56 protein-coding genes, 4 pseudogenes and 1 riboswitch (2 of these 61 only partly in view) are annotated in these 57,671 nt (G+C 39.7%); of the genes and pseudogenes, 6 read left to right on the top strand and 54 right to left on the bottom strand.

The window, feature by feature from the left end:
* On the bottom strand, window positions 1-453 hold the beginning of the coding sequence (locus tag H8S51_RS07765; RefSeq protein WP_117918485.1) for an ABC transporter ATP-binding protein. The gene continues 1,332 nt to the left of window position 1, outside the view; 453 of the gene's 1,785 nt are visible here — the first part of the coding sequence; it begins with the start codon at window positions 451-453; the stop codon falls past the left edge of the window.
* A 1-nt stretch (window position 454) separates the two neighbouring features.
* The gene (locus H8S51_RS07760) at window positions 455-2,209 is read right to left on the bottom strand and encodes an ABC transporter ATP-binding protein (protein ID WP_186899458.1); all 1,755 of its coding nucleotides are present in this window, start codon (window positions 2,207-2,209) and stop codon (window positions 455-457) included.
* Window positions 2,210-2,407: 198 nt separating this feature from the next.
* Here H8S51_RS07760 and H8S51_RS07755 point away from each other — a divergent pair, with 198 nt between their 5' ends.
* Window positions 2,408-3,283 (top strand): AraC family transcriptional regulator, encoded by an 876-nt coding sequence (locus H8S51_RS07755; protein ID WP_186899459.1) that lies wholly within the window; start codon window positions 2,408-2,410, stop codon window positions 3,281-3,283.
* Window positions 3,284-3,401: 118 nt separating this feature from the next.
* Here H8S51_RS07755 and H8S51_RS07750 read toward each other — a convergent pair whose 3' ends face one another.
* Window positions 3,402-4,760 (bottom strand): ATP-binding protein, encoded by a 1,359-nt coding sequence (locus tag H8S51_RS07750; protein ID WP_186899460.1) that lies wholly within the window; start codon window positions 4,758-4,760, stop codon window positions 3,402-3,404.
* A 305-nt stretch (window positions 4,761-5,065) separates the two neighbouring features.
* Between H8S51_RS07750 and H8S51_RS07745 the strand changes: the two genes are divergently transcribed.
* A complete protein-coding gene (locus H8S51_RS07745) occupies window positions 5,066-5,692 on the top strand; it encodes a DUF3879 family protein (protein ID WP_117918782.1) in 627 nt (208 codons plus the stop codon).
* A gap of 279 nt (window positions 5,693-5,971) precedes the next feature.
* Here H8S51_RS07745 and H8S51_RS07740 read toward each other — a convergent pair.
* The 23 genes and pseudogenes from H8S51_RS07740 to H8S51_RS07635 all read right to left on the bottom strand — a co-directional run.
* Window positions 5,972-6,385: pseudogene (locus tag H8S51_RS07740) on the bottom strand (DUF6033 family protein); the annotation flags it as partial.
* Window positions 6,386-6,401: 16 nt separating this feature from the next.
* Complete coding sequence (locus H8S51_RS07735; RefSeq protein ID WP_199536166.1) at window positions 6,402-6,794, bottom strand: DUF6033 family protein; 393 nt, start codon at window positions 6,792-6,794, stop codon at window positions 6,402-6,404.
* 37 nt (window positions 6,795-6,831) lie between these two features.
* On the bottom strand, window positions 6,832-7,014 hold the full coding sequence (locus H8S51_RS07730) for a hypothetical protein (RefSeq protein ID WP_117918496.1): 183 nt from the start codon (window positions 7,012-7,014) through the stop codon (window positions 6,832-6,834).
* A 33-nt stretch (window positions 7,015-7,047) separates the two neighbouring features.
* On the bottom strand, window positions 7,048-7,806 hold the full coding sequence (locus tag H8S51_RS07725) for a hypothetical protein (RefSeq protein WP_117918498.1): 759 nt from the start codon (window positions 7,804-7,806) through the stop codon (window positions 7,048-7,050).
* A 27-nt stretch (window positions 7,807-7,833) separates the two neighbouring features.
* Entirely contained in the window at window positions 7,834-8,430 is a 597-nt protein-coding gene (locus H8S51_RS07720; protein WP_006859435.1) for a hypothetical protein, read from the bottom strand.
* 65 nt (window positions 8,431-8,495) lie between these two features.
* The gene (locus H8S51_RS07715) at window positions 8,496-9,251 is read right to left on the bottom strand and encodes a hypothetical protein (protein WP_241070958.1); all 756 of its coding nucleotides are present in this window, start codon (window positions 9,249-9,251) and stop codon (window positions 8,496-8,498) included.
* Between the two features lie 21 nt (window positions 9,252-9,272).
* Window positions 9,273-10,073 carry a FlxA-like family protein gene (locus H8S51_RS07710; protein ID WP_117918503.1) on the bottom strand — a complete coding sequence of 267 codons (801 nt, stop codon included), beginning with the start codon at window positions 10,071-10,073 and terminating at the stop codon, window positions 9,273-9,275.
* A gap of 281 nt (window positions 10,074-10,354) precedes the next feature.
* Complete coding sequence (locus H8S51_RS07705) at window positions 10,355-11,725, bottom strand: GHKL domain-containing protein (RefSeq protein WP_117918505.1); 1,371 nt, start codon at window positions 11,723-11,725, stop codon at window positions 10,355-10,357.
* Window positions 11,722-12,435 carry a LytR/AlgR family response regulator transcription factor gene (locus tag H8S51_RS07700; RefSeq protein WP_055193281.1) on the bottom strand — a complete coding sequence of 238 codons (714 nt, stop codon included), beginning with the start codon at window positions 12,433-12,435 and terminating at the stop codon, window positions 11,722-11,724. The genes H8S51_RS07705 and H8S51_RS07700 overlap by 4 nt, the downstream gene beginning before the upstream one ends.
* Before the next feature lie 346 nt (window positions 12,436-12,781).
* Window positions 12,782-13,423 (bottom strand): hypothetical protein, encoded by a 642-nt coding sequence (locus tag H8S51_RS07695; protein WP_241070957.1) that lies wholly within the window; start codon window positions 13,421-13,423, stop codon window positions 12,782-12,784.
* A gap of 4 nt (window positions 13,424-13,427) precedes the next feature.
* Window positions 13,428-14,042, bottom strand: coding sequence for a DUF6033 family protein (locus H8S51_RS18265; RefSeq protein ID WP_442969706.1), 615 nt, complete (start codon window positions 14,040-14,042; stop codon window positions 13,428-13,430).
* Between the two features lie 353 nt (window positions 14,043-14,395).
* Entirely contained in the window at window positions 14,396-15,061 is a 666-nt protein-coding gene (locus tag H8S51_RS07685; RefSeq protein WP_117918507.1) for a hypothetical protein, read from the bottom strand.
* On the bottom strand, window positions 15,061-16,113 hold the full coding sequence (locus H8S51_RS07680) for a hypothetical protein (RefSeq protein WP_117918509.1): 1,053 nt from the start codon (window positions 16,111-16,113) through the stop codon (window positions 15,061-15,063). The genes H8S51_RS07685 and H8S51_RS07680 overlap by 1 nt, the downstream gene beginning before the upstream one ends.
* Window positions 16,114-16,130: 17 nt before the next feature.
* A complete protein-coding gene (locus tag H8S51_RS18505) occupies window positions 16,131-16,220 on the bottom strand; it encodes a DUF3879 family protein (RefSeq protein ID WP_408639572.1) in 90 nt (29 codons plus the stop codon).
* 40 nt (window positions 16,221-16,260) lie between these two features.
* Entirely contained in the window at window positions 16,261-16,848 is a 588-nt protein-coding gene (locus H8S51_RS07675; RefSeq protein ID WP_117918510.1) for a hypothetical protein, read from the bottom strand.
* Window positions 16,849-16,857: 9 nt separating this feature from the next.
* Window positions 16,858-17,442 carry a hypothetical protein gene (locus H8S51_RS07670; RefSeq protein ID WP_117918512.1) on the bottom strand — a complete coding sequence of 195 codons (585 nt, stop codon included), beginning with the start codon at window positions 17,440-17,442 and terminating at the stop codon, window positions 16,858-16,860.
* A gap of 43 nt (window positions 17,443-17,485) precedes the next feature.
* The gene (locus H8S51_RS07665) at window positions 17,486-18,250 is read right to left on the bottom strand and encodes a hypothetical protein (protein WP_117918520.1); all 765 of its coding nucleotides are present in this window, start codon (window positions 18,248-18,250) and stop codon (window positions 17,486-17,488) included.
* Window positions 18,247-18,582 carry a hypothetical protein gene (locus H8S51_RS07660; protein ID WP_241070956.1) on the bottom strand — a complete coding sequence of 112 codons (336 nt, stop codon included), beginning with the start codon at window positions 18,580-18,582 and terminating at the stop codon, window positions 18,247-18,249. Before H8S51_RS07660 ends, H8S51_RS07665 begins: the two co-directional genes overlap by 4 nt.
* A gap of 155 nt (window positions 18,583-18,737) precedes the next feature.
* The gene (locus H8S51_RS07655) at window positions 18,738-20,030 is read right to left on the bottom strand and encodes a sensor histidine kinase (protein ID WP_117918541.1); all 1,293 of its coding nucleotides are present in this window, start codon (window positions 20,028-20,030) and stop codon (window positions 18,738-18,740) included.
* Window positions 20,031-20,033: 3 nt separating this feature from the next.
* Window positions 20,034-20,774 (bottom strand): LytR/AlgR family response regulator transcription factor, encoded by a 741-nt coding sequence (locus H8S51_RS07650; protein ID WP_117918543.1) that lies wholly within the window; start codon window positions 20,772-20,774, stop codon window positions 20,034-20,036.
* A 94-nt stretch (window positions 20,775-20,868) separates the two neighbouring features.
* A complete protein-coding gene (locus H8S51_RS07645; protein WP_117918545.1) occupies window positions 20,869-21,222 on the bottom strand; it encodes a hypothetical protein in 354 nt (117 codons plus the stop codon).
* A gap of 546 nt (window positions 21,223-21,768) precedes the next feature.
* Window positions 21,769-23,595, bottom strand: a complete 1,827-nt coding sequence (locus H8S51_RS07640) for a DUF4368 domain-containing protein (RefSeq protein WP_241070955.1) — start codon at window positions 23,593-23,595, stop codon at window positions 21,769-21,771.
* Window positions 23,592-23,834, bottom strand: a complete 243-nt coding sequence (locus tag H8S51_RS07635) for a transposon-encoded TnpW family protein (protein WP_117918546.1) — start codon at window positions 23,832-23,834, stop codon at window positions 23,592-23,594. The genes H8S51_RS07640 and H8S51_RS07635 overlap by 4 nt, the downstream gene beginning before the upstream one ends.
* Window positions 23,835-24,058: 224 nt before the next feature.
* Here H8S51_RS07635 and H8S51_RS07630 point away from each other — a divergent pair, with 224 nt between their 5' ends.
* The 3 genes from H8S51_RS07630 (at window position 24,059) to H8S51_RS07625 (ending at window position 25,840) form a co-directional block, all read left to right on the top strand.
* On the top strand, window positions 24,059-24,724 hold the full coding sequence (locus tag H8S51_RS07630) for a sigma-70 family RNA polymerase sigma factor (RefSeq protein ID WP_117918548.1): 666 nt from the start codon (window positions 24,059-24,061) through the stop codon (window positions 24,722-24,724).
* Window positions 24,725-24,937: 213 nt separating this feature from the next.
* Window positions 24,938-25,117: a hypothetical protein gene (locus tag H8S51_RS18560; RefSeq protein WP_330414579.1), complete on the top strand. Its 180-nt coding sequence runs from the start codon at window positions 24,938-24,940 to the stop codon at window positions 25,115-25,117.
* Between the two features lie 3 nt (window positions 25,118-25,120).
* Window positions 25,121-25,840, top strand: coding sequence for a hypothetical protein (locus tag H8S51_RS07625; protein ID WP_330414580.1), 720 nt, complete (start codon window positions 25,121-25,123; stop codon window positions 25,838-25,840).
* Between the two features lie 79 nt (window positions 25,841-25,919).
* On the opposite strand, the gene H8S51_RS07620 is transcribed toward H8S51_RS07625, so the two are convergent.
* From H8S51_RS07620 to H8S51_RS07585, 8 genes are all read right to left on the bottom strand, one after another.
* Window positions 25,920-26,480 carry a hypothetical protein gene (locus tag H8S51_RS07620; protein WP_408639571.1) on the bottom strand — a complete coding sequence of 187 codons (561 nt, stop codon included), beginning with the start codon at window positions 26,478-26,480 and terminating at the stop codon, window positions 25,920-25,922.
* Entirely contained in the window at window positions 26,416-26,565 is a 150-nt protein-coding gene (locus H8S51_RS18420; protein ID WP_330414581.1) for a TnpV protein, read from the bottom strand. Before H8S51_RS18420 ends, H8S51_RS07620 begins: the two co-directional genes overlap by 65 nt.
* Before the next feature lie 268 nt (window positions 26,566-26,833).
* Entirely contained in the window at window positions 26,834-26,998 is a 165-nt protein-coding gene (locus H8S51_RS07610) for a hypothetical protein (RefSeq protein WP_330414582.1), read from the bottom strand.
* An 81-nt stretch (window positions 26,999-27,079) separates the two neighbouring features.
* Window positions 27,080-27,964, bottom strand: a complete 885-nt coding sequence (locus tag H8S51_RS07605; RefSeq protein ID WP_241070953.1) for a GGDEF domain-containing protein — start codon at window positions 27,962-27,964, stop codon at window positions 27,080-27,082.
* Between the two features lie 12 nt (window positions 27,965-27,976).
* Complete coding sequence (locus H8S51_RS07600) at window positions 27,977-28,219, bottom strand: hypothetical protein (RefSeq protein ID WP_241070952.1); 243 nt, start codon at window positions 28,217-28,219, stop codon at window positions 27,977-27,979.
* Window positions 28,220-28,229: 10 nt separating this feature from the next.
* Window positions 28,230-29,084 carry a YitT family protein gene (locus H8S51_RS07595; RefSeq protein ID WP_117918550.1) on the bottom strand — a complete coding sequence of 285 codons (855 nt, stop codon included), beginning with the start codon at window positions 29,082-29,084 and terminating at the stop codon, window positions 28,230-28,232.
* 80 nt (window positions 29,085-29,164) lie between these two features.
* On the bottom strand, window positions 29,165-30,511 hold the full coding sequence (locus tag H8S51_RS07590; RefSeq protein ID WP_117918553.1) for an MATE family efflux transporter: 1,347 nt from the start codon (window positions 30,509-30,511) through the stop codon (window positions 29,165-29,167).
* A 138-nt stretch (window positions 30,512-30,649) separates the two neighbouring features.
* Window positions 30,650-32,536, bottom strand: a complete 1,887-nt coding sequence (locus tag H8S51_RS07585; RefSeq protein ID WP_117918555.1) for an ATP-dependent nuclease — start codon at window positions 32,534-32,536, stop codon at window positions 30,650-30,652.
* 188 nt (window positions 32,537-32,724) lie between these two features.
* A riboswitch (THF riboswitch) is annotated at window positions 32,725-32,834 on the top strand.
* 63 nt (window positions 32,835-32,897) lie between these two features.
* On the opposite strand from H8S51_RS07585, the gene H8S51_RS07580 reads away from it, so the two are divergent.
* Window positions 32,898-33,479 carry a folate family ECF transporter S component gene (locus H8S51_RS07580; RefSeq protein ID WP_117918557.1) on the top strand — a complete coding sequence of 194 codons (582 nt, stop codon included), beginning with the start codon at window positions 32,898-32,900 and terminating at the stop codon, window positions 33,477-33,479.
* Between the two features lie 78 nt (window positions 33,480-33,557).
* Here the strand turns inward: H8S51_RS07580 and H8S51_RS18250 are convergent.
* From H8S51_RS18250 to H8S51_RS07485, 20 genes and pseudogenes are all read right to left on the bottom strand, one after another.
* Window positions 33,558-33,845: pseudogene (locus H8S51_RS18250) on the bottom strand (MATE family efflux transporter); the annotation flags it as partial.
* Window positions 33,846-33,895: 50 nt separating this feature from the next.
* On the bottom strand, window positions 33,896-34,144 hold the full coding sequence (locus H8S51_RS18245; RefSeq protein WP_186899514.1) for an MATE family efflux transporter: 249 nt from the start codon (window positions 34,142-34,144) through the stop codon (window positions 33,896-33,898).
* Between the two features lie 118 nt (window positions 34,145-34,262).
* On the bottom strand, window positions 34,263-35,804 hold the full coding sequence (locus tag H8S51_RS07570; protein WP_117918563.1) for an RsmF rRNA methyltransferase first C-terminal domain-containing protein: 1,542 nt from the start codon (window positions 35,802-35,804) through the stop codon (window positions 34,263-34,265).
* Between the two features lie 62 nt (window positions 35,805-35,866).
* A complete protein-coding gene (locus H8S51_RS07565; RefSeq protein WP_117918565.1) occupies window positions 35,867-37,369 on the bottom strand; it encodes an ATP-binding protein in 1,503 nt (500 codons plus the stop codon).
* A gap of 329 nt (window positions 37,370-37,698) precedes the next feature.
* Window positions 37,699-38,529: pseudogene (locus H8S51_RS18415) on the bottom strand (BREX-1 system phosphatase PglZ type A); the annotation flags it as partial.
* 29 nt (window positions 38,530-38,558) lie between these two features.
* Window positions 38,559-40,067, bottom strand: coding sequence for an ATP-binding protein (locus tag H8S51_RS07555; RefSeq protein WP_334302679.1), 1,509 nt, complete (start codon window positions 40,065-40,067; stop codon window positions 38,559-38,561).
* 18 nt (window positions 40,068-40,085) lie between these two features.
* A pseudogene (locus H8S51_RS07550) lies at window positions 40,086-40,409 on the bottom strand (hypothetical protein); the annotation flags it as partial.
* Window positions 40,399-41,241, bottom strand: a complete 843-nt coding sequence (locus H8S51_RS07545) for a hypothetical protein (protein ID WP_186899463.1) — start codon at window positions 41,239-41,241, stop codon at window positions 40,399-40,401. The gene H8S51_RS07545 and the pseudogene H8S51_RS07550, both read right to left, overlap by 11 nt.
* The gene (locus H8S51_RS07540) at window positions 41,238-42,350 is read right to left on the bottom strand and encodes an AAA family ATPase (protein WP_186899464.1); all 1,113 of its coding nucleotides are present in this window, start codon (window positions 42,348-42,350) and stop codon (window positions 41,238-41,240) included. Before H8S51_RS07540 ends, H8S51_RS07545 begins: the two co-directional genes overlap by 4 nt.
* Entirely contained in the window at window positions 42,338-43,540 is a 1,203-nt protein-coding gene (locus tag H8S51_RS07535) for a DUF262 domain-containing protein (protein WP_186899465.1), read from the bottom strand. Before H8S51_RS07535 ends, H8S51_RS07540 begins: the two co-directional genes overlap by 13 nt.
* Before the next feature lie 78 nt (window positions 43,541-43,618).
* The gene (gene pglX, locus H8S51_RS07530) at window positions 43,619-45,817 is read right to left on the bottom strand and encodes a BREX-1 system adenine-specific DNA-methyltransferase PglX (RefSeq protein ID WP_330646788.1); all 2,199 of its coding nucleotides are present in this window, start codon (window positions 45,815-45,817) and stop codon (window positions 43,619-43,621) included.
* A 94-nt stretch (window positions 45,818-45,911) separates the two neighbouring features.
* On the bottom strand, window positions 45,912-46,511 hold the full coding sequence (locus tag H8S51_RS07525; RefSeq protein WP_186899466.1) for a DUF1819 family protein: 600 nt from the start codon (window positions 46,509-46,511) through the stop codon (window positions 45,912-45,914).
* 242 nt (window positions 46,512-46,753) lie between these two features.
* Entirely contained in the window at window positions 46,754-46,897 is a 144-nt protein-coding gene (locus H8S51_RS07520; protein WP_186899467.1) for a hypothetical protein, read from the bottom strand.
* 35 nt (window positions 46,898-46,932) lie between these two features.
* Window positions 46,933-47,388, bottom strand: a complete 456-nt coding sequence (locus H8S51_RS07515; protein ID WP_241070951.1) for a hypothetical protein — start codon at window positions 47,386-47,388, stop codon at window positions 46,933-46,935.
* A complete protein-coding gene (locus tag H8S51_RS07510) occupies window positions 47,336-47,584 on the bottom strand; it encodes a hypothetical protein (protein ID WP_117918567.1) in 249 nt (82 codons plus the stop codon). The genes H8S51_RS07515 and H8S51_RS07510 overlap by 53 nt, the downstream gene beginning before the upstream one ends.
* Before the next feature lie 64 nt (window positions 47,585-47,648).
* A complete protein-coding gene (locus tag H8S51_RS07505; protein ID WP_186899468.1) occupies window positions 47,649-50,360 on the bottom strand; it encodes a translation factor GTPase family protein in 2,712 nt (903 codons plus the stop codon).
* 56 nt (window positions 50,361-50,416) lie between these two features.
* On the bottom strand, window positions 50,417-51,448 hold the full coding sequence (locus tag H8S51_RS07500) for a hypothetical protein (RefSeq protein WP_186899469.1): 1,032 nt from the start codon (window positions 51,446-51,448) through the stop codon (window positions 50,417-50,419).
* 16 nt (window positions 51,449-51,464) lie between these two features.
* Entirely contained in the window at window positions 51,465-52,886 is a 1,422-nt protein-coding gene (mgtE, locus tag H8S51_RS07495) for a magnesium transporter (protein ID WP_186899470.1), read from the bottom strand.
* Window positions 52,887-53,148: 262 nt separating this feature from the next.
* The gene (locus H8S51_RS07490; protein ID WP_186899471.1) at window positions 53,149-55,644 is read right to left on the bottom strand and encodes an excinuclease ABC subunit UvrA; all 2,496 of its coding nucleotides are present in this window, start codon (window positions 55,642-55,644) and stop codon (window positions 53,149-53,151) included.
* Window positions 55,645-56,265: 621 nt separating this feature from the next.
* Window positions 56,266-57,671: the 3' portion of an ABC transporter ATP-binding protein gene (locus H8S51_RS07485; RefSeq protein ID WP_186899472.1), read on the bottom strand. Its footprint extends 346 nt past the window's final position; the window shows 1,406 of its 1,752 coding nt (coding positions 347-1,752); its start codon lies beyond the right edge, outside the window; it ends in the stop codon at window positions 56,266-56,268.

Here is a 57,671-nt window from a genome sequence, read left to right as displayed (position 1 = left end):
AATACCATTGCTTAAAAGATCACTTAAACTGTTCACGTAATTAACCACGCGCACCTGTATCTTTCCGTGTGGTCTGTCATCATAATAGGAAAACGGGAGTTCCTGCAGATGACAGAAAATATCGTAACGGATATCATGCACAATGTCCTGTCCGATCACACTCATGGTCTTAATCTTGATCCGCAGGGAAAGACCGGAATAAAGTGCGATCAGCAATGTTGCAGCGCTGTAAAAGATAATGGAGCTCATATCTTTCTGCGGAATACTGTTATCCATGACATTCTGAAAAAAGATCGGGATTGCCATGGTAAGCGCCGAGGAAGAAAGCATTAAAAGTATAACGCCTGCCATCTTCTTTTTGTATGGGGCAATATAGCCTGCCAGACGTTTGAGCTGGTTTACATCAAAGCTGTCCTCTAATATTTCATCCATATCATATCTGTTTCTTGCCATCTCATTTTTCCCCCTTTACGCTTAAAATCTCCTGTGGGATCTCACCATACTGGTTATGGAAAGCTGTCGCATAATAACCGCCTGCTGCCACCAATTCCTCATGGGTTCCCTGTTCAATGATACGTCCGTTATCCATGACAAGGATCAGATCTGCATCTTTGATGGAAGAAATACGGTATGCTATGACAAAGATCGTGCATTTGTTATCCAGTTTTTTCAACTGGCTCTGGATATAACTCTCCGTCTCCATATCCACCGCTGACGTCGTATCATCCAGGATCAGAATTGACGGATCTTTTAACAACGCCCTTGCAAGCGAAATACGCTGTTTCTGTCCGCCGGAAAGTCCGACACCACGCTCACCTACAATTGTTTCATAACCATCCGGAAGTGCCCCGATAAAATGATTGGCATCCGCCATGATTGCAGCCTGTTTTACCTCATCAAAGGAGCAGGATGGTCTTCCGTATGCAATATTCCCTTCGATCGTGTCCGAAAAAAGGAATACATCCTGCATTGCCATACCGATATTATCCCGCAGGTTATAAAGATCCATGTCGCGGACATTCACACCATCCACAAGTACCTCTCCCGAAGTCGTGTCATAAAACCGGCAGAGCAGATTCATGATCGTTGATTTTCCGGCTCCGGTAGAACCGATAATACCGACGGTCTGCCCCGGTTTTACCTTAAAATTGACATCCATGACAATGTCTTCATCATCTGCACGGTAAGATACATTTTTAAACTCGATCTCACCTTTCAAATGCTTCTTTACCACTCCGGATACCGGTGTTTTTACATGCGGTTCCTCACTGTAGGTCGCATAGATTTTCTCCACGGAAGTTGTGAAATTGCTGATATCATTGACCAGCCATCCTGCCTGACGCAGCGGGTTGTTTAACATCCATAAATATCCGTTTACGGTAACAAGCTGCCCTAACGTGATTTCTCCCTGAATCACCATATAGCCGCCATATAGGATCAGAATGATCGTCAGTGCATACGAAAGCACCTCAAATACCGGCACATATTTCATCCAGATCTTTGACGCATCAATCTGTGCCGCACGGAATTTATCATTTTCCTTATTAAATTTTTCAATCTCAAAATCCTCTTTTGCAAATGCTTTTACCACGCGGTTTCCACTGACATTTTCCTGCACAAACGCATTGAGTGAAGAAAAACAGTCACGGTTGCGCTTGAATGCCGGACGTACCTCTTTTGTCTGACGATAAGTTGCAAATGCAGTAAACGGCAGTACCACAAGCATGGCAAGTGCCAGTTTTGTATTGACGGTAAAGATCATAAGCAGCGCAAACACAAACATCAGCACACTCTGATAAACCATGTAGACCACATACGCCACAAAATGACGGATCGCATCCATATCTCCGGTCTGCCGGCTCATCAGATCCCCGGTACGCTTCTTGTTATAAAATGCAAAATCCTCTTCCAAAAGTTTTCGGTAAACCTTATCCCTCATATCGTACAAAACACCCTGCGACGCTGTCTCAAATGCTACCTGAAACAGAAAACGTAAGATCCCCATCACGACCGTAACGCCGATCAGACAGCCGATAAACGGCATCAGCTTATCATATCTGCCCCCGCTTATGACCTGATCCACGATCTGCCCGGATATGTACGGATTGACCACCGATAACACAGATACCGCTGTGGTCAGTAAAATACCAATTATCATCAGTCCCCGGTACTTTTTCAGAAATGAAAAGAACCATTTCATTGGTGTCATAATAACCCTCCTACTCCCTTTTTGTTTTTCTTTCGGATTTTCAGTATAGTACTTCTGGGGTAAAAAGGAATGTACTATCTTGCACCGTTCATGTTATTTTTTGCAACGGAGGGGATGGTTTCTGATGGGGAATGTGATATACTATGACATGATTGACAAAATAATTTTTCAGACTTATACAAAGAAATGGAGATTACTATGTGCTGTGACAACCGGGAAGAACTGCTTGACCAACTGAATCCTACTTTTTTATTTACCTGGAAAGGCACCCGTCTGAAAGACGAGGAACTCTATCACAGCCATGATTTCATCGAGATGGCTTTTATTTTGTCCGGTCACGGAAGATACCGGATCAATGGCTCCTTGTATGATATCTCCGAGGGCGATATCATTATTTTAAATCCGGGGCAGAAGCATCAGGCACTCTGCACAGACCCTTCCAATCCGGCTACGGAATTTTTTGTTGGATTATGTGACGTCCGTTTTGGGGATTTTCCGGAAAATTATCTGCCGCTGCATTTAAAAGATCTGACATCCAATCCAGCCACACAGTCTCCTATTTTACATACCTCCGGTGAACTGCGCCAGAAGCTGTTTAAGATCTGCACAGCCATGAGCGCAGAAAATGACGTCTGCCGCAGCGGACGTTATATCATGTTGAAAAGTTATCTGATGCAGATGCTGATCCTGCTGCTGCGGGAACAGAGTGAACCGGTAAAAATTAATACCGGCTGCTCTTTTGAATCTACCAGCAAAAAATATGTAGTTGACCAGATCGTAAATTATTTTGAGGATCATTACAGTGAAAAGATTTCTTTAGATCAGATTGCAGAAAATATGTACTTAAGTCCTTTTTATATCTCACGTATTTTTAAAAGTGAGACAGGCGATACACCGATCCGCCACCTGATCAATATCCGCCTTGAAAAAGCAAAAGAATTGTTAGAAAACGGCTTTGACGGCAGCATCCAGGAAGTTGCAGCCGAAGTCGGCTATGATGATGTCTATCATTTCAGCAAGCTGTTTAAAAAACGATTCGGAATGCCGCCGTCAAAGACCCGTAAATTATTATGATTCATTTAAAAATTTTTTCCAGAAATCTTTCGAGCCTGCGAATTCCAGTTCCTTGCCATTCTGGAATCTTTTACTGATAATGCCATCCTCTCCAAAACTTGGTGTGTATGTCAGATTTTTATATATTCATCGTCATATATGGGGGAATGCATATAATTCCATCTTTTACAATTAAATTTCTTGGATGAATAATATAACTTTCCCCTATGCGCTCCTTATATTTTTCTCTGAAATTATTTAATGAGGTCGTTTTATATTGCTTTCCAGACTTTACTTCAATCGGAAACATCTTATATTTTAATCTGCTGTTATTGGAAATGATAAAATCTATTTCCATATCATTTCGATGCTTATTTTCATTATAGTGTGTATAAAAATATAATTTATGTCCATTTGCCACCAGCATCTGAGCTATTGCATTTTCATAAAGCATTCCTTCATTAATCTGTAATTTGCCTGCCAATATCTGTTTATATACTTCATCTTCAAGTAATTCATTTTCATCAAATGCATGGCTTACCAAAAGTCCGGTATCACCCATATAACACTTTACATAGCTTCTTGTCTCATTTAATGATAAGCCAACATTCGGATCATTACACAAAAAGCATTCATTGGATATCATAGAATCCGACAGCCAGAAAAAAGTTTCTTCGTACTGGTCTGCGTAACTACCATCTTGTAGCTTTTTGAATACAACTCTTTTTTCATGCTGTGAAAGGAATCCCGGAATCTGGTCAAAGATTGCAAGAACTTTGCTTCTATATCTCATATCTATCTTCATAATATCTTCCCGATACAATTTAAGAATGTCCCTTTTTTCTCTATCCGCTTCTGTAAAATCTTTTTTGCTTTCAATAAATGCTACTACAGGCATAGGCATCCCACCAACAAGCATATACTGATGAAACAAAAGCATTGCCTGATTATGCATACTTCTTTCCAAAGGTTCTCTTTTTTCAAAGCATTTTTTTATATATTCAACCAGCAAATCTTCTTCTAATGCTATTGCAAATTCTTCAAAATCCAATGGATACATATTGATATGTCTTTCTTCTGACGGTATGACGATGTTCTTTACATTTTCTCTGATAGATATCAATGAACCAGTTTCGATATAATCATATCTTCCATCTGCCACTAAATATTTTATCGCTGCTCTTGCCTGTGGAAACATCTGCACCTCATCAAAAATAATAAGAGAGTTTCTCTCTGTCAGTTTTGTTCCAAAATGTGTCTGTAATAACATAAAAAATGTATCCAGATCATTCAGATATTTCTCAAAATACCCCTCAACTTCCTTATCTTTTTTAGCAAAGTCAATCAGAAGAAAACTTTTGTATTCGCTTTTTCCAAATTCTTCGCAGATGGTAGACTTTCCAATACGTCTGGCGCCTTCTATCAGTAAAGCTTTTTTCCCCTGACACTCCTTTTTCCATTCCAGTAGTTTTTTATATATTTTTCTTTTTAATATCATAGCTCCTCCAGATTATGCGCATATATATTCGTTCTATATTTTATGATTATACGCATATTGTAAATTGTTTTTTGATTATACGCAAGTATTATAACCATATTTTTTATGATTATACGCACATTCTATAAAGTCATATGTTCATGCTTTTCCTCATTTCCAATCATAAATCTTACCTAATTATATCGGGAAAAGCATTTTATATTATATACTGTGTTATTAATTTTCTGGAATTTGCGATGATATATTATATAGTACTGATTCTAAACGGATTTTGAATTTATTTGCAGGGAGGCTTTTATATGTCAATGAATATTAACGGTTTAGGTAATACCTATAATAGTATCAATACAAATAGTAAACAGTATAAGGCATTGAAAGAAAAAAGCTGGTTATCTGGAGTAATTGAAAATGAATCCATGATGTCTCCGGAAGAAAAGATGATATATGAAATATTCGGTGGAAGGGATACGATTATTAAAAATCTGATGAAGCAGTTTGATTCGGACGGAGATTTATTAAATTCAAATGGTGTTGCAGGTATGGATGTTACTGGAAAAGGTACATCATGGCAGAAACTTACAAATATATCCGAAGATCATCGTCAAAAAATGTTTGATAATGTGAAGCGGGAATTTATTCAGGAAAAAGGTCTTTCAAATGGTGACACAACAAAGCGTTCCGATATTTTCAAAGATTATCAGTTGAGCGTCAGCAAAGATAAGCGTTTAAGTGGTACATGGACTTTAGAACAATATGAAGGACAGTATAGAGCTGCTATGTATGCGGCAGTAAAATCAGCCAATCCAAATTGGAAGCCCAGACAAGCATTTGATGCAAGCATTCTTGATAATGTCACAAGAGAATCCGTAGAAGCTACACTTGTCCAAAATGGTAACAGACTCGTTCATAATTCTATTGATGTATCGGTATAAAGGAGAGAAATGTATATAGGCGGCAAATTATTAACTAATCTGCCGCCCAACTTTTAGCTTCCTTATTTCTGATATTTACACCATTGATTTCACAGCATTTGCTATTTCTGTACACTATTCTTCATTATTAAAGGTGTCATTTTTTCCATGAGTGCATCCGCGATACCTCTGTTGGCACACCACAGGTGCGAACCCCTTCACCGACGCCGCGCTCGGCGGAATATTGTCAAGTGTGTATGTAAGATTTTATGAAATTGCTTCTATTCTCATCTGAATAAACTAAACTGAAAAATCAAATCTTCCGCCGATTTTATTCTCCTCCGACTTGATGGAATCCCAGTCAACGTTTTTGATCTTATCCAAAAGTTCTTCTTTTGAATTTGCCTGAACCGTAGTTTTTCGTACTTCGATTTGCTTGGATTGTTCCTTTTTCTTTATCTCTTTCTTCTCAGCAGCTTTCTTTTCCTGAATTTTTTCAAGATATTCTTTCTGACTGGCTGATGATTTTTCTAACTCTGCATAGAATGTTGTAGTTCCGTCACTATTAAAAGAGATGCCAAATTTTGTAATTTTTGTATCAGTATCTGCATTGCCGTTAGTCTTACCGAATACTCTTTCAAATCCGAACTGGGCATTGATTTCATCTGACATACGCAAGGCTCCCTCAATGCTATGCATTTTTTCTGCATAATACTTCGAATCTGATTATTTACACCTTCAAATCAACCTTGTTCTTTTTTATAACTTCTTTATGCTTTTTCATCGAGAATACTTCTTTTTCTTCCTTTGTATCCTTTGCTTTTTCCAACTGCTTCTGTAGGATTTCTTCGGCTTTTTCACTCATATTCTGGAGAAAGGATTTTACTTTTGAATCTTTATGTCCTATTGCCCATGAACTAATATTTCCATCTTTATCTATTGCCCATCCCTGTTCAACTCTCCATCCAATATCTGCTTGTTGCTTTGCAAACTGCTCATCTAGTTTTTTCATGTTACCAATTTCTTTTATGTACTCATCTTCTAAGTCTGAATCATTTGCCATTTTTGTTAAAAACTGAGGAGAAATCACTACATTCATGGTAGTTGATTTACCATATTTCATCCCCGGACTATAATTTGCTGATGTAAAACTATAATTGTCATTTTTTAGAAAGATAGGAAAGTTCATCCGCTGCAGTTTTTCGGGTTGTCCCTGTCTTTACATCTTCTGTTTGCTCCACAACCTGCTTTTCTGTGGTTTCCTTAGCATTATTTTTCTGTATATTACCGGTATAAGCATTTGTGTAAATATTAGAGTAATTGTTTACACCTGTAACTGCCATACTAACATCTCCTTTCGTATTACAAAGCTTTCATTACCTTTTATTAGCATAATAATCCCAAATACCATTAAGCATTTTCCGATCACCATCTGATACATTCAGACTTAGCCTTAAATCTTTCCAGTCACCCGAATACTGCTGCGATAATTTCTGGTTATCCGACTGGATGGCGGATAAAAATGCCTGATATGCCGAATTTTGGATACCCCCCTTTTCTTTAGATTTAGCAGTATTCTCCTGGTTCTCACCTATGTTCTGTTCATTTGCTGTCTGTTCACTTCCTTTATGGTAAACTACCGATGGGGTAAAATCCTGTAATTCTGACCAGATTTCTGTTGAAGTTGCCATAAAATTACTGTGATTTTCATATGCCTGATTCAGCATATCCAGTTCTTTTTCTTTGGTTAATTCCTCAATTTTGCCCGATTCTGTCACATAATACTCCGGCTCATAATCTTGTTCCGCATATTTTTCTTCAATGCTGTTTTTCATTTTGTTATATGCTTCTGCCATTCTGTTTACATGATGTTCAAAGGAATCAGTTTTTACACTCTCTGTATCTTCTTTGACAAATATATCCGTCACTTCCTTCTCAAAACGGTTCTGATAATCCATAGAACTGACAGAAGATAAATGTCGAAAGCTCTCCTGCCCTGTTTTGGAAATGGAAAGTGTATCTGTATACTGTGTCATTTTCCTTTCTAAATCTGCCGGAACATTTTGCTTTGTATTTTTCCTGCTGTTATGTTCGATTGCAGAATATGTAATATTTGTATTATTGTAAATCTTCATAGCTGTTTCCTTCCCAGATAAATACCATCAGACTCTAATATCAATCGGCACATACCTTTTAATTGTGTCTGTTTGTACCATTTCTGCTGCCTCTAAACTATCTGTAGCAAGCTGCTCCTGCAAAACCTCGTCTGGAAGTTCTTCCATATTCTCCACAGTTTTTTCCGTCATCTGCTCTGTCATTTCTTCGGTTGTCTCCGAAAGTTCGTCCATGATTTCAGACATCATGCCCTTGTTTTCCTCTGTTCCAAGAGCTTCATCCACCATTTCTTCCTTTCGTTCTTCTTCTGTTTTAGGCTTATTCCTCTCAGCAGCTTCCGCAATCTTTTCGCCATGTTCTTCTGCCTCGTCCATGACATGAAACATCTGTGAATTATTATACTCCTGATTTGCTGCCGCAATTTCATCCTCATAATTATGAAACATTTCCAGCTTTTCAGAGATTTCTTCCAAACTGTCAGCCTTTCGGTTTTTCAAATTTTCTTTTTGTGCTTCAAAAAAAGCCACCTTATTATCCCGTTCCTGCTGTCGCTGCAATTTTTCCTGTGTACTTTTCAACATATTAGAACTATTAAATCTATTTATCAGTAAACCTCCACCGGATAAATTGACTGTAAAACTCATCTGGTTCCTCCTTCCCGACAAATTAATACAAAAGATTTTTCTTCTTGTCATTTAGGCTTAACATACTATACTTCCTTATCTATCTTACTTGACGTTAGAGAGGAATCCTTTTTAGAATATGTACCATTGTTTGTATAAGTCGCACTTGCGCGGTTCGCAGCATTTGATATACCAGTTGCTTTCTGGGCTGTTTTGCCTGCAAAGGAATTGTAACCTGTAAAAACCGTTTTCAATGAACTGATATCTGCTTTCTTCAATTCATCTTCATCCAGCTCCAGCTTGTTACCCTTTCCTATGGTAATACCTATTTTAGAAAGTAAATGACTGGTTTTGTCTGTCATGCCTGTCATCCATGAAGCATTTCTAAGGACATCTTTTGTATTGGATTCTCCTGCCTCCTTAACAACATCATTATAATCATCAATAAAAGATTTCACTTTTTTGGTAATTGCATCCCAGTCATAATCCTCTACCTCTGTTTCTTCCCCGGTCTTTTCATCCTTCTTTTTTATTTTCTTTTTTTCCCAGAGTGACGCATCGTTTAGTGCATCTGCTGATTTTTTCAGGGAATCCGCACTTGTTTTCATCAGTGTAAGCTTCTGTGAAGTATCGCCTTTCCCCGATAATTTTTCTGCATCCTGCTTTGCATAATATGCTTTCATAAGTTTTCCATAGCTTCCGTTTTTAATCGCAGCATAATCAGAAAGCATATTGGTGTTTCCTACGGATGAACTGTCGGAAGTTTCTCCAAATAATGCGGAATAATCTACATTGCTGTTATATTTACTTTTGTAATCACTAAAACTCTTAATCTCTGACATAATACCATTCTCCTTTACCAACTATAAACGAATATCAATCGGTGTATACACTGCCTGCTGTGTTGCATTCTGTGCATTTTCCAGAGTCGGTGTTTCTACTGTCACCTGTGTTTCCCCTTTGATATCCGTATTCTTTACGCTGTCTGTCTCCTCTGCCGCAGCCCCCGCAGATTCCTGTGTTTTCTCGGATTTATCAGTATTGTTCTTTGTTGCAGTGTCTTCTGTATTGCTGTTCTCCGCTTTTGCAGCTTCTTCTACTGATTTATTTGCATCTGCAAGTGTAGACATCTGTGCTGCTGTCGCAGACTGTGCCTTTGCCTGCAGCTCTGCCAGTTCTTCTTCCTTCTTCTCAGTATTTCCTTTTCCGGCATCCTGTTTGATTTCAGATTCAAGCACACTGGCACGTCCCTGTATCTGTGTTGCCATACTTCCCTGCACCTTTGCCTGTTTCATGGAAGAATCTGCGGAGATCATCGCCTGCATACTTGCCTGTGACAATCCGGTGTCTTTCTTTTTAGAAGTGTTACTTGTTCCAGCCACCATATCATCCATAGATGACGAATTTTTACTCTGCTGTTCCTTTCTCTGCTCGATCTGGTGCTGTCTTAACTGCTGATTGAGATTGTTAATCTCCTGCTGTATCTCCTGACGCTTTTTCATCTTATCCTCTAATGACATTTCTTCATTCGATGATAAATCCTGTAGCTTCTGCTGTGCATTTGCAATCTGATTCTGAATATTTTTACTTACAGAATCATTCCCCTGTGTCATTCCCATTGTTCCTGTCTGCGTATTTGTCCCACTAAATCCATTGATTCTCATTTTAATCCTCCTTGTTTTGCGAAGCAAAATCCGAGTCCCATGGCGAGGAGAGGATTTAGCCTCCTTGTTTTGCGAAGCAAAATCCGACCCCCATGGCGAGGAGAGGATTTGGCCTCCTTGAGCTTAAATTCTGAAATCCGTTTCCTAAAAAATCTGTACAACATGATTTCTCTTTACTGATTCTTTCGGCATATCTTTCTTTACAATAAACAGCGATGTTGTGAACCGCCCTTTTTTTGTTGTGAAGCAAATAAAAAACACCTCGAAGGTGCTTTTTGTCCTTATTCTACCTGTAACATAATACTTAGAACCACTTCCTGATTCTCCTGCTCTAAAGATATATCTCCCATATACATCCTTGCAACCCTCCGGATATTATGCAGTCCAATTCCATGCTCCTTCCCGGATTTCGTTGTTTCCGGCAGATCACTGTCCTTATAATTTAACTCTCCCTCATATCTGTTCTTTATGGTTATCATAAAAATACTGTTTTTCCGAAAAGAAGAGATACTGATATAAGGATTTTCTCCACTTACATTTTCCATGCAATTATCCAGTGCATTGTTTAAGATCACGCTTAAATCAAATGCATTTAATTTCGTATCCCCCGGATAATGAAAATCTGATATAAAACGAATCTGCTTTTCCTTTGCTTCTCTTAACTTTTCCATCAGAATCACATCAATGACAGGACTCCCCGTTTTTATCTCAGGAGATATTTCATTCCACTCCTTTTTCAAATGCTCCATATATTCTGCTGCATCATCCATATGATTCTCTGCCACAAGATGTTCCAGCATCTGTATATGATTCCCCATGTCATGACGCAGGCTGCGGATATCCTGATACAGCTTTTCCACTTCCCCGATATGCTTTTTCATATTACTGACCTGATTTAATACCAGCTCCTGACCTGTCTGTTCTTCCTGTGCCACCTTCCAGTTTTGAAACATCGTAGTCATAACAAGAATTGCTATGATAGAGATAAAATAATGCACAAAGCTTAAAGCTCCATAAAATCCATAGGTATCTGTCAGGCTCTTTCCTGTATCTTTTTCATAAATATTCAGATAATATTGCAGAATGCCATATCCTGTAACTCCCACAAGAGAAGGTATGATGAGCATTACCAGCTCTTTAACGTTCATTTCATCATTTTTGTATACATATGCTTTATTGATCAGACCGATTGCAACTGCAAGGAAAACGATACAAAGCACAATATCCAGAATTCTCGTTCCAGCATAAAGTCCATATTGCAGCCATTGTCTTCCTGCAATCGTATTCCCAAAAACCAGAGCTTTTGTGATAAAATCATCCAGTCTGTCTGCCATTGCAACCGCAAGCCAACGGATAGAAAAAAATGTCACTGCAAGAAATATTTTCTGATAGATGTTTCTTCTGTCCTGTATATACATCACAAGAAATGCAGCCACAACCCCCAGCATATATGCAGAAAAATTGCCAATCTGCTGCGGTATCAGATACAGCACAGACATAATTCCAATATAAACAATACTGACCAGAGCAGCTTCCCTTTTCTTTTTCATATATGGATATACAAAAACACCAAAACAGATTCCTGTAATAATCAAAATTGCAATAACAGAAAACTTCGATGTGATCATCCAACATCTTTCCACTAAACTCATCTGACTTCATTTCCTTTCCTCTGGTTATACTTCAGATACCTCCTCACAAACTCCGGATAATTCTTTTTTGCAATCAATGCAGTTCCATTTTTCATAGTTACACAAGTTGCATCATATTTTTCTACATATTTAAAATGCACAAGATAGGCTCTGTGTGTTCGGAAAAAATCTGTTCCTGCCATATCACTTAATTCCTGTAATTTACCATAGTATTCAATATCCGTACTTCGTGTATGGATAATAACTTTCCGGTTATACACCTCGGCATACACAATATCACGCAGAAAAATCTTTATATGACTTCCGGCGGTCTGTACCATAATATACTTTTCGTCTTTTTCAAGTCTGGAACTCCTTTTTATGTTATGGACTGCCTTTGTCACAACCTCTTTCAATTTCTCATCGGAAAATGGCTTAACCAGATAATGAAATGCTCCGACATCAAATGCCTGAAAAACATACTCCTCTGCTGCTGTCACAAAAATGAGTATCATATTCTCATTGTCCTGACGAAGCATCTTTGCCGTTTCCATCCCATCCATTCCCGGCATCTGAATATCCAGAAAAAGAATATCCGGCTTACTGCCACTTGCGATCAGTTCATCACCCGATAAATATTTATCTATAACCGCATCCGGCAATAACTTTTTTATCTTTTCTTCCAGTATCTGAACCATAGATACTTCATCATCACAGATAGCTATTTGCATTTTGCCACTTCCTTTTTGTCTGATAAATATATTTATTATATCGGACGAACAGATTATATCTGCCACAGTTGTTGTGAAATGACCTTTTTTTGTTGTGAAAAGAGCAGTAAACCATTATTGGTTCACTGCCCTGTCTTTTAGTCATGTCTGCACTATTAAAGAAATGAAATAAACTCCTTCATTGGTATACGCTGGGATTCGTGTCTATTTGCATCTGCTTTATCTTTTAACTTATCGGAATACTACTTTTATCTAGAGTAGTAGTAATTTATGAACTCAATGCCGCTACCAGCGATGAATATCTTTCCGTTTTTTATCTACTATTTACTAAAACGCAATCAACAATCTAAATCTGCAAATCAATAGTATTTCCTTCATTATTGTTCTTTTCCTTTGATTCCTCTGCGGATATATCTGCCTTTATTTTGCTATAAGAAACATTTCCTTTCGCTTTTTCGCCATACTCTTCCTTCAAACGGGCTAACTCATCATTATAAATTGATGTAAACACTCTTGCTCTTGCAAATTCTTCATCTGTACTTATAGCTTTCCAGTTTCTTGACTCTGGATTATAAGAAAGCGTTTTATTACCTTTTGAATCCCAAAACATACATGCAGCATTCATTTTGCCACCAGTTTTTTTCATGCTTGATTCATATATAGCCTTTCTATCAGGAGATACTGTTTCTCCATGCTGCATACACAATTTTCGGTAAGCATCATCATCCCTTTTTCCAGTAACAAATTCTTTTCTTGCAAGTTCTTTTATTGCTTCGTCAAATTCTTCTTCTGACATCGCAGGTTTATCTCGTTTTGTCATGATAGTATCCCAGTTCGGTTTTGTAAAGTTAATATCCACAGGCTTAAATCTTAATGAAAAATTGCCATAATCACATTGTGCTAACGGATCATTTGAACTTGCTTTTTTCCCGAACATCTGCTGAACCATTTGAGCATATTGCGAATAATTATCTCTTGTTATCTGCATAATATTATTCCTCCATATTGGCATATATTTCATCTGTTCCAAATTCACTAAATTGAAAAATCAAACCTTCCGCCGATTTTATTCTCCTCCGGTTTAATGGAATCCCAGTCAATGTTTTTGATCTTATCCAAAAGTTCTTCTTTTGAATTTGCCTGAACTGTAGTTTTTCGTACTTCGATTTGCTTGGACTGTTCCTTTTTCTTTGCCTCTTTTTCTCCTCAGCTTTCTTTTCCTGAATCTTTTCAAGATATTCTTTCTGACTGGCTGATGATTTTTCCAATTGTGCAAAGAAGGTTGTAGTTCCGTCACTATTAAAAGAGATGCCAAATTTTGTTATTTTTGTATCAGCATCTACACCACCGTTAGTCTTACCAAATGCTCTTTCAAAGCCGAACTGGGCATTGATTTCATCTGACATACGCAAAGCTCCCTCAATGCTATGCATTTTTTCTGCATAATATTTCGGATCAGACGCCATCTTCTCCATTTCTTCCTTTGAGAAAATAACCGTATACTCCTTATCACTTTGGGCTAAAATATCTTTGGCATTATCACCATTTTCAAAATCGGCAACCATAAAATCCATGTCGTTTCTTGATCCACGCAAATTCTCCAGCATTTTTTGTGCCGCTTTACTGAGATTTTTTTCAGCGATGCTTTCAGTCGTATTTTTCTTTAATTTCGTATTTTCTGTTGTTTGTGCTGTTTCTTTTTCTTATTTGCTGTACCAGTCTTGTAGTTGTTCTGGTAACTTGCATAAGCAGCCGTGGTTGTGCTTACATTCATTGACATATCCGTTGTCCTCCTTGTACATATCACATCGTAAATCCGTTTACCTGTTCTTTTCTATATATCGGCATAATTGTTTCGATTATGAATCTTATCATAAAGTTCTGGACTTCACGTGAAAAATCAAAAGTGCCACCTGGCACTGCTCCTATGCTCATTTTTTCCTTGCGCACAATATTTATTTTATGCTCTGGCTTCAAAAGATGGTCTATCCTGATCCAAATAATCCGGCATCTCTCTCAATTCTGAACTTCCATTCTCTTTTACGAAATTATATTCGCTCCAATAAATAGAATAAAATTCATCTTTTTTTGCAAGTTCCGCTGGTGTCATCTCATAGCCCCAGCCATTTCCAAGATTAGATAATACCGTTACTCCCTGATACTGAATTTCAGCACCATAACCACCAGTAGTTAGAATTGGACAATTCAATGTTCCTCCTCCCGCCAGTGCAAACTTCTTTTCAGCAAAATTACTGCTTTTTCCTTCTGCCTTCTCCAAAAAATCCAATAATGATAATTCTCCACATCCTTTGCATTTCGAATTGCCAGTTTGTTTTTTTATAGTATTTTTAGCCTGTTCATATAATTGTTTTCTATCAGGTGCAACATCTGATAGATATTCTGCCCGTAAACCAAGAACCTGTCTGGAAATATATTCGTACTCTGTCTTATTTGCTGTCGTAGCTGCTCGTCGTGCCAGTTCTTTAATTTCACTAACAAATTCCGCATGCGTTTTTGAACTTTTCCCTTTTGTTGGAATATAAGACCAATTCGGTTCTCCGTTACTGCATGAGGAAATTAATTGCTCTTTTCCAACAGTTCCTATACCTGACAATGATATACCCATTAACTCAACTCCTTATGTGACACTTCATAATCACCAAATATGTCATTAATTCTTGTTTCATATGCATACCACCGTGTAAATACAGACATATTCCCCAGGAAATTTTTAACTTTAGAGGTATCTTCTGACTTCGGATAATAATCTTCCATCAAATCCCAGACATTACAAATTTCCCCTTCCGATCCGGTGCGTAACGTCTGAAATGGAACCTTTAAATCGTAATTATTCTCTCCGATTGTTATTTTCAGATTTCCATTAAATTTATTGTCCTCTGTAAAAGATGTTACCTGTTCCTTGAAAAACATCTTAAAATTCTCAGGCGGTATCGCTGATTCCTTTGCCAGACTGCTCCTGCCAGCCTGATTTCTAAACTCAAAATTCCATGTGCTGTTAAAATCAAAACCACCATCTAATGTAAGACTGGAATTTGCTTCGATTTTATCACAGTCAATCTCATCCAAATCCCATTTTTCGATCATTTGCTTGACAGATTCCCTCAATGCCGCATTGGTTTCATTGCATTGATAGTAATAATCTGAATTATAATAAGTCCAGTCACTGTGACTATCAGAATAGTATTTCTCATTCAATGCTTTTCCTTCCTGATAGTTTGCCTGACTTGCTGCCCTTGCATTTTCTTTTGCAAATACCTCATACATCTCACTTACGATTTGCGTATTATCTGCTTCATTGGTTCCGGATGTCTGATGCTGACTTGTCCGATAGGTACGCATGGAAGTACAACATTCCTCAAAATAGGAATTAAGTTCACCCCTGCTCACCTTTCCGGCATAAAAATTGGTCATATGACTGGATATATCTTTCTGCATATCATAGCCAAAAGAATCTCCGAAGTTACTCTTGGGCATCCCTGTCACTACATTAAATTTTTGATAACAGTCACATACATATACCAGTGGTTCTGCCATATATGGATTTATATTTTCATTTTCCTGAACCGCACATTCCGTACTAAATTGAGGGATATTATTCTGCTTACGTTTATTATCATACGGCACGCCATTCACAGAATAATTAGCATTAATCTGCATAGTGCAAGTCCTCCTTATTAATCACGTGACACTTTATAATTAACATAATCACCGTCACTTTCATAATGACTCATTAGATTTTTTGTTTCCTGAACATTGCCATACATTGCTCATTCCCATATAAGACACATTATTAAATCACACATTTTACGCTTTCATATCGAAGTTGCCTTGTGATATTATGTCTTCGTTTATACTGCCAGCCTTTTCTTCACTATTTAATGCTTTTCTCGCCTCACTAAATGCCTCATAATATGTCATTTTTAATGCTGAATGAACCTGTGACTCTGCTTTTGTTTCTTTTTTCTGCCAGCCTACTCCCCCTGTATAGGTCAAAACTTCTTCGCCATCTTCATTGTATACATGAATTGCCGAGCCTGTCCCTGTTCCCTGATATTTTGCCTCATAAGGTATTCCAAACAACATACAGAGCCATTTTTTGTCTGCTTCCTCAACTTCTTTCATTGCTGACATATTACCTGAATTCATTGATTGACTAAACTTTCCAATTAAAGCAGCTCTATTCGGGGCTACTTTGCTTACTTCCGTCTTTCTCAAATTCATAAATGCATTTCCCATATATACATTGTCCTGTGCATCTTTTTTTGCCAGATCAACAATCTTCTCTTTTAAAGAATCCGTTAATTTCCATTTGTTTTTTTCAGAAGATTTAGAAACATTTTTATTCGATGTGTTCCACACTTTTGCTGTGCTATAATTATTTGATATTTCCATTTAATTGAATCACCTCTCTGTTCTGTCATTTATGTAATCATACAATTCCTTATATGACAGATAACCTGATAAGTTGTTCGAATCATATTGTAACTGCATAAATTCTTTAATCATGCTCATATAGTCTTTCTTTTCATTTATGCTGTCAGAATCATAAGTGATGTTGCCATTCACACCACCAGCCGCATTCATGAAATCTCCAAAAGCATTTTTCGTAAAGCCTTCTACATCACTATATGTTGTATATGCAAGCATTTCCAAATAACTTGCATTTCTTGGATTAACACCATTTATCTGTACATTTGTATCTGTGTAATTTCCTTCTTTGTCCCAATATCTTACCCTGTATTCCGGGTTCGCCGAATCATATGTATCTGATTTATATACAGATGCACTACTGCCATCCGGAAATCCTATTGCTGTTAATGCATTTCCACTATCTCCCGTTCCCGACATATGTAATGTAATATTAGAAGATGTACTACTTACATTTGATAACAAACCAGAATTCATACCGTTTGCTTTCGCAGTGTTTCTTTTTGTTCCTGTATAATAATTTGAATAATTATAACCGTTAATTCCTGCTATACTCATTTTCGTTTCCTCCAATTATTTTCATTCCTCTGTCATTCGGAATCTATTCACTCTCCATAGCATAATAATCCCAAATACCATTAAGCATTTTCCGATCACCATCTGATACATTCAGATTTAGCCTTAAATCTTTCCAATCACCCGAATACTGCTGCGATAATTTCTGGTTATCCGACTGGATGGCAGATAAAAATGCCTGATATGCCGAATTTTGGATAACCCCCTTTTCTTTAGATCTTGCAGTATTCTCCTGGTTCTCACCTATGTTCTGTTCATTTGCTGTCTGTTCACTTCCTTTATGGTAAACTACCGATGGTGTAAAATCCTGTAATTCTGACCAGATTTCTGTGGAAGTTGCCATAAAATTACTGTGATTTTCATATGCCTGATTCAGCATATCCAGTTCTTTTTCTTTGGTTAATTCCTCAATTTTGCCCGATTCCGTCACATAATACTCTTGCTCATAATCTTGTGCCGCATATTTTTCTTCAATGCTGTTTTTCATTTTGTTATATGCTTTTGCCATTCTGTTTACATGATGTTCAAAAGTATCTGACTTCACCCCCTGTGTCGTATCTTCCTTTGCAAATACCTCTGTTACTTCATTTTCAAACCGATTGACATAATCCATAAAACTAACTGATGATAAATGCTTAAAGATTTCCTGCCCTGTCTTTGAAATAGAAAGTGTATCTGTGTACTGTGTCATTTTCTTTTCTAAATCTGCCGGAATATTTTGCTTTGTATTTTTTCTGCTGTTTTGTTCGATTGCAGAATATGTAATATTCATATTATTATAAATCTTCATAACTGGTCTCCCCTAAAAGCCTTACCTGTACTCATATATTCACTTGTTTTCGCATTAATCTGTGTCCCTGCATTATCAATTATTTTTTGATTTGTTTTTTGGGCTGAAGCTATATAGGATTTCAAATCAATACTTTTGTCAACATTTGTATTATGTGTTCTTCCTTTCGTATTTTTTACAAGCTTTTCCTTTCCTGATGCGCTTATCGTTAAAGTATCTCTTGTACCGCTGCAACCTGCATCTTGACTTCTTGTAGTTTTTCGTTGTTGCCCATACAGCGTATTAATGAATGACTGATTGGTATAAATTCGACTGTTAAAAAAAATATTCATAATATCACCAATATCCTTAATATAACTTATATCATGTTCCATTCTTTTATAGTTTTATCGGCACTATTCTTCTCATATTTTATACGCTCTGCACCAACTACGATTTTTTTGCACCAACTACGATTTGAGCACAAAAAAGGACGAAACCGCCCTTTTCATGAATTCAGAAACAAATCTGCTACAAATCTGTTTCCATCCTGTTTTAATTGTAAATCCCCATCATACTTATCTATGCTCTGTTTCACATTTAAGAGTCCTATCCCTCTGCCTTTTCCCTTATCTGATACCGGCATACGTTTTTTCCATTTTACCTTTCCACAACTGTTTTCTATATGAACTACCGTCATCTTATGATAGGCACTGATTTTAATAAAAATGTATTTGTCTCCGTCAGCATTTGCGGCAGCTTCAATCGCATTGTCCAGCAGATTCCCGAAAATAGTTGTTATGTCTATCGGCTCTATGTAAGATAATTCTACATTGTCTATCTTAATGTCCGAATGTATCCCTTTCTCCTGCATGACAGCATTTTTATCTGTCAGCAGAATGTTCAGTATCGGATTCTCTGTGTAAGATATAGGAATCAGTGGTGCCAGTGTACTTCTGATTGCCTCTGCATATTCGCCAGCCGTATGCTCCCTCTCTGTTCCATACAAATTCTCGATAGCCCTGATATGCTTATCCACATCATGTAATATCCGTACTGTCTGACTATATTTTTCATTCTGTGCAAGATAATACTCATACTGCATTTTTGCCTGTTGCTCCAATGCCTTTACGCGGTTTTCATAGTATCTCTTTTCGTCTGCCATTTTGACATAATACAAAAGATACAGGTCAGCCAAAACGATGCAACCCATATTTACCGCTGACAGATAGCTTTTCTGTCCATCCCTGAAATTCTGCACAATCACAAGCATATTGACCAGACTGTAAAAAAGCAGGATTCCATATATGATATATTGTTCTCTGGAACAGGCTACCTCTGTCCTTTTTATCAATCTGTTTATCAAAACATAGTATAGGAAAATCAGCACTATCTTTGAAAATGTCACTTCCAGACAATATTGCATGACCACATCAATATTTGATATTCCACAAATCTGCAAAAAACAGTGTAACAGAAGCACTCCCAGCGTTTCACATACAGACATACATAAAACCAGTACTTCACACTCAGTGATTCTACGGATTGGTCTGTCTGCATCTTCGTAATACAGAAAATATACCGTTACACCAACTCCAACAAACCATATCAGCAGATTCAATATTGCAAAGTTCAGCATATTTATGCCAAATGCAGTGATTCCCATCGCTATCTCTGCTGCTATGTACAAAGTTTTATTGCTGTAACTTTTCTTATATCTTTCATTCATAAATTGAAAAAGAATTGTACAGATAATAAAACAGGAAAGTCCATTACATATCGCAAGTAAAATCTTATCCATCTTCTATTCTCTCCTCTGGGTTTTCTGCAAAAATTTATTCATTTCTTCCCGGAAATCAGAGTTTCTTTTTTGTGCAAGGGACAGTTCTTTCCCATTGTCCAGATAAATATGAAATCCCTGTATCTTCTCAATATGTCTCAGATTTACAAGACAGCCTCTGTGATTTACCGCAAAATCATATGGTTGTAATTCTTCCACAAGGTTTTCAAATGTACATTCACATTCATATCTGCAATCTTCCAGAATAATTGCTGCTTTTCTGGATCTTTTTATGTACTCAAAATATAATATCTCGTTTAATTTCAAACGCACACAACCTGCTTTTGTTCCTGATTCATCTAGTATTTCAAATTCCTTTTCTATTTCCGGACATTTCTCCTGCCCCAGAATTTCCATAATCTGCGTTTTCATTTCTTCTTCATTGATCGGTTTACACAAAAAAGAAAACGCATGTACCTTATTAATCGCCTGTGCCATGTATTCTTCATAACTGGTAATGTATATAATTTTTATATCATGATTTTTTTCTTTCAGCTTTCTTCCGAGCGTAATTCCGCCCAGTTCTTCCATGGAAATATCCAGTATTCCGATATCAATCTTGTCATTATTGTTCAGCAGCTCATTCGCCGATAGAAATGACCGAATCTGATATTGAACCTGATATTCTGAAAGAATTTTATCCAGCATCAGCGCCGCTTTGTCAAGATCTTCCTTATCATCATCGCATATTGCTACTTCTAACAATCCATTCTCCTCCCTGTAATAACTTTTATTTTTCTATTATACCATATCGGCACTTTTTATAATTGCCGATATGGTATGGTCATCAAAATTATTTTTACCTTCCCTCTCTGCCTCGTTTCCTTGTACCCTGTCTGCCATATGCCTTCGTTCCATGGTATTTCTTTCTGGCTTCCAGTTTCTCTAAGAATTCATCATATACACTCATCTTATAACGGATACTCTTCATCTTAGCCGCACCATATCTCATCCTGTTCTTATATGCTTCAAACTCCTGTGACGTGTCCTCTGTTGGCGGCGGAAGCTGTCTGACACGCTCATGCATTGACATCTTCGTATAATCTGGTGGTATCTCCTGCTCTTCTTTATGGGAAGTCGGTTCTGTCTGTTCTTCTGATGCTATTCCCTGCCACTCCCGATTAAATTCATCAAACGCAGCACCATAGAACACTTTCTCCTCGTCATCACGAATGTTCTCTTTCTCACAGAACCGGTCAAAGCCCTCATATACACTGATATCCCCTTCTGTCTTTTCATATTCCTTTTGAACACTCCCTGCTGTATCTATACCGACACTTTCCTTAACATCAGATATATCCCATTCCGCATAATCATCATATCTTCCAGATTCCTGTTCAATATCAGCCTTTATGCGTTCATACTCCAGTCTGCTCTTTTCCTTCTTTTTCAGACATTCTATGCAATAGTTGTCTTCTGATTGGAGACTCTAGAAAAAGTGACATGATTACTGCAGAGATCGTCATGCAGGCAATCAATAATAATGAGATTTAGCAGTAAAAGCAGGGCAGCCTGCTTTTATTGTATTTTCCCTGATCTCTTAATCTGCATCATTTTTTATGTCGATCAGATAACTTGCAGATGTTGGTGCAGACAATCTGCGGATGCATAACAAATAAGATCTAAATCAGGTGCATCTAATTTGACGGACAACATTATATTCTCTGATCTTCTCTGTCATAATAAAATCCTCTCTTTCTTAAATTGCATACTTTTCTTTTACCTCTTCTGCTGTTGGGAAAATTCCGGTATCAACATATACTTTGTTTTCCCCGGCAACTACCTCTGCGATATGCGTATCATTATCTGCCATAAGCAGTTTTTCCGCTTTTGCACTCGCATTCTCCAAAGCTTCTTTTATCTCAGCCTCCTGCACCTTTGCACGGATTGCTTTTGTTTTTGGCATGAACTTTGCCCTGCGCCGCCTCTGATACATGGCATTGCGCTCACGAAGTCTTTGTTTTTCCTTTATTTCAGCCAGTTCTTCTTCCGTCAGTTCCTGTGCCGGAAGTTCCACTTTACCGATGAAGTTAAGGTAAATCTCTATCTCCATCACACGCTCGCCATCAATCTTTTCCGCTTTGTGGACAAGTATCTTATCCACAAATTCATTGATGATGACAGGTGTTAATTCCGTGATATCCGTGTATTTATGGACTAATGCCAGAAATTCCTCCGTCCGGTCTGTATCCTCGTCATACTGCGTAAGCTGCTCCCTGCATGCCTTAATGGACTGTTCCAGTTCTGCCTGTTCTTTTTCATACCCTGCCGATAGCATTTCATATCTTTTGTCAGGCAGTCTGCCAAGGGCATTGTCCTCATACACTTTTTTAAGAAGGATATCAAGCTCTGCATACCGCTTCTCCTGATGCTTTAACGCAGCCTTCAGCTTCTTCGCCTCACTCTGTTCCCGGATTTCTAATGCACTGCGGATGCTTTCGACAAATGCTCTCTCATCCATCCTTACACTTTTACACGCATACTGAATGGTTTCAAGCACAAACTGGTCAATCACCTTTGCCTGTATATTGTGCGAACAGCAGACCTTTCCTGACTGGTCATGGCTGTTATTATAATTGCCGCAGTTATAACAGGCTGGAGTTGTTCTGACACTGCCATCCGGCAGTCCTCTCCATTTTCTTCCGGCACGCTTTCCCTCATTACGATAATGCATCTTTCCACCGCAGTCCGCACAGAAAATCTTACCCACAAACGGATTTGACTCGCCCTCTGTGTTTATCCTGCGTTTGGTCTTTCTAAGCTCCTGCACCATATACCATGTTTTTCTGTCAATGATCGCCTCATGGGTATCCGTAAAGACCACTATCTCGTCACTATCATTTTTTACAGCAGTCTTATCCTTATAGGAAAGCTTCTTTGTACGGAAATTCACTGTATCTCCCATATATTCCGGTTTTTCAAGCATTCTTACGACACTTACTCCTGCCCATTCATATGGCTTTGACATATCACACCGGTTCTTATCTTCCGGATCTTTGATATATCCGTATGGCGGATTGTTGGTAATTGGTTTCCCGTCCCTGCCCTTTGCCTGCAATACCGCCTTTATCTTGCGGCTGCAGTCACGCAGATACCATTCATTCATGATATTTAAAAAAGGGGCGAATTCGCTGCTGGTGTTAATATCACTGTCAACACCATTAGAGATAGCAACGAAATGGACACCTTTTTCCCGAAAGAATACCTCCGTGTAAAATCCTACCTGTAGGTAATCCCTCCCGACTCGGCTCATATCCTTTACAATGACTGTGCCAATGCTTCCGTCTTCAATCTGTCGGAGCATTTCCTTCCATCCCAGTCTGTCAAAATTTCCACCGGAATATCCGTCATCTGTAAAATGCACCAAATCGGTATATCCATTACTCTTTGCATAGTCCTCCAGCATTTTCTTCTGGTTCACTATACTGTTGCTGTCTCCCGCAAGCTCATCGTCCCTTGAGAGTCGCTCATAAAGAGCAGTTATTCTGTTTTTCGATTTGTCAGTTGTCTGTCTGGTTCTGTTCATGCCGAACTCCCTTCCGGCAACTGACTTATTTGTGGTAGCTCTATCTTATCATAATCCGCTTTCTCTGTCAGCACCTCTCTTGAAATAATGTGGGAAATCTTGCCCGAAAAGGTATCTGTACTGTTTTTACTCGTTAATACCCTGATTTTGTAAACTGTCCCACCAATCCTGCGATAAAAAAATCCAGCTTCACATGAGCCGGACTTTCTATCGCCATTATTTAGTTTTTCTGCCTCCATAATCAATCCTTGCCTTTCTCTCTGATAAAAATTATAATTGTTTCATGCTTCCGCTTCGTGTAACCGAAGCTTTTGTTTATCCATACTTCATATCCTTTTTGCTCCTTTCTGTAATTGCTTTAGTGATAAAAAGAATTACTCTCTTCACTAATAGGAGAAATACGGCTACAAAATCGGAAGTGTTTTGAAATTATTTTTGAAAAAATTTTTAAGGACTGATTAAATTGCCAAAATATGAGGAACTAAAAGCTTTCCGCAAACAAAACTTAATACCGGAATACAACGATTCTTCCAGTGAGAAAACTATGCTGCACAGGGAAGCCCGTGCATTGGCAATCAGCCGTCTTGAAGAAACTGCACGAACCGAGGAAGAATTTGCAAATGTTATATCGTGGTGGGATAAACTTGATGACAACAGGGAACGCAGAGAGCGCTACCATGAAATCGGACGCTCTGAAGTACCGCTTGAATGGCACGCCTCTGATTATATCCTGCCCGGTAATGCCAACTATGATATGGTGCTGTGGCAACAGATACTTGCCGGCGATTTTATTGATTATATCTTTGATGAGCCGGATTACATCCATGAGCTTGTACGCAGTCAGGATTTATGCCTGATATTAAAGAATATGAAGGAACACCAGAAACAGCTTTTGTACTATGTGATTGTCCGGTCATACTCCACTCTCCAATACGCTGAGCTGAATGGAAAGACTGACCGCAATGTGCATGGTGTAAGGGAAACTGCCATAAAGCAGATAATAAAGAAATATAAGACTGCTATTGAAACAAGGCTGCTTCATCTGCCTTGGACACTTACATTGGACGAAAAATATTTTCTTGAAAATGGGGCAAGAACTAAAGACGAAAAGAATTCTGAAAAACAGTGACTATGCTGCCTGAAATATATAACAGGGTAATATGATACTTTTAATGTTTTGTCAAAAAAAAATTGCGTTGAAATTTCAGAATGATAACCCTTGACCTATAATGTGTAATCGAATAGAATTGTTAATAGATTACAGTTTCTTTATATAGAAGTTATACGAATTGAATTTCAGACGATTGCTCTGATTCCAGTTAAATCAGATTGGAGTCTTTTCATGAAAAATCTATTTGAACATACCAGTTCCCCATGGATACGGTACAGTAGTTATGAATACAGCACTGCCGAAGATGGAACATTGTATATTGTAGTATCTGCGGATGCCAAACCAGAAATGTATAATCCTATGAAAGATGCAGAATCACTTGTACTGGATGCTGTCAACATCGGTTTGTAGGTCATGCATAAAGCGCCTGAAGATGAACTGAAAAGTATGGTACTTCGTTTCATCAATTCCTACGGATTTTTAGGCTTTATGACTGCACTTCCGACAACTGCGGAATTTATCACCTATGAATCTGTATATCTTCCGAAAAACCACTTTATTAAAGAAGAATCTCTATCAACAGAAAGTTATCTCGATTACTTTTATCCGTTTGATAAGATGGATTTTCATAAAAAAGGGATAGAATCCAGTTGGTCAGTATCTGACAGGAATGGCATTGCAATCGCACTTGCAACGGGAAAGAATCCACAGGCTGTTACGATGAGTTTTCAGAAGGAATATGCAGAACGCTATGACTGGCTGGTGAAAGAATTTTCCGACTGGGCATTTACCTTTACCACAAGTTTCTTATATTATATGGACTACGACAGTCTTGATGAACAGACAAAAAACCTGTATCGTCAGGGTATGTCTGCATTTGGCGGAATATCCCCGACTTACCATATCTCATTAGTGGAAAATGCCCCGGTTATCGTATGGAACTTCCATTCCCTGCTCGTCATGATCCAGATGTGCTTTTCTTTTATGCTTACGGATTCTGACTGCGATATGGAGCTGTGTAAGCACTGTGGCAGGGCATTTATCGCAAGCCGTAAGGGAAATGAGTTCTGCTCTCCGAAATGCAAGAATCAGTATAATGTCTATAAGACAAGGGTTAAGAAAAAAGAAGAATAGCTCCAATATACAAAACAAAGACGGCAAATCATCAACAACTTGTTGACGATTTGCCGTCTCTTATTTTTGCTAATGATAGTTACGCCATTGCAGACTCTCTCTTCTTAATAATCGCCTCAACTTCATCAACACCTGTTTCAGCTACATCTGCGATCTGATCCAATGTATAACCCTTTTTATACATATTCAGAATAAACTTTTCGCTTGTTTTTTCAGTAGCTTTTTCAGTAGCTCTTTCTTCAATTCCTGTACTCAGATTACACATAATTCTCACATCCTCTCTGAATTCTTGACTGATTGGAATATTATATTCATGTTCTATAATATCCAATTTTTCCTGTTCTTTCAATTCACTTGAAAGTAATGCTCCAATCAACCGGTGCATTTCATATTTTTCATCATGTTCCGGAATCTCATTTGTGATTCCTATTAACACAATGTTTAACAGATCGAGATTACCTTTCCAGTTACATGGTTTTAACATCTCATCTTTTGTCAAATGGATGTGGCTTAAGCTGTTATCATCCATGTTCATACATATCCATATGCTGAATACCTGCTTAATGTCGTCGTAGTTAGTATTTACAAAATCTCTTTCCTTTTGTGACGAAATCAGAATACCTCTGTCGCATTCTGCCATATTTGCCAATCTGATAATTGCTTCCATCTTCCAATTCCAAATCTGGAATCAATACATCGCCTTCCCAATGATATGTTAACTCCATACGCTGCTCCTTCCTTTGTGCTAAATGTTTACAGTTTCAATTAAAAGAGTATCACCTTCTTAATACAACATCTGCAATCTATCATTCACCACAAATGAGCCAGCCGCCTATGTTGTGTTATATCCGCGAACAATGAGCCAAGCTGACACGCTGGCGTGTCAATTTGGCGAATGTCGCGAGAGTCAAATGCTTGCATTTGACTAGCAGATGGAGGTTTCCGCTAAACAACACTGTTTTGGGAAATCTGACATCTACACTTCACAACATATCACTTCATTTCCGTAAGCCTGTGCCGTATCGATATGACGGTATCAAGGCTGACTGCCGCTTTCACTGCCTCTGCTGCCGCATTGTCTTCAATAAACCATGTTCCAAGTCCAAGCTGTGGAATCTTTACACCATTATTTAATGTTATCATTTTATCTGTCATCATGAATGATACCTCCTTTTTCCGAAGAGCATATTCCATGAAGTGAACTTCAAGTCAAGTATTTTCTTTCAATTTTTTCACTTTTTATTTTTCAGATACTTTTTTGTCTGCAGCCTTGCATACATACATATTCCGATCTGCCGCCGCGATCACATTTTTTAACTTTTCATGTTCGCCAATCGAATAACCGACTGCTGCGGTGATCGGTATTTCACAGTCCACCTGCACGGCTGCAAGTGTCTGTTTCCAGATTTTTATCATCTTTTCTGCCGTTTCACCGGTTCCTCCGGGAATAAGTGCAAGCATTTCATCACCACCGTACCGGAATGCCATACCGGTGTCACCTAAAGCAATCCGTATTGACTGCGCTGTTTTTACGATCATCTGGTCGCCTGCAAAATGCCCATAAGTATCGTTCACATGCTTTAAGCGGTTAATGTCCCAGTAAATAACAGCGATCTGCTGGTAATCATACGTCCTTTTCTCAATGATCGAAAGAAGTTTATTTTTATTATAGAGTCCGGTCATCTCATCCGTTGCAGCCTTCTGCTCCATCTTCATTGCACTTTTCAATGATTTCCGTATCACCTTGTTTACAATGTTCGATACAAACACAAATGAAATCGCCATGAGACAACGCGGCAGTACATAATATAACGCAATCGTCATACCCGGATCATCGTTAACCTGATTCAATAGAAAAATACCGTTTTGTGAAGAATTATCTAAAGAGCTCGTGGTAAGCAGCACCATATTTGCATCACAAACACCATAATAATACCCGGCATAAGTGCTGACTATAATCGAAAAAACCGTAAGCACAAATGTATAGATGGATAGACGTTTCGACGTATACATGCCTGCTATGATGATCGGCACCACAATAATAATGACCATGTGATATGTCAGTGAAATACTGGCAGCCATGATAATGAGGCTGATCGATGTTATACTGACATACTTTGTCAATGGATGCTCAAGTCATAACAACAGCAAAATCACAATATACAGGACAGCTAAAAAGCACCCGGTAAAATAACCTCTTGCAAAAATCGTTTTATCAACAATAAAAATTCCAGCGCAGTTTAACAACATTTCCACAGAATAGACAGCAATGCAGAATATAATAAAACGGAATACATAAATATTCTGTGTCACATTCTCTTTTTCATCATCTGGATCTTTACTGAATAACTTATGTATGGTAACATCCCATTTTTCCATTCACTGCACCTTACCCTTTCGGCTGATACCGGATATCCGACACATGATACACCGTAATAAATGCTTTCGGATCTTCATGATTCATATAATTCATTAATTTCTGATACTCATTTTTATCCACGATGGTAATAATCTCGTTGCGTTTCTGCATATTGTAAGCACCGATTGATTCATAGATTGTTGCCCCGCTGTGCAGATCATTGATGATAAAATTACGGAGTTCCTCTTCCTTCTCTGTAATAATGCATACACGGCGTTTGATATTATAATCAAAAATGAAATGATCTAAGATAATTCCATTAAAATAAGTTCCTAAAATACTGAGTACCACTGTCTTTTTATCATAAACAAAGGCTGCTGAAAGTGCAACACACATTCCTGATACAGACATTGCCCTTCCGAGATCCATATGCAGATATTTATTCATGATCTTTGCCACGATATCGAGTCCTCCTGACGATGCGTTACGGTTAAATAAAATACTTAACCCCACACTGACTACTAAAATATAGCATAATACATCCAGTTCCTGACTGTCTGTCATCGATCCGAAATCAGGAAAAACTCTTTCAAATACACCTAAAAATACCGGAAGCATGATGCTTGTATAGACAGTTTTCACTCCAAATTCCCTTCCACAGGTAAAAAAGCCGATGATAAGAAGCACCACGTTCAAAATCATGGTGATCGCCGACAACGGCAGCTGAATGAAATTTGAAAGCACGATTCCAAGACCGGAGATACTGCTGACAGATGCATGACTTGGCACCAGAAAAAAATACACTGCCGCCGCAATGATCGCCACTGCTGCTGTTAAGATCGCAGTCTCCTTCATAATCTCTATATAATTCACTTGTTTTTTCATAATGCTCCTCATTTCCATGCAATTTACTGCTAAGATATTTGCCAATGCAAATTGCTGTTTTTCTGATCATACTAGGTTTTCTACTTTGTTTTCCTTTGATGAAACACGGGATTTTTTATCAGCATTACGATCAAAGGTATCACCATGATGATCCATGTGACCGGTTCTGTCCAGATGACACCCCAGTAACCGAAATACCGGACAAAGACCGCTGTAAACACGATCTTACATATCATTTCTATAAAACTTGAAAGTATCGGTGTCTTATAATCTCCCACGCCCTGCATCGTATTCCGCAGGATCACGATCCACACACAGACCATTTCAAAGAGCATGTCCACCCGCAGATAGGTCGTTCCCCAGTACAAGATTTCTGCATTCTGTGTACTTGCGATAAAACTGACCAGATAACCGGCAATCGTATACGCCATGATCATTACCATCACTGCCCAGCCACATCCGAGCAGCAACGCTGCCTTTAACCCGGAAGTAATCCTGTCATATTTTCCGGCACCATAATTCTGCCCGCTGTATGTTGCCATGGTAGAACCAAGTACTGTGACCGGGAGTCCCCATATCTCGAATATTTTTCTTGCCGCTGTATGTGCCACGATCACAGATGTTCCAAGTGTATTGATCCCGGTCTGTAAGATCAGTGTTCCAAGATTTACAAGGCTCGACATCATTCCCATGGAAAGCCCGCCGGACAGCATCGCAAATACTTCTGATTTGTTCAGTTTAAAATGTCTGCGCTCCACCTGAAGGATTGGGAAATGCTTTTTGATATGTATCACACAGAGTACCACCGATACGACCTGCGAGATCACAGTCGCCACTGCCGCTCCGCCAACGCCCATGGAAAATACCAGAATACATACATAATCTAAAATCACATTCAGCACCGCCGCTAAGATCAAAAAGATCAGTGGTGTCATGGAATCCCCGATTGCGCGCAGGACATTTGCACACATATTATAAGCAAGCGTTACGAACATGCCGAGCACCAGAATACTGATATAAGTATACGCCATCTCTTTTTGTTCTGCCGGCACATGCATTACCGTAAGAAGCGGTCGTAAGAATACAAACACTCCTGTTACCAGTATGGCTGCCGTTATAAATCCTAAGAGAATCGTTCCCGCAACACTTCTTTTTAATTTTTCTGTGTCTCCTGCTCCAAAATACCTTGCAGTCACAACCGAAAATCCAAGTGTCATTCCATTAAAGAAACCGGTTAACAGGTTATAAAGGATTGAGACAGAACCGACTGCTGCAAGTGCGCCCTCGCCAAGCGTGCTCCCAACGATTTTTGTATCGATCAACCCATAAAAAAGCTGAAATAAATTGCCTAAAAACACCGGAATCGCAAACTGTAAGATCAGTTTTACTGGTTTTCCATCTGTCAGATTTGCACCATTTCGTTTCATTTTATTTTTATCTCCATATTAATCTCCATTCTTGCGCTGTTTTTTCAATAAAAACAGCGTTTTTATTTGCATCACAAGTTTGTGAGAAGCACAAATCTTGCGTGTGAAAAATGTATTTTTCACACTATGTTCTTCATATTATCTGAAATCTCCGTCCTTTTTTCTGCTCTCAAAATAAATAAAATGATCGATTGCATCTAAAATATCGGAAAAATCTTCCTGCGGCGCAAGGTCAATATAACGTTTTAAAAGCTCCTCTTCCTGATCTTTGTATCTTCCATAAAAAATATCATACAGGTTATGCCCGCGCAGATAGATTTTTATCTCCTCCATATGTTCTTTAATGTCGGATACACTCTGCATCTCATATCCTAATACTTCTGTCAGATGTCTGCCACTGCTGAGACGATACAGATATTCCTTCCATTTATCAAACAGCGTCTCATAAAATGCCTCCTCAGATGCGACCACTCCGAGTTCCGCCATCACTTTCGGATTAAAGAAATAGTTTTCAAAGGAATAATATTTTAAGATCAGAACATTCTCCGGTCTTACCTTTGGCAGTGTGTCGACATCCTCTAAACTCCGCTGTTCATAATAACGGCAGAGCTGTTTTCCTAATTCCATCCTGTCTTTTCCATCTCCGTCACGTATCATCAGAAACTGGTCACGCAGATAGATCTGATTCATATATTTCAGATTGGCATAAGTTTTGATATTTGTACAACTGTTTGTCGTGATGATCGCAATTCTTGAAAGTTTTCCATTTTCATCATAAGTCTCTGAATAATACTTCCGGATCAGAAGCGGCAGACGGCTCTTATCCTGCTTGCCTTCCACGATAAATACGAAATTCACATTCATCAGATCATTTGCCGTATAACCAAGGTCTTCAAGGATCGCACTCACATCCGTCTTTGCACACATCTTTGAATATCCTTCGCCATCTAAAACAATCTGTCTTATCTGCCTGCTGTTAAAATTTGCCAGCAAATTCGGCGAGTGCGTGGAAAAAATCACCTGATTTTTTCTGGACAGACGGTATAAAATCTCACCGGAAACCTTCTGAAGTTTCGGGTGAAGAAATATCTCCGGATCTTCGATCATAAGAATACTTGGAATCCGCCCTTTCGTCCCCGTATAAGTCTCAAGTAAAGACAACATATAAATGCTGCGCATGCCTTTTCCCATCTTCGCTACCGGTCTGGTCAGATTCTGCGCCGGATTATGGATCTCCGTCGTAACTTTTAACATCCGCTCCACATCGCGGTTCATGGAATAAAGGATTTCATCCTGTCCGCCGTTCTTCTTATAATTCTGGTTTACTTTTTTCGCAAATTCATCCAGATTCAACTGGTAAAGTTTATAATCTAACAGCTTTGCTGTCTCAAATGCATCCAGCTCTGCAGGCGACTTTTTCTCGATCAGACCAATACAGGAAAAACAGTGGCCGCATTTTTTTGCCTGATTAAACATACAGGTGTCCGCGCGCATCCGCTTTAACAGCTCATCCTCCTGAAGCATTAAAAGATCTCCCTGAAGCTGATTTAGATCACGCTCTGCATCCAGATAGTATATCTTTGGAAATATCTGTGGGATGCAGGAATTATTTTTGTGCTCCTTATCCTGATACCGCACCCATCCATCCCTGTGCGCGATAAAGGTAAACTGCAGCGCACCGCCTTCTTCGTTATTTTCTTTTACCGAAAAAGAAGGCAGCTTTTTGCAGAAATCTTCAAACCATGTCTCATATCTTTTATACTGGCTGACCACGCCATTCTGATGCAGCCATTTCAGATCTTCATCCAAAAATTCCAGTGACAGATCCATCTCGATATTGGCGCTGTCCCCGTCAAAATCTTCCGAAGAAATGCGATAGTCTCCAAAAGCCGCACGGATCGCCTCTAAGATTGTCGTCTTTCCGGTATTATTCTGCCCTACTAAGATCAGCGCATTTTCAATGTTATCGATCTTCATCTCATGGATTGCTTTAAAATTTTTAATATGGATACCGGTCAGCTTCATTTCCGTCTCCCTTCCTGCATCATTCTTTTCTTTTTTATTTTAACACCGAAATACCCGTCCGTCATCCATCTTTTTCCTTCCATAACTTATCAGTCATATTAAAAAATATAGTATGAAATATAAGTTCTTCTTTACAATGTTATAGCAGTGTGCTATAACAGAACTTGTCAAAACTAATATTTCATATTAGCAGAGTAGAACTCTGTGCGTTAAGTGCCATGTGAACAGGGAGTTGTCACACGGACGAAAAACAAAAGCAATGCTTTTGTTTGCGGTACAGAATTCGCATCCCGCTGCTGCATAAAGGTATATGTCTCCTCTATGCGGTTTTAGGAAACTGCTAAGGAAGGAGGCTTTTTTTATGAAAAAATTAAAAGAACTGTATCAACAATCACTAAAAGAGCTGTGTCGCACAAAGACGATCGTGCTCTGTGGACTCTTAGCTGCACTCGCCATCGTGCTTAGTCTTGTGGCAAGTATCCAGCTTGGTCCCTACATCAAGATCGGCTTTTCCGGTCTGCCGAACCGCATTGTCGAATTTTTGTTTGGTCCGGTTGTCGGATGCCTGTTTGGCGGTGCACTTGACCTGTTAAAGTATGTCTTAAAGCCGGATGGTCCTTTTTTCTTTGGATTCACCTTTAATGCCATGCTTTCCGGTCTGATCTACGGCAGCCTGCTCTACCGTCGTCCAGTCTCCATCAAGCGTATCGTGATCGCCGAGTTTTTTGTAAAGCTGGTCATCAACTGCGGTCTGAATACGCTCTGGATCTCCATGCTTTACGGCAAAGGATTTATTGCACTGCTCGGCCCGCGTGTGATCAAAAACGTGATCATGCTGCCGATCGACAGCTTTATCTTATTTTTCGCCCTGACTTACGCCAGAAAAATCGCAGCACAGTTTGGATTTTTCACAATAACAACAGGTGCCAAAGAGCGCGCCTGACAGGAATCCGATTTCATTAAAACAAGAACAACTTCTGCCCGTAGGGCTTTTTATGTAATAGGGAAAGACACTCCTTCACTACTCTGTGAAAGGGTGTCTTTTTAAATAATATCGGATTCCATACACATCTGCAAGCAGCCATCCGATCGGGATTGCCACCCAGATGCCGATCACTCCTATTCCGGCTATTTTCGGCAGTGTGTATGCCAGAAGAACTCTTGTTCCAAGTGAAATGATCGTCAGTATCAGAGACATTTTCGGAATATTCACCGCCCGGTAATAACCGTAAAGCATAAAAAGTACACCGATTCCGATATAACATGCCCCTTCAATCCTTAAATAGGTCACTCCGACTTCTATGATTTCTTTCTTACCCGCTCCCACAAATGCAGACATTACGACCGTGCCAAAGCTGTTTACGACGGATAACATATATGATAATAGATCATCAGTCCCACTCCCGATATATACCAGGAAATGGTCGTCGCCTCTGCAGTCCCTTTGATTCCCACCGCTGCCATCGCATCCGATCCGATATATCTGCCAACGATCCAGGTATCTGCCAGATTATAAAACTGCTGCATGACATTGCCAAGCATGAGCGGCAGTGCAAACATCCACAGCTTCGATGTGATATTTCCTGTTGTAAGATCCTGCTGTAACATACTAATCTTCATTTTTACACTGTTTTTAAGCACAAATCTTGCGTGTAAAAAATGTATTTTTCACACTATCCTCATTTTTTGCTGTTCTTTGTACATTCCATATTTGTACAAAAATACACTACCACGTTTTCCGCAGTCCTTTCGGATAATGATTTTTCATGACTCCACCAGCCAGTTTTCCCCAGCCGGTACTAAATCCAGCCGCCGTGATCAGGTACCAGCCCTTTTCACCATCATAAGAAAATGTTCCACCGTTTAAGTAACTGCGGATCATATCTCCATCCGAAGCTAAATCTGCAGCATAACGAACCTGTTCTTTTTTCAGTGCCAGAGCAAGTGCATGGGATGGCTCCAGACGATTCTTCTTTAACGTTCCAAGATGTAGTCCCGGACGTAAGACTTTAAGACCTTTTACAGACGGCATACCCTTCGGTGCAAGGTAAAGCTGATCTCCAAACTTCAGATATGTACCATTTTTCTCCAGTCCGGCTAATGTCTGCGGATCTAATGTATCTTTCGCAAAATCCAAAAATTCTACAATTCCCTTTCCCTGTACTTTCAGATCTTTTGCCGCGATTCCTTTTTCTTCACCATTCCGGCAATATCCCTGTCTTAGCGTTCCTTCTTTTTTAAGCACAGCCAGATAATGTCCTTCTCCATTTAAATGCTGTGGCCAGAGCCGGATCGTCTGTGCGATCTCCAGGAGTACCTGTCCTTTCTCTTCTTCAAAATAAGCCCACTCCGGTACTCCTGCCGACATGCCTTCTGCCTTTTTTACTTCCACGATATGAAACTCCGGGTGCCGCAACAAAAAGCGTGTCATGCTTCCTTCATTTTCTGCCGGTGCAAAAGTACATGTTGAATACACGATTCTGCCACCCGGTGCAAGCATGGATGCCGCACAGTCTAAAATGCCATCCTGCCTTTCGGCACAGATTTTAACATTTTCTGTACTCCATTCTTCACACGCCGCCTCATTTTTACGGAACATTCCTTCCCCGGAACACGGTGCATCCACCAGAATCCTTGTAAAATACTCCTCAAACACCTCTGCTAAACGCTGCGGTGTTTCATTTGTCACCATCGCATTTGCAATGCCCATCCGCTCCACATTTTCGGACAAAATCTTTGCCCGTGCCGGATGGATCTCGTTACAGATGAGAAGACCCTGCTCGTTCCACTGACCGGATATATACATTTCATTCATTCTTGCCGCGATCTGTGTACTCTTTCCACCCGGTGCTGCGCAAAGATCTAAGATCCGCTCCTGACAGGATGCAGCCTCTTTGTGCGCTATATCATGAAGCTCCGCTTCATGATCGCTATCTACACTCGCTCCGCTCGGCAGTCTTTTTATATCATAATCCCCCATCAGATAAGATACCGGAGCCATGGCACTCGGCTCCTGGATATAATACACACCAGCCTCATGAAGCGGATACTTTCCAGGGGTATCATCCTTTTCATAGTAAAATCCGTCTTTCGCCCATGCTACGGGCTGTAATTGAAACGGCACCTTGTCTTTCATCTGCGCAATATCTCCCTTGATGCTGTTTAACCGCAGTGCCTGATATTTTTCTTTCTCATAACTTTCTAAAAATGCTGGATATTCCTCTCCAAGCATCGATTCCATTCTGTTTAAAAACGCTTGTGGAAGCATTTTAAATCCTCCCTGCTTCTTCTTCCGATTCTTTCTGCTATAATTTTAATTCTTCCATTCGTTCAGCTCTGCTTAATTATCCAATAGCCACTTTTACTTGAGCCCTCATATTCAATTAAGCCATTATCTTTCAATTTATTTATCGAACGCTTAACCGTGCTTAATGAAACCTTCATCTGACTTGCCATTTCGTCCCGTGTCACATGCCCATCCTGGCGAATCAAATTCAAAAGTCCTTCTTCCAAAACACCAAGTCTTTGGGGGTCATTTTGAGGTTCATTTTGGGGTTCATTTTGAGGTTCATTTTGAGGTTCATTTTTTCTCTGATATACCCTACCAATCACATCATTCACCCTCTGGTAAATTTTCTCGTTAATTTCTGTATCAGTCTCCTTTTTTCGATATAAATTTACCCTAAAATCGCCATCAAAATCAATCAGCTCCGGTTTAGGCAAACCATACTCCTCGCAGGCTTCAAATAACCTCGGTATTCCGGTTCCCCATTTTTCAATGATTTTCATGTATGCAAAAGCTCTTGCGATTGCAGGATTTCTCGGTTTTGAGTAACCTTCCATCATTTTTGCAATCGTAACATTGTTCAGAAGCATACCTGGAGAAGTAATCTCCAGCCTGTTATCATACAATGCTACCTGTATGTTTCCCGGTTCCAGGTAACTACGATGTGCAACAGCATTTGCAATCAACTCTCTGATACTGTCTGTAGGCAGCTCATACACATCCTGTCTATACATTCCTTTTATCGTCATACCCATATTGATTTTTTCAAGTACATACTGGTATGCAGCTTCCATCTGTTCCTGAATGGAACCTTCAAATTCTCTTCGATCCACAAAATGGGCTCTATTGATTCCCTTGAATACACCACATTGAATAACTGGCTGCTGAAACATCCGTCCGGTCAGAAGTGCATACGCATTCGTCGGATATACATTTCCGCCTTCTTCCTTCAGAACCCCCCATGAAATCAGCACATTTTTGGTAACATCCTTAATCTTTGCCTTTTCGCTGTCCTGCCATGTATTTCGTATAGCAGTCTCTTTCATGCTCTTACAAAGTTCCTCAATCTCACCGTCAGTTATTTTCATATTCTGGCATATTTCACTGTCAAAATAGCGATTCTTCCCCTCCAGAATCAGTTCTTTTAACATATAATCTTCCACATGTCTGGTCGTGCCTGCCACACGCACATAAGTACCCTCAAACATGCCCTGTGATTTGATATAATACGGACGCTCTGCACCCGGAAGTATCTCCAACACAATCACTGTCTTATCCCTGACGGCCTGCATAGCAACATCTGGTCTGATAGCCGGCTCACAGGAATCAGAAATTGCATTGGTAATGGCATCCATGGTCTTATAAATATTATCTACATCCATTCCAACAACATCTAAAGACTTATCATCTATTCCAAAAACAATCCTGCCACCTCTGCCATTGGCAAAAGCTACCACTGTTTTCATGTATTTTTCGCTTTTTTCTGGTACAGTAATCTTGTACTCAACATTCTTTGATTCGCCGGAAAACAACGTATCTTCTGCCATATTGCTACCTCCTGATCTGAAATCAAATTGGTTTCTTTGTAAAGTTTCTGCAAATTTGTAATAATGCATGCTTCAAGTTTTGTTTCTGTAAAAGATATATCCGGCGTCAGCCCCAAAAATTCAACAACAATCGGATTTTTTATAAACTCCAGTTTATCCTGCTGATAAGTAAGAGTTTTTTCTTTCATTTCATGCTCTACGGGTTCTTTGTCTTTAGACTGTAATAAACGGTAATAATACTGTGTATCTATATTTCTCTGTAACGTGCGCACACCCCAGGTCTGTTCATATGCTTCTTTCTCATACCATTTACTCAGCTCTTCCGATGCATTCAGACATTCTGCGACATATTGTGACAATTCATCATACTTTTCACGGTATAAAATATTGTTCATCAGGTTGTCCAGAAACGCAATGATATTACCTGACTTATAGGAAATAAACTGTCCCCAGCTTTTCGGCATCTCCGCATCAATATAGTGGTCTGCATAAGTCACAAACATGGTGATAACAAGTTTTTCCAAATTCGGAGCATCCATAGAAAAACCAAATTGCTGCTCACATAATTTCCAGAACTCGCTCTCTATATCATACTTTGCAAATTCCTCAAGGTACTTATTATCAATAAAACCGTCCTCTGTAATCAGTACACGGATCACTTCATCAAAAGAATTGGTTCTTGTCCTGCATACCGCACTCATAATTCCGGTCAGAATATTTTCTTCATTGAAATTTTCAATCTCCAAATCATAAAACCTCTGCAATCGCTCTTTATTTCCAAAGAACTTGATATGCTTTTCAATGATTGGCTTATATTTTTCTTCAATTCCCAGATCTACCGACAACAACGATGCTCTATCCGCATAAAACCGTTTAGAATAAGCACAAGTATCCTCCAGATGATTTTCTGTGACCAGCGGCTTTGGAAAAGGTGCATAAATCAGATAATTTGTTGTAATATCCTATTTTTCGAGAAAATACTTTGTATAAAACTGATTATCCTTTGTCAGCTTGTATACCTTGGCATTTGTAAGCTCTACGCTGTCAATATCCTCTGCGAAATCGCCTTTATCGTCATACCAGAATACCAACTTACGATGTTCCCTGGTAAATTCTGTATTTAGTTTATCTATAATCTGCTTTAAGTTTAATTCTGCCATTGATTTACTTCATCATTCACCTTTTCATCCTATATTTTGGGGTTCACTTCCCAATATCCTTTTTGGCTGCTTCCAACACGCCGTACAATTCCTTCACGTTTCATTTTCTTTAGATAGTATTTTACTCTGTCAATTTTCCAGTCAAGTGCTTTCGCTATTTCTCTTTGAGATGTATACGGATTTATTTTAATTATCTCCAATATTTTTTTATCTTCATCACCTATAACAGTCGGGATGTCATCTTGGATTATATTCTGAGCAGCTTGGGTAGTATCTTGGGTAGCTTGGGTAGTATCTTGGGCAACTTGGGTAGTACCTTGGGCAACTTGGGTAGTACCAAGCTGAACATTTTCTATGTTACGATAAAGATTGATACGAAGAGCTGTCTCCATATCAAGAAACTCCGGTTCCAGCAGCCCATAATCCCGCATATTCTTCATCAATTTTGGGATTCCACTTCCCCATGCTTCAATCAAATTCATATATGAGAAGGCATGAGCTAATGCTCGATTTCGGATTTTTGAATATCCTTCTTTCATCTTATCTAATGTTACTCCCGGCATAAGACCACCCGGTGAAGTAATTTCCAACCGGTTGTCATAAATAGCAACCTGAATATGCGAGCTTTGTAAGAAACTACAATTCATTACCGCATTAATAATCAACTCTCTGATACTGTCCGGTGGCAACTCATAAATGTCCTGTCGATAGATACCATTCAATCTTGCACCAAGATGAATATTTCGCAGCACAAACTTGAACGCATCATCAATCTGTTTCCACAATGGTCCATCATACTCACGTTTATCTACAAAAACAGCACGCGTGTTTCCTTTGAACATCCCACATTGAATCTGCGATAGGAAACAATCTTTTCCCAATAAAAAAACATAACCATTAGTAGGATGAATACTTCCATCTTCCGCTTCTGCCAAAAGTCCCCAGCTAAGCAACACATTTTTCGTCACATCTTTCACTGCCTCTTTCTGTGTCTCAGACTTCGCATTGGTAATCGCCACCTCTTTCATTTGATGACAAAGTTCTTCAATTTCTTCATCCGTTACTGTTTTGTCTCTACAGATCACCTTATCATAAGAACGCCCTTCATCCTCATAGTACATCTCTGCTGTCAACTCACGATCTGCATGACGGGATGTACCAGATACCCTAATAAAAGTACCCTCATTGATTCCCATAGATTTAATATAATAAGGTCGCTGTTTTCCCGCACTAATCTCCGCAATAATAATGGTCTTATCATCTATCGTCTGTAAGTAAACATCCGGAATAATAATCGGCTCACATGTATCAGAAATTGCTGTAGTAATAGCATCAATTTCTGAAAAAACCTTTTCTTTCGGAATTCCAACTATTTCATGACTTCTATCATCTATACCAAATATAATACACCCACCATCACCATTTGAGAAAGCCACAACGGTTTTCATATATTTTATACTGTCCTTCGGTCTTTGTACCTTAAATTCCACATTTTTTGATTCGCCAGCCTGAATTTCTTCTATCGTCAATATGATCACCTCCAGCATCTTATATTATTTTTCCTTACGCTTTGTTGCCAGTGATACTTCTCTGCTGTTCTTGCTATTATCAATCGTATCCTGCATACGTCCTATCTCAGATTCATAAACACGTTGCATCAGATACAGATAGTATACACGCACACTGCCGATTGTATCCGCATTATAACGATGCAAATATACCAACGCCTTGAAACCATTCTGCTTTCCACTGTCAAAAAGCCAGTAAATCGGACACTCGCCGGAACCTGTGACAGAATAAGTATTGCAATGGTCTTTGAAGAAATCATTGAGGAAATAGTTACGGATAATCTCTCTGCTTATATCTTCCTTATTTCCAATGATCTCCAATTCTAACAACAATAATTTTATGATTATCAATCTCATTCCTGCCCCAACAAAAGTAAATTCTTTGGTCAGTATACTTTTTGTACAATTTCGTATGCGGATTACATGTCAGAATATACTCTTTTTCCATCCATTGCATTTTTTTATTAAATTCTGTTTCCTCTTTTGATCCTTTACCAGAACATATAATCTGCCATTCTGCATTTAAGTCCGCTAATACAGCTTTTTCATCTCCACAATAATATAGATAAAGTTTTCCTGCCACATCATTTAAAACTCTTAAATGTCTCGTTAATTCTTCACGTATATCTTTTATTTTTCCCAATTTGTTTATACTTTTAAAAGCATCATCATGAAATATCAATCTGTTAAAACATTCGCCTGATAATTTTTCATATTTCTCATATGTATCAGTCTGCAAAAGATAATATCTTTTTGTCTTTGTAATATCATTTACTTCTATTTTTTTATTTTCTTCTTTATCGTCAATATCAAATACAGATATGCTCTCATACTTTGGTTCTATATCTTTCTTTGATATTACCGCATATCCTTTTTGATCAAATTCCGTTATTTCTTTGTATGAATTTTCACAGGCTTTTGTTTTTGATACCGTTTCCATTAATAAATCTGTAATGTCATTCTGATTTTCTCCCAATAAATAATCTGTTGCAGAAATATCAAATTTATCTTTCTTCTCCCAGAATTCCATTGGAACAAATATTTTTTCTTGATTTTGCAAATATTCGACCATTTTTTCTAAGTTCACTGCCTCTTCACTTGTTATTTGACAGTAGTTTCCTGATGGTCGTAAATAAAAATTCAATTTCGACATCTCCTCATCTCCAGCAATTCCCGTAAATCCTGCCTCTTTTGGTCAAAAAAACCAACCGGCCACTCATCTAATTCTCCATTATCCTGTACCATTATTTTTTTACACATACTACAATCATTCTTTTTTTCAAAAAACAACACTTGCAATTCGTTGCATTTTTTTTCTTTTGCTGCCTGTATTCTCGCCCCATCTATAATATGTTCACTATGTGTTTCGACAATAATTTGTACTCCATTCAAAGCAACTAATGTTAAGAATTTACCTAATTGAGACTGACTATAAGGATGCAAGTGAGCCTCTGGATTTTCTATAATCAAAACCGAATTATTCATTGTCGATGCAACCAATGCCTGAACAACAATTGGGATTACATAAGAAATTCCGAAACCTGTAGCTGTTGGTTCATAAAATTCTCCCTCATTCTTGTATTTTAAAGCTGCTATATTCTTCTCAATATCGACGCTATATTGTATTTCAGTTTCTGGAATAATAACATTTAGCCACTCCTCACAATTTGCAGAAAACCTTTCTAACTCGGATATCTTTAAATCAGCCGGTAACTTGATATTTTTTAATTTTTGCTCTCTGTCCATTTTGCAAATCAAATATGCCGTATTCTCTCCATGATACCCCACAGAATATGACAAAGGTTCTTTAATTGCAGAAACAATTCGCGGTCCTGTCCTTTCTGCGTTCAAGAAAAATAAATTAATTTTTTTTAGGCTATTCTTCTCTAAACTTTGCTGCAATATTTCATTATAATTTAATATATTGAAATACATTTCATCATCTTCTGCCAACTCTAATTCTATAGAGTTCTGCATTCCGCCTGCCTGAAAACAAACTTCAACCTCTCGTTGTCCTCCCTGTTCAGAAACAATATTAATAGGTATTCCTAGATTAATTCCCATAACATTATTTGTATTTATTTTCTTTTTTTCATACTCTTTCCAACTTTTATATCCTAAAAGAATCGCTTGTATTAAACTCGATTTTCCAGCTGCATTACTCCCTGTTAAAATATTAAATGACAAAAATTCCAAGTCCAAGTTTTTATGACATTTAAAGTTCTTGGCACTTATTTGTTCTATTTTAAGCATATCTCTAATACCTCCTTTGAAACCTCAAAGTTTTTGTACACATTCCTTTTGTCTCCTGTGCCTGCTGTTAGCGAATTAAAATACACATGATCTTCTGTTAATTTAAAAGCCAATTCCTTTAAAATTTTTTTCTGATACTTTTTTAAATCTATATTGTCAAATTTAGGATGCATTATCAGAATAGAAAATGAAGAAAATAACGATTTATTAATATAATCAACTTTCCTGATAACCTCATTATTATTCCATCCAATTTTAGAAAACGCATATTCCCCAAAAAGTAAATAACAACGTCTCATTGCCTCATCAAACTTTTGATATAATACATCTAATTTTTCAGGACTATACTTATTTAAGGTTTCTATTTGAACATCCAACATTGTGGAAATATTCTTATAATCATAATATACATATTCTTTACCATAATTATATGCCATATAAAATGCATAAAATCTTAAAACTAATTCCTGTGCATCCATCCGTTCATCTTTAATTTTCCCTCTTGTAGCCATTAAATAATTCTCATTTTTTGTACTCTTTATCAAAAAATCTCTGGTTTCCTGCTTGCAAATTGCATTTCTCATTTCCTGTGGATTTAAATTAACACCACCAGTATTAACTCTCCTAAAGATATCATAAATAACTTTTTTAGGAGAACGGGCATCCAAAATATTTACTGCAATCTGTGTTCTGTAAATTCTCTGCACATATTTTATATCTAACTCTTTAAATCCTTTTTTATCACATTCCCTTCCCAAATATTCCAGTCCAGACAGCTTAAATTTTCCACTAACAAATTCTCTGATTGTTGTAAGCCGCTGCTGACCATCAATTACCTGATATTCACCATCTTCATTCTCATAAAAATAAAACGCAGGAATAGGAATTCTTAACATTAATGATTCTATAAGCAATGATTTTCTTCTATTATCTTTCCAAACTTTATTTCTTTGATATCCCGGATTCAACTCAATCAATCCCTCTTCCATCAATTCCAGCATATATTTTACTGACAACATTTGCTGATCCACTCGAATTTTTTCTGGATTAAATGGTTGTTCTTCTTCATATTCACTTTCCTGATCTAGGGATTGATCATCATTTTCTTCCTCATACTCCAATCCAAAATTCTCAACACGCATTTTTTCTATATTCTGTTCAAAATCATCTAAACCATTTAATAATTCCATTTATGCAAACCTCCTGTCATATCATTTTAATCTTATAGAGTTTCAAAACGCTAACCACATCTAAGTGTTTTGAACGAACTATTGTTTTGCCATAATATTCTTTGAATCAGCCAATATCTCATAAAACTTGCCATCTGCGGCAGTCTGCACCTTACGGTAATTAACCTTCATACCATCATCCAGATCAAGCTCAATTCTTGAAAGTGCCAAGTGTCCGATTTTCTCATCATATTCCCGGCACTCTTTTAACTGTTTCTGTAATTTTTCCTTACGCTTTGTTGCAAGTGATACTTCTCTGCTGTTCTTGCTATTATCAATCGTATCCTGCATACGTCCAATCTCAGATTCATAAACACGCTGCATCCGATACAGATAGTCTACACGCACATTGCCGATTGTATCCGCATTGTAACGGTGCAGATATACCAGTGCTTTAAATCCATTCTGCTTTCCACTGTCAAAAAGCCAGTAAATCGGGCGCTTGCCAGAACCTGTGACAGAATAGGCATTGCAATGATCTTTGAAGAAATCATTCAGGAAATAGTTACGGATTATCTCTCTGTTGGTATCTCCTTTATTTCCAAGTGCCTTTGCAATAAACTCCAGATTTTTCTCCAATGACTTTTCACCAAATGCAACCTTTAACCATGTGCAGAAACGTGATACCATATCATCTTCTAAGTATTCCTCATCTGTAATAGGAATAATATTGTCTTTATCTGGATTGAAAGAACACTTTTTCGCTCCATCCTGTGTTTTATAATAAAATTCGCCTGTTGGAAGTGACATCCCCGGTGCACCTGCAAAACCTGTTCCACATCTCGGTGCAGATGCTTCAAAAAAATGAGATTCAAATGGCTGCCCTGCTAAAATTAAGCCTTCTTCGTCCAAAGAATAACGACCAAACATACAGCCAACTGCATAAGAAATCAGGCTCTTAATGTCTCTCTTTAAATCGGCTTTACGGACAGTCACATCCTTGTCCTCTACTTCCGATGTTAATTCATCTTGCAAACCATAAATGTCAATGAAAATACGATTCAATTCTTCTTCATTTGCTTTGAGCTGATTGAAACGCTCGTTGCACTCATTCTCCCAACAGGTGTAACTTTCTGCTATGTCAATATCATTTATGTCATCAAACAATGCCAAATTTCGAGGTATCACTGAAAGTAATGGGTGACGCTTGAAATTCCATGAATTTTCAAAGGAATCCCAATCTTTTTTAGAATTTTCAATCAATTTATTTACAATAGCATTGACCTCGTCTTGTTTTTCTTTACAAATTACAGTAGGAACTTTTCCTAATGGACCTTCATGAAAATCTAATGTCGGAGACAACACCGACAATACATATGAAACAATAGGTATGTTCATTAATCCTATTAAATAATATAACTGTTCCTTGTTGTCAGCAAAACACACAGCACCTTTTGTTTCAAACATATGTCCAACCGGACTATATCTCATTGCTAAAGAACCGCTAGCTATTGTAGACCAGGTCATTCCTTCTTTATAATAATAATCAATATTCTGTGGTCTTGATTTTAATTTGCCATTTTCGCCATAGTTATTTCTTATTTCTATACCATCTTTTTCCCAATTAACCACATAATCATAATTTCCATACCATTTTCTAAATGTACCTCCTTTATTACACGGAAACCATTTTTTTTTGCTTTGAAGAGCTTGTTGTCTACTCCCCATTCCGTATCCTATTTTATTCATATCAACTTCAGACCATAATCGCAAAAATCTTTCGTTATCTCCCGTTGCCAATCCTTGTCTTGGTTTTGCAACATCCGATAACTTTTGATTAGTAAATACTCTAAAAAAACTGTCACTAAACCAATATGCTACTGGCATACCTGAAATGGTTTTAAAATTTTCTTTTGTAGCAATGTATCTATTATTTGTAGACAAGAATAAATCTTCTTTGCCTTTCTCAGACACTGCATTTAACAATCTTACATACTTAGCACGATATAACTTTATATTTGTGTTCCTAATGACGAAAGAAACTGTTTGTACCACCTCTCCACTAATTTCGTCAAAAGCTCTAGCTCCTAAATGAACTAGATTAACAATATCTTCACGCAATAATTTATTTCTCAATTTTTCAAAACTTGATAAGAACATCCATCCGTGTTGTGTTATCATTGCTCTATATCCATGTTTCTTACACATAGCCCCACATTTTTCGATAAAAACAGAATATAGGTCTGTCTTACTATCCGCATACTTTACCTTTAAAAATTCAACTAATCTGTCAGACATGCCACCATTTCGTTCGCCTTTCTTGTGGTATCACGGAACTTTGGTTCCCTGATTTTTGTTTCCATCTTGTCCAGTCTTTCTTCTATATCAGCCATTATCGTACCCCCGTTAATGCTTTTACGATTGGTTCCATGCCATTATCTAAAAGCCAGTGTTCCATAGCCGGATCAAGAATAGGCTTTAAGATTGTTCGGGGAGTACCCTTATCTGTCATGCCAGCTTCAAAAAGCATGGTCTTATATGTTCTTCCAAGTCGATTCAAAGTCGCATCTGTCCACTTTGCAACCTTCTCATCCTGTAACTGCTTATTTCTAAAAAATATATTTATATCGCTATCCGACAATTCGTTGCTTCCAATAATCATCTTTTCTCTTACCACTTCGTATACAAAATCAAAGAAAAGCGTATCATGTGCCATTGCTCCAGCTAAAGCAAATAACTTCTGCGTTGCAAGATCGCTATCCATAAAAATCGAATAAAATGATACATCCAGTGCTTTGACCCTTGCTGATACGGTACTGAATATCTGACCTGCACGAAGCGTTGTCGGAGCGCCAAATATATTTTCCTTTTGGTTCTTTTCCTTAACCTCATCAAGTGTCATTCCCTCTGATAAGAGTTTAACTACTGCCTTAAATTCCATAAACCAAAACGAAAATTTAACGGCACCTGCGCTATATTCCCGTCTATTCATTTTATTGCACCTTTCAAATATTGTTTTTCTTTACGAGTCAACTTAAAAATTCGCACAACAAAAATATTATACCATGAACCTATCAAAAAAACTATGAGTGCTCTATCTTTTTTAGGGAAATGCTTAACATTATATATTCTCAATGTTTTCCATAAAAAAGCTGATAATTCAAAAGGGCCGGAATAATCCAGCCCTTTCACTATAAATACTTTCTGTTATATAATCTTTCAATTCCAATTTTCTCAGTCACAGATCGGTATCCGGTATTTCACCTTGCGGAAAATCTTCCACACAATAATTATCGGCATAGCCAATACCAGATAAGCCGTGGCCAAAAGTCCTGCGGCACCACCAACGATCATCATAACCCAAATAAGAATCTGCATTTTTTCTACCTCTCATAAAATAATATTTTTATTTTTTATTTCATGAGAGCTAAAATGCCATTCTTTTTTCCGTCCGCCCTCCTCACAAACTTTACTAAGAGCAGTCCACGCGGCACGATCTCATCAGCCCTGCGGTACCAGATGCTCCAAAACTGCAAAATCAGCGCTGGGAGTATGACAAGCAGAATCCTTATTGTAACGCCTGCCATTCTGCGCCAGTTTACGGATGCAAACTCTTTTGCCCTCCCACTCTCTAATGTTTCGCTGCGTCCTCTGGCTGTCTCTAACAGTGCATCATACGTTTTTGCCAGCCGCTCGCCTGAGAACATAGTCTGACCGGACGCCTTTTCGATTGATATCATCTGAAAGGCATCCGACTGACTACCAACACAGGTCGTAAGCAGGATCATCCATGCGAATAATAATGGAAATATTCTTTTATAGTAAGTTGGTAAATTTACCAATTTCCTTCGCTTTTTTGTAGATCTCATCACAGTTCATCTCCAGATAGACTTCTAATCCTGCTACTTCCTTATCGGAAAATCCATGATTCTTTGTAATTTTTCCCGGCGGAACCATGCCTTCTGCAATATCACTTCCTCGTTCAAATCTCACAGACACTCTTTTTTTCCCATCGATCTTTAAAAATCCGGACTGTGTAAAGTTTACTTCTTCCTTTTTATTCATGAGAATCTCCATTCCTGCGCATATCAAGCTGATGCATAAGCACAAATCTTACCTGTGAAAAATGTTATTTTTCACACTGATCCGCTTTTCTGACTGCTTCTGCTACCTCAGCAGAAATATGCTCTGCCATATGTACCTTCTTCTCCGGCTCACGTTTTGCATGATATGTCTCTAACATTTCCCCGCGTTTGCGTGCGATCTCTTTTTCCAGCTCTCTTGCGGAGATCAGCACACATCCGGCTCCCCGGATGATGATCTGCTCTAAACCATCCGAAGTCGCAACCGTCACACGGTATTTTCTGCCATTTTCATGTGCGAATTTCTCGATATACTGATCGGCAGTCTCTGCCTCTCTCGTATAAACCACATGAATATTGTGGTAATCAAACATTTCTGTCTTATGCCCCTGCACACGGTATGCGTCAAACACCACGATCAGCTCACATCCGCGCATACCCTGATAATCACACATAATATCGAGAAGTTTTCCACGCGCCCCGTCTACATTATCACGGGCAAGTTCATTTAACTCATCCCATGCAAAAATGACATTGTAGCCATCCACAAGCAGATATTCTTTTTCCGACAGCGGCGGCGTATAAGTTCTTGTCACCGGCGGTACATTTGCACTGCTCCCTCCTGACCTTTTCCAGACATTGCGTCCCGGAGCAGATTTTTCCCGTTTATTAGCATTGTATGTCTGATTTAAGATTCTGTCAATCTCATCCGTGCCAATCCATTCTTCTTCCCTGCTCTGCTGCTGCATGTAAACCTGCTTTGGCTGCCATTCCTCTGTTTCTTTTGCCGGCTTTAGCACACTTTCCAAATGCATATAATCCATAACCTGATCCCATGGGACAACAAATCCTGCTCCATGGGCACAGAATACAGACCCTGTCGGATTTGCCAGATCACGCTCTGAATCATAACCAAGCGCCTCGACAACCTCCTCTGTATTATGGCATGGCAGATAACCGTGCAGCGTGCAGGTAAGGCTTCCATGTCCCTTGGTATATGCCATAACATCTTTTGCATAATCACGTATCGATGCAACCGGAATGATCCCTGTGAGTACTGCCATCTCTCCGTTCCGGTTCGGAGCATCAAATTTACCTGACATTCCTTCGATATCATTCATGGCACGTCCAATACATTCATTCGGTAGTTCAAGCCTGAAATCATACCATGGCTCTAACAGAACGGACTGTGCCTGTTTTAATCCCTGCCTTAAGGCACGGTAAGTAGCCTGTCTGAAATCGCCGCCCTCTGTATGTTTTAAATGTGCACGTCCGGCAACCAACGTGATCTTCATATCTGTAACCGGTGAGCCTGTCAGCACACCGACATGTTCTTTTTCCTCTAAATGGGTAAGCACCAGTCTCTGCCAGTTTCTTGCCAGCATATCCTCACTGACATCCGCTGCAAAGGTAAGACCGCTGCCGTTTTCTCCCGGCTCCAGCAAAAGATGTACCTCCGCATAATGACGCAGTGGTTCAAAATGTCCCACTCCCTCCACGGTATCTGCGATCGTCTCACGGTAAAGGATCTTTCCTGTGCCAAATTCCACCTCCACACCAAAACGCTCAAAGATCAGTGCTTTTAAAATCTCGATCTGCACTTCCCCCATGATCTGTATCTTGATCTCCTGCAGTTGTTCATTCCACACAATGTGAAGCTCCGGATCTTCTTCCTCTAACATCGTAAGTTTCGGCATCATTGCCTGTGGCTGTACCCCCTCCGGCAGGATCAGTTCATATGTCAGCACCGGCTCTAAAATCGGCAGTTCCGACTCCGTCTGGATTCCGAGTCCCTCTCCCGGATAAGTATAGGATAACCCTGTCACAGCACATATTGTTCCTGCTTTTACCTCATCTTGGGTCTCAAATTTTTCACCGGAATAAATGCGGATCTGGTTTACTTTTTCCTCCCAGATATCATCTTCCTTATTCTGCTTATATCCGGTCAGCAGATTTCTTGCCTTTAATGTTCCACCTGTGACTTTTAAATGCGTAAGACGGCTGCCCCCTGCGTCGCGCGTGATCTTAAATACAGTTGCGCCAAACTTCTCCGGATAATCCGGAATTTTGGTATATTCAGAAAGTGCCGCCAGCAGCTCGTCAATCCCGTCCATCTTAAGTGCTGAACCAAAAAAGCATGGAAACAATTCCCTTTTCTGTATCATTTGACGGATATCTTCTTCCCCGATACTGCCGCCTTCTAAATATGTTTCTAAGACTTTTTCATTGCAGACAGCCACGTTCTCATAAAAATCCTCATCCAGATATGTTCCATCTGTATTTTTTGAAAAATCCACACAGGCACTGCCCAATGTATCTTTGATCTGTGCCAATAATTTGTCGTGGTCTGTTCCCTGCTGATCCATTTTGTTGACAAAAATAAATGCCGGGATATTGTAACGCGCTAAAAGCCGCCACAATGTCCTCGTATGTCCCTGCACACCGTCTGCCCCGCTTATGATCAGCACAGCATAGTCAAGCACCTGCAAGGTACGCTCCATTTCCGCAGAAAAATCCACATGTCCCGGTGTATCTAACAGTGTAAATTCGCATCCTCCATACGAAAAAACTGCCTGTTTGGAAAAAATCGTGATTCCACGGTTTCTTTCCATTTCATTTGTATCTAAAAATGCATCTTTATTATCCACACGTCCGGCTTTGCGGATGCTGCCGCTTTTATATAATAACGCCTCTGATAATGTCGTCTTTCCGGCGTCAACATGTGCTAACATTGCAATATTTATATGAGTCTGTGTCATAAAAATCTCCACTCCTGCTTTCTTTCACCTGCACTCATGATAACACAAAATTTGCATTAATGCCTTGCTTTTTTCTCTTCTCCCGGTATTGTTTTATGACACAAAAATAATTCAACGGATATCTCCCCCTCAAAGCCTTCCTCCACTGCTTCTAACTGGCATACCCTGTTTTTGTATCCCATCGGTCCGATCTGCGTGTCCGGACGCATCGCGAAAAATAATGCCGAAGAATGATGCTTTGGTGCGCATTTCAGATATTCCGTTGTGTAAAACTGCATCTGATAATCCCTGTCGCACTCATATTCGATCATGGGCAGGACACAGCCTTTGGGACATATCTGCGGCAGAAGTTCCATAAAGTCGCGCTTCATCTGTGCAATCTGTTCTTTGCTGAAATGTTCCAGATAGTGTTTATCTTCAAAACGTGTCTCTGCCTCTTTCCAGACATCATGGAAACGGATGCCATGAATATAAACACTGCTTTCTGCCTCTCCGGTCAGATGGAGCACTTTGGGTTTTGTATATTCCCCCGTCTTTAAGCGAAATCTTTTTTGTACCAGAACAGATCGGTGCTGTTCTGACAGCGTAACCGTAACATCCTCATTTCCCATATTCCAGAATGCTTCTTCGGACAATTCCTGCCCGTCTTTTCCCGTCAGTTCATAGCAGGTGATAAACAGCCTGTCAAGCTCCACCTGTTCTAACTCCCCTAACTCCGCTCCCTGTCCAAGCATATATAAAAACTGTATCTGTTCCTCTATATTATATCTCTCGCCAAGACAGGTGCCTGTTGCTGAAGCGGCCTCAAAACAGCAGCCACCGCTTACAATTTTTTCGATCCACACCTGGTCTGCTTCTTCCAGATTCTGCTTTAACTCTGCCCGGTTTGTCTTCGCTTCTTTGTATGTTCTGTTTCTGTGTTCATATTCCTGTTCCGACATGGCTGAAATTTCCCACAGATAAAATGTATCCTCTTTTTTTGCAATCATGGGAAGCACTGTATAATGTTCTCCCTCGCCATATGACAGATTCAGTATTTTTTGTTTCGTTACAGTTGGAAAAAGGGTTCTTAAATTTTGTGTATTCATAATATCTCCGTTCCTCCTAAATATGAAAAATATCGATCAGAAATACCATCGCCAATCCATAATAAGTGATCACTGCAACCAGATCATTCACCGTCGTGATCAGCGGACCGGATGCAACTGCCGGATCAATATGGATCTTGTGGAAGAACATCGGGATGATCGTACCTACAAAACCAGAGATTACCATCGCAACGACCAGAGAAATCCCAACACATCCGGAGATCAGGAATGCTGACATCCAGGCATATTTTTTGAACAGGTGGATGTAAATGCCAAGAAATACAAGTGCCATGACGCCAAGACTCGCTCCGTTTAAAAAGCCGATCTTCATTTCTTTTCCGAGAAGAGCCAGTTTTTTTCTGGTATCCAAATCCTCGTCCACAAGTACACGGATCGTTACTGCAAGCGACTGCGTACCAACATTTCCTGCCATATCAAGCACCAGCGACTGAAAGCAGATCACGATCGGCAGAACTGCAACCACAGATTCAAATATTCCGACAACAGAGGACACTGCCATCCCAAGGAACAACAGTATGATCAGCCATGGCAGTCTCTTTTTCATGCTCACAATCGTCGGTTCCTTTAAATCCTCCTCGGAGGTCAGACCTGCAAGTTTTGCGTAGTCATCTCCCATCGCATCATCTACTAACTCGACGATATCCGTCGCAGTCAGAATACCCACAATCTTTTTCTCCTGCGTCAATACCGGAATGGAATCCTCCTCATAATCTGCAATCTTTTCCACACATTCACTGATCTTTTCATTTTCATACACATATGGATAGGAACTGCTTATGATTTCCTGCAAAGGTGTGTTTTCTCTTGCAATGATCAGATCTTTCAGATCGATCGCACCGGCAAACTTTTCCTCTTCATCGGTAACATAGATCGTTGAAATATTATCATGTTCCCCCGCCTGACGGACCAGTTCGCTCATCGCTTCCCGGACGGACAATTTCTCTGAAATACAGACAAAGTTGTTCGTCATGCAGCTTCCGATCTCATCCTCCTCATAGGAGAGCAGTTTCTGCACATCTTTCTGTGCGTCTGCATCCAGATGACTCACGATCGCGTTTTTCTTTGACTCGGACAGATCATCTAACACATCAAGCGCATCATCCGCATCCATGTAGGAAACTACTTTTGCTGCCTGCTCTAAAGACAGTTCCTCCAAATACATTTCCGCATCATCAAAATAGGAAAATATCTCTGCGATCCTTTCAGAACCGAGCACATGGTAGAGATGCTTCCGCTCAGTCTCCGTCAGAAATGTGATCGCCTCCGCGATATCTTTCTCATGATAATCTGACAGCAGATTCCGTAATTTCTGCTCATCTTTTGTAACACGGATGATCTTTATCAGTTCTTTTACATAGTCTTTTTTCGGGATTAATACTTTTCTCATTGTGACCTCCTTTTCGCCTGAAATGGGCATAAAAATACATCGCTTCATTGTGATTGCAAGGATCCTCTGATGCGATGTATAAAAGGTGCACAACAATATAGAATATGGCGGTCAGACTCTCACAGACAGCCACATTCTCTTTTTACATCTTCGTACATCGCATATTTTACTTCGTCCTACGCTATCGCAACTGTCCATGAAAATTCACCTCCATTAAAATTTGAATTTTGATATATCTAAAAATGACGTGGTCATTGTAGCAGAAATGAATGAGAAACACAACCCCTGTTCTTTATAGATATTTTCCCGTAACGCTCTTTTCATTTGCTGCAATCTGCTCCGGTGTCCCGCAGGCGACCACTCTGCCGCCCTCCTCTCCACCGCCGGGGCCCATATCAATGATATAGTCTGCATTTCGGATCACATCCAGATCATGCTCGATGACAAGCACGGTCGCCCCGTTGTCGACTAACGCCTGAAATACGCCAAGTAACGTCTGTACATCCAACGGATGCAGTCCGATGGTCGGCTCATCAAACACAAAGACAGAATCCGACTGTCCTTTTCCCATTTCACTGGCAAGTTTCAGTCTCTGTGCCTCGCCACCGGAAAGACTCGGTGTCTCCTCACCCAGTGTCAGATAACCAAGTCCTAAATTTTTCAGAACACTAAGCCTCTGATGCACCAGTTTCAGATCTGTGACCGCCTGCAGCGCCGTGTTGACATCCATCTCCATCAGTTCCGGCAGGGAATACCTGTTTCCCTGTTTATTTTCATAGCCGATCTCCCATGCCTCTTTCGCATACCTCGACCCACCACACTCCGGGCAGGGGATGTCCACATCCGGTAAGAACTGTACGTCCAGACTGATCTGCCCGGTTCCGTCACAGACTGGGCAGCGCAGCTTTCCGGTATTGTAGGAAAAATCCCCTGCTTTGTATTCCCGATTTTTTGCATCCGCTGTTTTTGCATAAATTTTGCGGAGTTCATCATGTATATTGGCATAAGTCGCCACCGTTGACCGGACATTGATTCCAATCGGTGAGGCATCTATCAGTTTCACATGGGAAATCCCTTCCGCCGAAATACATTTCACATGTTTCGGCAGATGTTCTCCGCGAAAAGAAGCTTCCAGTCCGGGAATCAGACTTTCTAAAACCATCGTGGTCTTCCCGGAACCGGACACACCGGTCACAACGGTAAGCCTTCCCTTTGGAATATCCACCTCCAATGGCTTTACCGTATGAATATGATCCGTAGATAAATGCAGCTTTCCCAACGCAAAAACTTCCTCTTCCCCTGCCTGCGTGCGGACACGCATATCTGCCATTTTCGCCAGAAAAGGACCGATCATGGATTTTTTATTGGAAATAATCTGCGGAATGCTGCCCTCCGCGATCACATATCCGCCTCCCACACCGGCTTCGGGTCCCATCTCGATCAGCCAGTCCGCCTCCGATAATATCTGCGTATCGTGGTCTACCAGAAGAACGGAATTGCCGTCCGCGACCAAATCATGCATCACGGCATTAAGCCCTTTGATATTCGACGGGTGCAGACCGATCGAAGGCTCATCTAACACATACAAAACGCCTGTCGTGCGGTTTCGCACAGCTCTGGCAAGCTGCATCCGCTGTCTCTCTCCGGTCGACAATGTAAAGGCCGCCCGGTCAAGCGACAGATAAGACAGTCCCAAATCCATCAGCCTTTTTGCAACAGTCTGAAACGATTCGCAGATGGATTCTGCCATGGGACGCATTTCTTCCGGCAGGGAATCCGGCACTCCTGCCACCCAGTCCACCAGTTCTTTCAAGGTCATTTTACAGGCTTCATCCAGACCTATCCCCCGAAGTCTCGGTGCTCTCGCAGTCTCAGAAAGCCTGCTGCCGCCACATTCCGGGCAGATATCTTCCTTTAAAAATTTTTCCACACGCTTCATGCCCTTCTCATCTTTTACTTTTGCAAGCGCATTTTCCACGGTGTACACAGCGTTATAATAGGTAAAATCCAGTTCACCCGCCTGGTTGGATTTTTTTGCCTTATAAAAAATATGTTTTTTCTCAGCCGGACCGTGATAGACGATCTCTTTCTCTGCATCCGTCAGTTCCCGGAATGGGACATCCGTGCGCACGCCCATCTCACGGCAGACATCCGTCATCAGTGACCACATCAGACTGTTCCACGGTGCAACTGCTCCCTCATCAATGCTGATCGAATCATCCGGTACCAGCGAATCTATGTCCACCGTCCGCACACTTCCCGTTCCGCCACATCTTTTGCATGCCCCCTGTGAATTAAAGGCAAGTTCTTCCGCACCCGGCGCATGTACTTTTTCCCCGCACACCGGACATAAGATTTCCTGCTCCGCCGCTACTTTTAACGTAGGCTCTATGTAATGTCCATTCGGACACCTGTGGGATGCCAGTCCCGAATACATCAATCTTAAGCTGTTCAAAAGTTCGGTTCCTGTCCCGAAGGTACTGCGGATCCCCGGTATTCCCGGACGCTGATGAAGTGCTAAAGCCGCTGGGACATACAGCACCTCATCCACCTGTGCTTTCGCTGCTCCTGTCATGCGCCTTCTTGTATAGGTAGAAAGTGACTCCAGATAACGTCTGGATCCTTCCGCATACAAAACACCAAGTGCCAGCGAAGATTTGCCGGAACCTGACACACCTGCGACCCCCACGATCTGATGCAGGGGGACATCCACATTTACATTTTTCAGGTTGTGGACTCTCGCCCCTTTTACCCTGATATATTTTGGTTCATTATGGTTGGTTTCCATGATGGTACTCCTTATTTATTCGTCTTATCCTGCTCACAGAACAAAGAGTCGCTTGCGACTCTTTCGCGCCCGAGCGGTGCTGTTTACAGCAAACTCTTCTCCGCGAAGAGCGCATCCCGCCCGTAGGGCTTTTTGAGTCATAGGACGTAATTTCCTATGAAGATTCGGGTGTCAAAAGGTGGATTTTAATTTAGTGGCTGGCAAATTGCACAAAGCAGAGACTGTTTTTGTGACTTGGAGAGAAAATTAGAAAATCTTAGTTTGCCTGTCGATGCGCAGTGTTTTGCTGCCATGGACGGCAGCAAAAGTCTTAATGTCCCATGGATGGGACATTTAAGACGTACACGTCACTTTGAGAGAATTTAACACAGGCAGACTTAGATTTTCTTATTTTCGGACAACGGAACAAAACAGCCCCGGCTTTGTACAATTTGACAATCAAAAATTTGGAAGCCACCTTTTGACACCCGAATCCTATGAATCAAAAAACTTTCCTGACACAGTATAACATAAAATAATGGATTGCACTCCCCTCTATCCCCATAAAAAAGACAGGCATCTTAAAAATTCCTCTAAAAGAACCTGTCTTTCTTATGATTTTATCGTTTTTCAGTTCAACTTTTACCTGCCATTCAGCTTCCAGTCCGCCGAAGCTGTCTGCAGCTCCACCAGTCTTGCATAAAGTCCGTTCTTTTTCATCAGCTCAGCATGTGTTCCGCTCTCTGCGACAACACCGCCGTCAAGGACAACGATCTTGTCTGCATTTTCAACGGTTCTCATTCTGTGTGCAATGACAAGGACTGTCTTTCCTTTTATCAGCTTAGAAATCGCTTCCTGGATCTCTGTCTCATTGTCCACATCAAGGGACGCTGTCGCTTCGTCTAACAGAATAACCGGCGCATCTTTTAAAAGTGCACGGGCAATGGAAAGACGCTGGCACTCGCCACCGGAAAGTGTGGAGCCGTTTTCTCCGATCACGGTCTGATAGCCGTCCGGCAGTTTTTCAATAAACGTATGACAGCGCGCCGCCTTTGCAGCAGCGATCACCTCTTCATCGGTCGCATCTTTGCGCCCTATACGGATATTTTCCATAATGGTATTGTTGAAAAGAACTACGTTCTGGAATACCACGGAAAAATCTCTCATCATGGCAACTGAATCGATCGGTGCAATATCCGTGCCACCAAGTGTGATTTTTCCACCGTTCACATCGTAAAAACCAGCCGCTAAATTTGCCACCGTACTCTTTCCCCCGCCGGACGGTCCGACAAGGGCTGTTACCTGTCCCTGTTTTGCAGTGAAAGAAACATCCCGCAACACCGGTTTGCCAGGTTCGTAGGCAAAACTTACATGGTCGAATGTAATATCATAGCCGTCTGTCTGATACTCTTTCTTCTTATTTTCCTCTTTATAATCCTGGATTTCTTTCAGGCGCTTTACCTGAAGATCCACGGAAAACAGCTCTGCCATATTTGCCATTGCCCCGGAAAGTGGATCATATAGTCTTGAAGCTGCGATCAGGAATAAAATGTAGGAAAACAGTGTGGTCTGATGGTTGATCATCAAAGTATTTCCGACAACAATGACCGTCGCAAGTCCAAGCCGCAAAAACATCTGCCCTGTGGTCACAAGGCTTGCCGTTACCATCTCCGAAGAGATCTGTGCCTTTTCCGCGGCATCCATTTTTTCATCCAGCTTTTTCAGATATACCGTTTCCTGATTGCACGCCTTAATGTCCTGCACCGTCTCTAAGCATTCCTGTATTCCATCTGCCAGTGCAAGTTTTGCATCGATATGTTTCTGCCCCTGCTTTGTCTGCAGCTTTCTGGAAAAAAGAACGATTGCAAACGCCACCGGCGCTACCCCAAGCAGCGCAAGTCCCATTCTCCAGTCATAGATCAAAAGCACGATGCACACGATCGCAGTCGACAGGATCGAACCCCAGAACTGCGGTACGGTATGCGAAAATGCGTGTTCAAAACCTGCGCAGTCCCCCATGATCGTACTCGTCAGATCAGACAGATCAC

This window comes from Roseburia rectibacter (assembly GCF_014287515.2).
Classification (GTDB): domain Bacteria; phylum Bacillota; class Clostridia; order Lachnospirales; family Lachnospiraceae; genus Roseburia; species Roseburia rectibacter.
This window is presented reverse-complemented; position numbering and strand designations above follow the sequence as displayed.

Excerpts from the sequence above, each read along its gene's own strand:
- H8S51_RS07595 (WP_117918550.1), bottom strand. The coding sequence starts at position 29,084 with ATGAAAAAACAAGTGAATTATATAGAGATTATGAAGGAGACTGCGATC.
- H8S51_RS07745 (WP_117918782.1), top strand. The coding sequence starts at position 5,066 with ATGAATATTAACGGTTTAGGTAATACCTATAATAGTATCAATACAAAT.
- H8S51_RS07685 (WP_117918507.1), bottom strand. The coding sequence starts at position 15,061 with ATGGGTATATCATTGTCAGGTATAGGAACTGTTGGAAAAGAGCAATTA.
- H8S51_RS07590 (WP_117918553.1), bottom strand. The coding sequence starts at position 30,511 with ATGAAACGAAATGGTGCAAATCTGACAGATGGAAAACCAGTAAAACTG.
- H8S51_RS07725 (WP_117918498.1), bottom strand. The coding sequence starts at position 7,806 with ATGAAGATTTACAATAATACAAATATTACATATTCTGCAATCGAACAT.
- H8S51_RS07510 (WP_117918567.1), bottom strand. The coding sequence starts at position 47,584 with ATGAATAAAAAGGAAGAAGTAAACTTTACACAGTCCGGATTTTTAAAG.
- H8S51_RS18505 (WP_408639572.1), bottom strand. The coding sequence starts at position 16,220 with ATGTATGGCAATGTTCAGGAAACAAAAAATCTAATGAGTCATTATGAA.
- H8S51_RS07505 (WP_186899468.1), bottom strand. The coding sequence starts at position 50,360 with ATGACACAGACTCATATAAATATTGCAATGTTAGCACATGTTGACGCC.
- H8S51_RS07735 (WP_199536166.1), bottom strand. The coding sequence starts at position 6,794 with ATGAAATATGGTAAATCAACTACCATGAATGTAGTGATTTCTCCTCAG.
- H8S51_RS07760 (WP_186899458.1), bottom strand. The coding sequence starts at position 2,209 with ATGACACCAATGAAATGGTTCTTTTCATTTCTGAAAAAGTACCGGGGA.
- H8S51_RS07675 (WP_117918510.1), bottom strand. The coding sequence starts at position 16,848 with ATGGAAATATCAAATAATTATAGCACAGCAAAAGTGTGGAACACATCG.
- H8S51_RS07700 (WP_055193281.1), bottom strand. The coding sequence starts at position 12,435 with ATGCAAATAGCTATCTGTGATGATGAAGTATCTATGGTTCAGATACTG.
- H8S51_RS07565 (WP_117918565.1), bottom strand. The coding sequence starts at position 37,369 with ATGGCAGAAGATACGTTGTTTTCCGGCGAATCAAAGAATGTTGAGTAC.
- H8S51_RS07660 (WP_241070956.1), bottom strand. The coding sequence starts at position 18,582 with ATGAATATTTTTTTTAACAGTCGAATTTATACCAATCAGTCATTCATT.
- H8S51_RS07540 (WP_186899464.1), bottom strand. The coding sequence starts at position 42,350 with ATGCTTAAAATAGAACAAATAAGTGCCAAGAACTTTAAATGTCATAAA.
- H8S51_RS07515 (WP_241070951.1), bottom strand. The coding sequence starts at position 47,388 with ATGAGATCTACAAAAAAGCGAAGGAAATTGGTAAATTTACCAACTTAC.
- H8S51_RS07710 (WP_117918503.1), bottom strand. The coding sequence starts at position 10,073 with ATGAGAATCAATGGATTTAGTGGGACAAATACGCAGACAGGAACAATG.
- H8S51_RS07670 (WP_117918512.1), bottom strand. The coding sequence starts at position 17,442 with ATGAGTATAGCAGGAATTAACGGTTATAATTATTCAAATTATTATACA.
- H8S51_RS07720 (WP_006859435.1), bottom strand. The coding sequence starts at position 8,430 with ATGAGTTTTACAGTCAATTTATCCGGTGGAGGTTTACTGATAAATAGA.
- H8S51_RS18245 (WP_186899514.1), bottom strand. The coding sequence starts at position 34,144 with ATGTTACAGCAGGATCTTACAACAGGAAATATCACATCGAAGCTGTGG.
- H8S51_RS07665 (WP_117918520.1), bottom strand. The coding sequence starts at position 18,250 with ATGAAGATTTATAATAATATGAATATTACATATTCTGCAATCGAACAA.
- H8S51_RS07500 (WP_186899469.1), bottom strand. The coding sequence starts at position 51,448 with ATGAATACACAAAATTTAAGAACCCTTTTTCCAACTGTAACGAAACAA.
- H8S51_RS07490 (WP_186899471.1), bottom strand. The coding sequence starts at position 55,644 with ATGGAAACCAACCATAATGAACCAAAATATATCAGGGTAAAAGGGGCG.
- H8S51_RS07655 (WP_117918541.1), bottom strand. The coding sequence starts at position 20,030 with ATGGATAAGATTTTACTTGCGATATGTAATGGACTTTCCTGTTTTATT.
- H8S51_RS07535 (WP_186899465.1), bottom strand. The coding sequence starts at position 43,540 with ATGGAATTATTAAATGGTTTAGATGATTTTGAACAGAATATAGAAAAA.
- H8S51_RS07640 (WP_241070955.1), bottom strand. The coding sequence starts at position 23,595 with ATGAACAGAACCAGACAGACAACTGACAAATCGAAAAACAGAATAACT.
- H8S51_RS07635 (WP_117918546.1), bottom strand. The coding sequence starts at position 23,834 with ATGGAGGCAGAAAAACTAAATAATGGCGATAGAAAGTCCGGCTCATGT.
- H8S51_RS07680 (WP_117918509.1), bottom strand. The coding sequence starts at position 16,113 with ATGCAGATTAATGCTAATTATTCTGTGAATGGCGTGCCGTATGATAAT.
- H8S51_RS07620 (WP_408639571.1), bottom strand. The coding sequence starts at position 26,480 with ATGGCAGAATGCGACAGAGGTATTCTGATTTCGTCACAAAAGGAAAGA.
- H8S51_RS18560 (WP_330414579.1), top strand. The coding sequence starts at position 24,938 with ATGAAAAATCTATTTGAACATACCAGTTCCCCATGGATACGGTACAGT.
- H8S51_RS18420 (WP_330414581.1), bottom strand. The coding sequence starts at position 26,565 with ATGGAGTTAACATATCATTGGGAAGGCGATGTATTGATTCCAGATTTG.
- H8S51_RS07695 (WP_241070957.1), bottom strand. The coding sequence starts at position 13,423 with ATGCAGATAACAAGAGATAATTATTCGCAATATGCTCAAATGGTTCAG.
- H8S51_RS07525 (WP_186899466.1), bottom strand. The coding sequence starts at position 46,511 with ATGAATAGACGGGAATATAGCGCAGGTGCCGTTAAATTTTCGTTTTGG.
- H8S51_RS07520 (WP_186899467.1), bottom strand. The coding sequence starts at position 46,897 with ATGCAGATTCTTATTTGGGTTATGATGATCGTTGGTGGTGCCGCAGGA.
- H8S51_RS07750 (WP_186899460.1), bottom strand. The coding sequence starts at position 4,760 with ATGATATTAAAAAGAAAAATATATAAAAAACTACTGGAATGGAAAAAG.
- H8S51_RS07625 (WP_330414580.1), top strand. The coding sequence starts at position 25,121 with ATGCATAAAGCGCCTGAAGATGAACTGAAAAGTATGGTACTTCGTTTC.
- pglX (WP_330646788.1), bottom strand. The coding sequence starts at position 45,817 with ATGTCTGACAGATTAGTTGAATTTTTAAAGGTAAAGTATGCGGATAGT.
- H8S51_RS07600 (WP_241070952.1), bottom strand. The coding sequence starts at position 28,219 with ATGGAAAAATGGGATGTTACCATACATAAGTTATTCAGTAAAGATCCA.
- H8S51_RS07580 (WP_117918557.1), top strand. The coding sequence starts at position 32,898 with ATGAAAAAATTAAAAGAACTGTATCAACAATCACTAAAAGAGCTGTGT.
- H8S51_RS07730 (WP_117918496.1), bottom strand. The coding sequence starts at position 7,014 with ATGGCAGTTACAGGTGTAAACAATTACTCTAATATTTACACAAATGCT.
- mgtE (WP_186899470.1), bottom strand. The coding sequence starts at position 52,886 with ATGCCCATTTCAGGCGAAAAGGAGGTCACAATGAGAAAAGTATTAATC.
- H8S51_RS07705 (WP_117918505.1), bottom strand. The coding sequence starts at position 11,725 with ATGAGTTTAGTGGAAAGATGTTGGATGATCACATCGAAGTTTTCTGTT.
- H8S51_RS07585 (WP_117918555.1), bottom strand. The coding sequence starts at position 32,536 with ATGAAGCTGACCGGTATCCATATTAAAAATTTTAAAGCAATCCATGAG.
- H8S51_RS07570 (WP_117918563.1), bottom strand. The coding sequence starts at position 35,804 with ATGCTTCCACAAGCGTTTTTAAACAGAATGGAATCGATGCTTGGAGAG.
- H8S51_RS07610 (WP_330414582.1), bottom strand. The coding sequence starts at position 26,998 with ATGATGACAGATAAAATGATAACATTAAATAATGGTGTAAAGATTCCA.
- H8S51_RS18265 (WP_442969706.1), bottom strand. The coding sequence starts at position 14,042 with ATGCTGGAGAATTTGCGTGGATCAAGAAACGACATGGATTTTATGGTT.
- H8S51_RS07715 (WP_241070958.1), bottom strand. The coding sequence starts at position 9,251 with ATGTCAGAGATTAAGAGTTTTAGTGATTACAAAAGTAAATATAACAGC.
- H8S51_RS07755 (WP_186899459.1), top strand. The coding sequence starts at position 2,408 with ATGTGCTGTGACAACCGGGAAGAACTGCTTGACCAACTGAATCCTACT.